The sequence below is a fragment of the Acidobacteriota bacterium genome, from assembly GCA_004299485.1.
Taxonomy (GTDB): domain Bacteria; phylum Acidobacteriota; class Terriglobia; order Terriglobales; family SCQP01; genus SCQP01.
In genome coordinates, this window is sequence record SCQP01000002.1 from 282,805 (window position 1) to 339,900 (window position 57,096).

55 protein-coding genes (2 of these 55 cut by a window edge) are annotated in these 57,096 nt (G+C 63.0%); 36 read left to right on the forward strand and 19 right to left on the reverse strand.

Going from position 1 to position 57,096, the window contains the following annotated elements:
- The 5 genes from EPN33_04150 to EPN33_04170 all read left to right on the forward strand — a co-directional run.
- Positions 1-518, forward strand: partial view of an SPOR domain-containing protein gene (locus EPN33_04150; protein ID TAN24018.1) — the 3' portion only. 265 nt of this gene lie to the left of the window's left edge; only the last 518 of its 783 coding nucleotides appear in the window; its start codon lies beyond the left edge, outside the window; it ends in the stop codon at positions 516-518.
- Between the two features lie 508 nt (positions 519-1,026).
- Entirely contained in the window at positions 1,027-1,404 is a 378-nt protein-coding gene (gene queD, locus EPN33_04155; protein ID TAN24019.1) for a 6-carboxytetrahydropterin synthase QueD, read from the forward strand.
- Complete coding sequence (locus tag EPN33_04160; protein TAN24020.1) at positions 1,404-2,087, forward strand: radical SAM protein; 684 nt, start codon at positions 1,404-1,406, stop codon at positions 2,085-2,087. Before queD ends, EPN33_04160 begins: the two co-directional genes overlap by 1 nt.
- The gene (queC, locus tag EPN33_04165; protein TAN24021.1) at positions 2,084-2,761 is read left to right on the forward strand and encodes a 7-cyano-7-deazaguanine synthase QueC; all 678 of its coding nucleotides are present in this window, start codon (positions 2,084-2,086) and stop codon (positions 2,759-2,761) included. Before EPN33_04160 ends, queC begins: the two co-directional genes overlap by 4 nt.
- Positions 2,758-3,819: a tetratricopeptide repeat protein gene (locus EPN33_04170; GenBank protein TAN24022.1), complete on the forward strand. Its 1,062-nt coding sequence runs from the start codon at positions 2,758-2,760 to the stop codon at positions 3,817-3,819. Before queC ends, EPN33_04170 begins: the two co-directional genes overlap by 4 nt.
- Before the next feature lie 286 nt (positions 3,820-4,105).
- Here EPN33_04170 and EPN33_04175 read toward each other — a convergent pair whose 3' ends face one another.
- Positions 4,106-5,029, reverse strand: coding sequence for a BON domain-containing protein (locus EPN33_04175; protein ID TAN24023.1), 924 nt, complete (start codon positions 5,027-5,029; stop codon positions 4,106-4,108).
- Positions 5,030-5,148: 119 nt separating this feature from the next.
- Between EPN33_04175 and EPN33_04180 the strand changes: the two genes are divergently transcribed.
- The 12 genes from EPN33_04180 to EPN33_04235 all read left to right on the forward strand — a co-directional run bounded on the left by EPN33_04180 (position 5,149) and on the right by EPN33_04235 (position 15,920).
- Positions 5,149-6,222, forward strand: coding sequence for an abhydrolase domain-containing 18 (locus tag EPN33_04180; GenBank protein TAN24024.1), 1,074 nt, complete (start codon positions 5,149-5,151; stop codon positions 6,220-6,222).
- Positions 6,222-6,998: a hypothetical protein gene (locus tag EPN33_04185; protein ID TAN24025.1), complete on the forward strand. Its 777-nt coding sequence runs from the start codon at positions 6,222-6,224 to the stop codon at positions 6,996-6,998. Before EPN33_04180 ends, EPN33_04185 begins: the two co-directional genes overlap by 1 nt.
- Positions 6,999-7,001: 3 nt before the next feature.
- Positions 7,002-8,123, forward strand: a complete 1,122-nt coding sequence (locus EPN33_04190) for a tRNA guanosine(34) transglycosylase Tgt (protein ID TAN24026.1) — start codon at positions 7,002-7,004, stop codon at positions 8,121-8,123.
- Between the two features lie 148 nt (positions 8,124-8,271).
- Positions 8,272-8,628: a preprotein translocase subunit YajC gene (gene yajC / locus EPN33_04195; protein ID TAN24027.1), complete on the forward strand. Its 357-nt coding sequence runs from the start codon at positions 8,272-8,274 to the stop codon at positions 8,626-8,628.
- A 7-nt stretch (positions 8,629-8,635) separates the two neighbouring features.
- Positions 8,636-10,264 (forward strand): protein translocase subunit SecD, encoded by a 1,629-nt coding sequence (gene secD / locus EPN33_04200; protein TAN24028.1) that lies wholly within the window; start codon positions 8,636-8,638, stop codon positions 10,262-10,264.
- A 193-nt stretch (positions 10,265-10,457) separates the two neighbouring features.
- Positions 10,458-11,705, forward strand: a complete 1,248-nt coding sequence (gene secF / locus EPN33_04205; protein TAN24029.1) for a protein translocase subunit SecF — start codon at positions 10,458-10,460, stop codon at positions 11,703-11,705.
- 27 nt (positions 11,706-11,732) lie between these two features.
- On the forward strand, positions 11,733-12,446 hold the full coding sequence (locus tag EPN33_04210; GenBank protein ID TAN24030.1) for an energy transducer TonB: 714 nt from the start codon (positions 11,733-11,735) through the stop codon (positions 12,444-12,446).
- Between the two features lie 143 nt (positions 12,447-12,589).
- On the forward strand, positions 12,590-13,240 hold the full coding sequence (locus EPN33_04215) for a flagellar motor protein MotA (protein TAN24095.1): 651 nt from the start codon (positions 12,590-12,592) through the stop codon (positions 13,238-13,240).
- A gap of 66 nt (positions 13,241-13,306) precedes the next feature.
- Entirely contained in the window at positions 13,307-13,753 is a 447-nt protein-coding gene (locus EPN33_04220) for a biopolymer transporter ExbD (protein ID TAN24031.1), read from the forward strand.
- 14 nt (positions 13,754-13,767) lie between these two features.
- Entirely contained in the window at positions 13,768-14,193 is a 426-nt protein-coding gene (locus tag EPN33_04225; protein TAN24032.1) for a biopolymer transporter ExbD, read from the forward strand.
- Entirely contained in the window at positions 14,190-15,068 is an 879-nt protein-coding gene (locus tag EPN33_04230) for a tetratricopeptide repeat protein (GenBank protein TAN24033.1), read from the forward strand. The genes EPN33_04225 and EPN33_04230 overlap by 4 nt, the downstream gene beginning before the upstream one ends.
- Before the next feature lie 126 nt (positions 15,069-15,194).
- The gene (locus EPN33_04235) at positions 15,195-15,920 is read left to right on the forward strand and encodes a hypothetical protein (GenBank protein ID TAN24034.1); all 726 of its coding nucleotides are present in this window, start codon (positions 15,195-15,197) and stop codon (positions 15,918-15,920) included.
- On the opposite strand, the gene EPN33_04240 is transcribed toward EPN33_04235, so the two are convergent.
- The 3 genes from EPN33_04240 to EPN33_04250 are packed head-to-tail and all read right to left on the reverse strand — an operon-like array spanning position 15,879 to position 19,877.
- Positions 15,879-16,691, reverse strand: coding sequence for a hypothetical protein (locus EPN33_04240; GenBank protein ID TAN24035.1), 813 nt, complete (start codon positions 16,689-16,691; stop codon positions 15,879-15,881). The genes EPN33_04235 and EPN33_04240 overlap by 42 nt on opposite strands.
- A gap of 11 nt (positions 16,692-16,702) precedes the next feature.
- Positions 16,703-19,171 carry an ATP-dependent Clp protease ATP-binding subunit gene (locus EPN33_04245; protein TAN24036.1) on the reverse strand — a complete coding sequence of 823 codons (2,469 nt, stop codon included), beginning with the start codon at positions 19,169-19,171 and terminating at the stop codon, positions 16,703-16,705.
- 4 nt (positions 19,172-19,175) lie between these two features.
- Positions 19,176-19,877 (reverse strand): ABC transporter ATP-binding protein, encoded by a 702-nt coding sequence (locus EPN33_04250; GenBank protein ID TAN24096.1) that lies wholly within the window; start codon positions 19,875-19,877, stop codon positions 19,176-19,178.
- A 154-nt stretch (positions 19,878-20,031) separates the two neighbouring features.
- Here EPN33_04250 and EPN33_04255 point away from each other — a divergent pair, with 154 nt between their 5' ends.
- From EPN33_04255 to EPN33_04275, 5 genes are all read left to right on the forward strand, one after another.
- A complete protein-coding gene (locus tag EPN33_04255) occupies positions 20,032-21,264 on the forward strand; it encodes an ABC transporter permease (protein ID TAN24037.1) in 1,233 nt (410 codons plus the stop codon).
- On the forward strand, positions 21,257-22,114 hold the full coding sequence (psd, locus tag EPN33_04260) for a phosphatidylserine decarboxylase (protein TAN24038.1): 858 nt from the start codon (positions 21,257-21,259) through the stop codon (positions 22,112-22,114). The genes EPN33_04255 and psd overlap by 8 nt, the downstream gene beginning before the upstream one ends.
- Before the next feature lie 407 nt (positions 22,115-22,521).
- The gene (locus EPN33_04265) at positions 22,522-23,853 is read left to right on the forward strand and encodes a hypothetical protein (protein TAN24039.1); all 1,332 of its coding nucleotides are present in this window, start codon (positions 22,522-22,524) and stop codon (positions 23,851-23,853) included.
- Positions 23,854-24,426, forward strand: coding sequence for a hypothetical protein (locus EPN33_04270; protein TAN24040.1), 573 nt, complete (start codon positions 23,854-23,856; stop codon positions 24,424-24,426).
- Positions 24,423-24,947, forward strand: a complete 525-nt coding sequence (locus EPN33_04275) for a hypothetical protein (GenBank protein TAN24041.1) — start codon at positions 24,423-24,425, stop codon at positions 24,945-24,947. Before EPN33_04270 ends, EPN33_04275 begins: the two co-directional genes overlap by 4 nt.
- A gap of 53 nt (positions 24,948-25,000) precedes the next feature.
- Here EPN33_04275 and polX read toward each other — a convergent pair whose 3' ends face one another.
- Positions 25,001-26,764: a DNA polymerase/3'-5' exonuclease PolX gene (gene polX / locus EPN33_04280; protein ID TAN24042.1), complete on the reverse strand. Its 1,764-nt coding sequence runs from the start codon at positions 26,762-26,764 to the stop codon at positions 25,001-25,003.
- Positions 26,765-26,821: 57 nt separating this feature from the next.
- On the opposite strand from polX, the gene EPN33_04285 reads away from it, so the two are divergent.
- Both EPN33_04285 and EPN33_04290 read left to right on the forward strand, forming a co-directional pair.
- On the forward strand, positions 26,822-27,103 hold the full coding sequence (locus EPN33_04285) for an acyl carrier protein (protein ID TAN24043.1): 282 nt from the start codon (positions 26,822-26,824) through the stop codon (positions 27,101-27,103).
- A 29-nt stretch (positions 27,104-27,132) separates the two neighbouring features.
- The gene (locus EPN33_04290; GenBank protein TAN24044.1) at positions 27,133-28,374 is read left to right on the forward strand and encodes a beta-ketoacyl-[acyl-carrier-protein] synthase family protein; all 1,242 of its coding nucleotides are present in this window, start codon (positions 27,133-27,135) and stop codon (positions 28,372-28,374) included.
- Here EPN33_04290 and kdsB read toward each other — a convergent pair.
- From kdsB to EPN33_04335, 9 genes are all read right to left on the reverse strand, one after another.
- A complete protein-coding gene (gene kdsB / locus EPN33_04295) occupies positions 28,312-29,088 on the reverse strand; it encodes a 3-deoxy-manno-octulosonate cytidylyltransferase (protein ID TAN24045.1) in 777 nt (258 codons plus the stop codon). The two genes, EPN33_04290 and kdsB, sit on opposite strands and share 63 nt — an antisense overlap.
- Before the next feature lie 9 nt (positions 29,089-29,097).
- Positions 29,098-30,081, reverse strand: a complete 984-nt coding sequence (locus tag EPN33_04300; GenBank protein TAN24046.1) for a hypothetical protein — start codon at positions 30,079-30,081, stop codon at positions 29,098-29,100.
- 30 nt (positions 30,082-30,111) lie between these two features.
- The gene (locus EPN33_04305; protein TAN24047.1) at positions 30,112-31,101 is read right to left on the reverse strand and encodes a hypothetical protein; all 990 of its coding nucleotides are present in this window, start codon (positions 31,099-31,101) and stop codon (positions 30,112-30,114) included.
- A 77-nt stretch (positions 31,102-31,178) separates the two neighbouring features.
- Positions 31,179-32,318, reverse strand: coding sequence for a glycosyltransferase (locus EPN33_04310; GenBank protein ID TAN24097.1), 1,140 nt, complete (start codon positions 32,316-32,318; stop codon positions 31,179-31,181).
- Complete coding sequence (locus EPN33_04315) at positions 32,305-33,432, reverse strand: hypothetical protein (protein ID TAN24098.1); 1,128 nt, start codon at positions 33,430-33,432, stop codon at positions 32,305-32,307. The genes EPN33_04310 and EPN33_04315 overlap by 14 nt, the downstream gene beginning before the upstream one ends.
- Positions 33,433-33,449: 17 nt before the next feature.
- Positions 33,450-34,592: a glycosyltransferase gene (locus EPN33_04320; protein TAN24048.1), complete on the reverse strand. Its 1,143-nt coding sequence runs from the start codon at positions 34,590-34,592 to the stop codon at positions 33,450-33,452.
- A gap of 3 nt (positions 34,593-34,595) precedes the next feature.
- Entirely contained in the window at positions 34,596-35,669 is a 1,074-nt protein-coding gene (locus EPN33_04325; protein ID TAN24049.1) for a glycosyltransferase, read from the reverse strand.
- A 5-nt stretch (positions 35,670-35,674) separates the two neighbouring features.
- On the reverse strand, positions 35,675-36,850 hold the full coding sequence (locus tag EPN33_04330; protein ID TAN24050.1) for an NAD-dependent epimerase/dehydratase family protein: 1,176 nt from the start codon (positions 36,848-36,850) through the stop codon (positions 35,675-35,677).
- Positions 36,847-37,740, reverse strand: a complete 894-nt coding sequence (locus EPN33_04335) for a beta-xylosidase (protein TAN24099.1) — start codon at positions 37,738-37,740, stop codon at positions 36,847-36,849. Before EPN33_04335 ends, EPN33_04330 begins: the two co-directional genes overlap by 4 nt.
- Positions 37,741-37,877: 137 nt before the next feature.
- Here EPN33_04335 and EPN33_04340 point away from each other — a divergent pair, with 137 nt between their 5' ends.
- Genes EPN33_04340 through EPN33_04360 form a run of 5 tightly spaced genes read left to right on the forward strand, consistent with a single transcriptional unit; the run spans position 37,878 to position 44,536 of the window.
- On the forward strand, positions 37,878-39,725 hold the full coding sequence (locus EPN33_04340) for a 2-oxoacid:acceptor oxidoreductase subunit alpha (protein TAN24100.1): 1,848 nt from the start codon (positions 37,878-37,880) through the stop codon (positions 39,723-39,725).
- Between the two features lie 33 nt (positions 39,726-39,758).
- Entirely contained in the window at positions 39,759-40,805 is a 1,047-nt protein-coding gene (locus EPN33_04345) for a 2-oxoacid:ferredoxin oxidoreductase subunit beta (protein ID TAN24051.1), read from the forward strand.
- A 49-nt stretch (positions 40,806-40,854) separates the two neighbouring features.
- Positions 40,855-43,821 (forward strand): TonB-dependent receptor, encoded by a 2,967-nt coding sequence (locus EPN33_04350; GenBank protein ID TAN24052.1) that lies wholly within the window; start codon positions 40,855-40,857, stop codon positions 43,819-43,821.
- A 42-nt stretch (positions 43,822-43,863) separates the two neighbouring features.
- Positions 43,864-44,148 (forward strand): ribbon-helix-helix protein, CopG family, encoded by a 285-nt coding sequence (locus tag EPN33_04355; protein ID TAN24053.1) that lies wholly within the window; start codon positions 43,864-43,866, stop codon positions 44,146-44,148.
- Positions 44,123-44,536 carry a type II toxin-antitoxin system VapC family toxin gene (locus EPN33_04360; GenBank protein TAN24054.1) on the forward strand — a complete coding sequence of 138 codons (414 nt, stop codon included), beginning with the start codon at positions 44,123-44,125 and terminating at the stop codon, positions 44,534-44,536. The genes EPN33_04355 and EPN33_04360 overlap by 26 nt, the downstream gene beginning before the upstream one ends.
- Here the strand turns inward: EPN33_04360 and EPN33_04365 are convergent.
- Positions 44,516-45,268 carry a DNA-3-methyladenine glycosylase 2 family protein gene (locus EPN33_04365; GenBank protein ID TAN24055.1) on the reverse strand — a complete coding sequence of 251 codons (753 nt, stop codon included), beginning with the start codon at positions 45,266-45,268 and terminating at the stop codon, positions 44,516-44,518. The two genes, EPN33_04360 and EPN33_04365, sit on opposite strands and share 21 nt — an antisense overlap.
- 97 nt (positions 45,269-45,365) lie before the next feature.
- Here EPN33_04365 and EPN33_04370 point away from each other — a divergent pair, with 97 nt between their 5' ends.
- Positions 45,366-46,646, forward strand: coding sequence for an amidohydrolase (locus EPN33_04370; GenBank protein ID TAN24056.1), 1,281 nt, complete (start codon positions 45,366-45,368; stop codon positions 46,644-46,646).
- 25 nt (positions 46,647-46,671) lie between these two features.
- On the forward strand, positions 46,672-47,289 hold the full coding sequence (locus EPN33_04375) for a hypothetical protein (protein ID TAN24057.1): 618 nt from the start codon (positions 46,672-46,674) through the stop codon (positions 47,287-47,289).
- 3 nt (positions 47,290-47,292) lie between these two features.
- On the opposite strand, the gene EPN33_04380 is transcribed toward EPN33_04375, so the two are convergent.
- Positions 47,293-47,949, reverse strand: a complete 657-nt coding sequence (locus tag EPN33_04380; protein ID TAN24058.1) for a 3-oxoacid CoA-transferase subunit B — start codon at positions 47,947-47,949, stop codon at positions 47,293-47,295.
- Between the two features lie 2 nt (positions 47,950-47,951).
- Positions 47,952-48,647: a CoA transferase subunit A gene (locus EPN33_04385; GenBank protein ID TAN24059.1), complete on the reverse strand. Its 696-nt coding sequence runs from the start codon at positions 48,645-48,647 to the stop codon at positions 47,952-47,954.
- A 25-nt stretch (positions 48,648-48,672) separates the two neighbouring features.
- Between EPN33_04385 and EPN33_04390 the strand changes: the two genes are divergently transcribed.
- Genes EPN33_04390 through EPN33_04400 form a run of 3 tightly spaced genes read left to right on the forward strand, consistent with a single transcriptional unit; the run spans position 48,673 to position 53,432 of the window.
- On the forward strand, positions 48,673-49,383 hold the full coding sequence (locus EPN33_04390; protein TAN24060.1) for an SDR family oxidoreductase: 711 nt from the start codon (positions 48,673-48,675) through the stop codon (positions 49,381-49,383).
- Between the two features lie 24 nt (positions 49,384-49,407).
- Positions 49,408-52,869, forward strand: coding sequence for an alpha-mannosidase (locus tag EPN33_04395; GenBank protein TAN24061.1), 3,462 nt, complete (start codon positions 49,408-49,410; stop codon positions 52,867-52,869).
- A gap of 14 nt (positions 52,870-52,883) precedes the next feature.
- Complete coding sequence (locus EPN33_04400; GenBank protein TAN24062.1) at positions 52,884-53,432, forward strand: polyisoprenoid-binding protein; 549 nt, start codon at positions 52,884-52,886, stop codon at positions 53,430-53,432.
- Here EPN33_04400 and EPN33_04405 read toward each other — a convergent pair.
- Positions 53,429-53,665, reverse strand: coding sequence for a PIN domain-containing protein (locus tag EPN33_04405; protein ID TAN24063.1), 237 nt, complete (start codon positions 53,663-53,665; stop codon positions 53,429-53,431). The genes EPN33_04400 and EPN33_04405 overlap by 4 nt on opposite strands.
- Before the next feature lie 39 nt (positions 53,666-53,704).
- Between EPN33_04405 and EPN33_04410 the strand changes: the two genes are divergently transcribed.
- Both EPN33_04410 and EPN33_04415 read left to right on the forward strand, forming a co-directional pair.
- Positions 53,705-54,037: a PadR family transcriptional regulator gene (locus EPN33_04410; protein ID TAN24064.1), complete on the forward strand. Its 333-nt coding sequence runs from the start codon at positions 53,705-53,707 to the stop codon at positions 54,035-54,037.
- Positions 54,038-54,039: 2 nt separating this feature from the next.
- The gene (locus EPN33_04415; protein ID TAN24065.1) at positions 54,040-56,640 is read left to right on the forward strand and encodes an ABC transporter permease; all 2,601 of its coding nucleotides are present in this window, start codon (positions 54,040-54,042) and stop codon (positions 56,638-56,640) included.
- On the opposite strand, the gene EPN33_04420 is transcribed toward EPN33_04415, so the two are convergent.
- Positions 56,618-57,096 carry the 3' portion of a YqgE/AlgH family protein gene (locus tag EPN33_04420; GenBank protein ID TAN24066.1) on the reverse strand. Its footprint extends 130 nt past the window's final position, so only the last 479 of its 609 coding nucleotides appear in the window; its start codon lies beyond the right edge, outside the window; it ends in the stop codon at positions 56,618-56,620. The two genes, EPN33_04415 and EPN33_04420, sit on opposite strands and share 23 nt — an antisense overlap.

Genomic DNA, 57,096 nt, shown 5'->3' on the forward strand with positions numbered 1-57,096 from the left:
CGGCCGAAACCAATCAGACACCCGCCACCCTGACCAACGCTTCCTCCAGCACGGGCACGATGGCCACCCCCACCGGCGTCGATGCCCCGGCTTCCGTCAGCCCCTCGAACTCCTCGGCATCGCAACCCACCCCAACGCCCACCGCTACGGCCACGGCCGCCAACTCAGCCCCCAATCTCGCCGCGACCCGTAACATTGCTCCTCCCGCCGCCGGCGGATTAACGAAGCTCCCCGCTCCCAAGACCATCTCTTCCACAACTCCCACGCCTGCAAATGCCAGCGGCTCTCAAGTTTTTGCGGTTCAGGTCTTTGCCGGCACGTCGAGCGACGCCGGCAGCCTGGCCTCGGCGCTGCAAACCCGCGGCTATCCGGCTTCGGTTATCTCACCCGCTTCCGGCAGCGGCAACAGTCTTTATCGCGTCGAAGTCGGCCCCTATCTCACCCGTGCCGAAGCCGAAGCCATGCGCGCCCGCCTCCGTGCCGACGGCTACCAAGCCGTCCTCCGCATCGGACAGTGAAGCAGTAATCGGTTCTCAGTCATCAGTTTTCAGTTCGCAACCCGTAGGCCACCGGCTCAGCGCGGTGCACGGGGTTCGCCGCCGTGATGGATGACTGATTACTGATGACTAACGACTGAAAACTTTTTACCGCAGCAACCTCAAAAGCGCTCCTGTCAACCCTCCCCACGCCGCCAGCTCGAGCGGCCGCGTGCCGCCCAGATTCGCTTCCAACCTGGCGATCCACGGAAGTTGAGCAAACGTAGCCCCGGATCGCGCCCCCCAGTGTTCTGGCGGTGTGAGCTGCGCATAGACAAACGCTACCCCGCCAGCCAGCAGACAGCGGCCGATACTCTCCATCCGCTTCCTTTTGGCGCCCGCCGCCGCCTCGATCAGGGCCGCGGCAACTACCCCCGTCGCCGCAATCAGCAAGTTCCTCTGCCAGCGCTCCATCCTTGGCTGGATGCGGCAACCGCGCGCGGCGTGGCCCGCCCACCTGTAAACTGTAAACTGTTAACTGTAAACCTCCATGTTCTCCATCTCCGTCGAAGAGACCTTTTCCTCCGGTCATGCGCTGCGCGGCTATCGCGGCAAATGCGAGAATCCCCACGGCCACAACTATCGTGTACGCGTCCGGCTGCAAGGTCCGCGTCTGAACGGCATCGGCCTTTTGTATGACTTCAAAGACCTCAAGGGCTTCATCCGCCGCGAAACCGAGCAGTGGGACCACCAGTACCTGAACGACCTCGAACCCTTCCGCGAGCAAAACCCTTCCGCCGAAAATATGGCGCGTGAACTCTTTGAACGCCTGCAAAAGAGCCTCACCGGCAACGCCGAAGGTGTCGTGGTGGAATCTGTAACGGTGTTTGAAACCGATACCACGGCGGCCGTTTACAACGGCGAGTGATGAACCTCCAAATCACTGAGATTTTTCATTCGCTGCAGGGCGAATCGAGCCATGCCGGGCTGCCCTGCGTTTTCGTCCGCCTTACCGGTTGCAATTTGCGCTGCACTTGGTGTGATACCGAATACAGCTTTCACGGCGGGCGGCGCATGGATCTGACCGAAGTGCTCGAGGCCGTGCGCGCCTACCCCTGCCGCCGGGTCGAAATTACCGGTGGTGAGCCGCTACTGCAGGCGCCCGCTGTCAAAGCCTTGGCCGAGGCACTCTTGGCCGCTAGCTATACCGTCCTGATCGAAACCAGCGGCGAGCGCGATCTCAGCCCGGTTCCGCCCGCGGTCATCAAAATCGTCGACGTAAAGTGCCCGGCCAGCGGCGAAGCCGGTTCCTTCCGTGAGAGTAATCTCAAGCTGCTGCGACCGTGGGACGAACTCAAGTTTGTCCTCAGCGATGAAGCCGACTACAATTTCGCTCGCGACTTCATCGCGCGCCATCAGCTCGTCTCTGGTCCTCCTGCGCTTCTGTTTTCGCCTGCCTTCCGCAAAGACGCTAGCGGCGCGCGCAGCAGCTCGCAGTGCGTGCTCGATCCGGAAACGCTGGCTGGCTGGATATTGCGCGATGGCCTGCCGGTGCGCCTGAGCCTGCAAATCCACAAGTTCATCTGGGACCCAGCGAGGCGCGGGGTATGAAACCGGCCGCGGTGGTCTGTCTCAGTGGCGGCATGGATAGCTGCGTCTGCTTGGCGCTCGCCGTGCGCGATTACGACCCCGCCGTGCTGCATTTTGATTATGGTCAGCGCACCCAGGCGCGCGAGCGCGAAGCCTTTATCGCCATGGCCGACTACTACGGCATCACGCGCCGCCTGATCGTCACCACCGAACTCTTTCGCCAAATTGGTGGTTCGGCTCTAACCGACGCGTCGCTGCCGGTGCCCGAAGCTGGAGTGGATCCATCGGTAATCCCGATTACCTATGTGCCCTTCCGCAACGCGCATTTCCTTGCTGCCGGCGTCTCCTGGGCTGAAACCCTGGGTGCCGGGATTGTGATCATCGGCGCCGTCGCGCCCGACAGTTCCGGCTACCCCGATTGCCGTCCCGAGTACTACGCCGCCTTCAATGAGCTTTTGCGCGTCGGCACGAAAAGCGGCGATATCCGCATCGCGACGCCCTTGCTGCACATGGGCAAAGCCGACATCGTGCGCCTCGGACTTGAACTGCATGCCCCATTTCCATTATCTTGGTCCTGTTACCAGAATGCCGGCCGGGCTTGTGGGCGCTGTGATAGTTGCCGGTTGCGCCGCCGCGCGTTCCGCCAAGCTGGGGCAAGCGATCCGGCCGCCTACGCGGTCACCGTGGAGGAATGACAATTATGAAATATCTGCAACGTTTCAGCCTCATCACAGGCGTGGCGCTGCTGGGCGCGCTGATGACGCTGCCGCTCGCGGCGCAGCAGTTCGCCGGCTTCAAGGGCACCATTATCGGCCTCAACAACAAGCCCTTTCCCAACGCGAAGGTGACCTTCACCCGCGCCGACGCGAAGGGCACCATCAAGCTCACGACCGACAAAAAAGGCCAGTTCGAAGATGACCGTGTGCCGGCCGGAACCTACAGCATGAGCGTGGTCGCCGAGACCGGCCAGGATATAAAAGTCCAGGATGATATCAAGGCGGTGGCCGGCAAAATGCTCAATGCTCACGTCAACCTTGCCGTGATTGCCGCAGCCATCAACGGCGGTCCGCCGCCGAAGGGCATGTCCACGGAAGAAGCGGCCGCCTTCGCCGCGCGCAAGAAAGAAGCCGAGGCCAAAAACGCCAAGATGGGCCAGCTCAACACCCTGCTGGCGCAGAACAAGCAGTTCTACGAGGCCAAGCAGTACGATCAGGCGATTGCGGTCATGCAGAAAGCTGTCGCCATCGATCAGAAGCACGACATTCTCTTCGCCAATTTGGCCGAAGATTATGCCGCCGCCAAGCAGTACAAAGAGGCCGCCGGCGCCTACCAAAAAGCCATCGCCCTCAAACCCACCGACGCCGGCTACCAGATCAACCTTGGTTCTGTCCTGGCTGAATCCGGCGACACCGCCGGCGCCAACGCGGCCTTCAACAAGGCTGCCCAAATGGACCCCACCCAGGCCAAGCTGGCGATCTACAACGAAGGCGTCGTGCTCATGAACAAGAACAACCTCGAAGGCGCGGCCGCCGCCTTCACCAAGGTCCTGAGCATGGATCCCAGCGACGTCAACGCCTGGTACTACAAGGGCATGAGCCTGCTTGGCCAAGCCAAGACCGATCCCAAAACCAACAAGATGATTCCTCTGCCCGGCACCAAAGAAGCCATGCAGAAGGTCATTTCCCTTGCTCCCAGCAGCCAGCAGGCGGCGACTGCCAAGGCCGTCCTCCAGCAAATCGGCGGCGGCGAGTAAGCGGCTCAGCCGATCAGCAAAACGCCAGCCCTCGCGGGCTGGCGTTTTCCGTTTCTGTAAATCATCGCGAGCCCGATCACGCGGCGGGCTCGATGTCGAAGTCGGAGTCCGGACCGTGGTCCCCGCTGTGGCAGGCGGGGTCGCCGTTCGGCGGTGTCGAAACGCCGCATGCCCGAGTTGCTAGCAAGCCAAGAGTGCAGCCGCTGGCCAGCACCAGAATGGCGGGCAGAAAAAACGCCAGCCCTCACGGGCTGGCGTTTTGCTCATCTGCTAAATTGCTGACCCGCTAGTTGCCGGCCGCCGGCACGACCTTCACCGGCGCCGAGAGCGTGAAGTCCAGCACCGTCTCTGCCGCCAGGTTGACTTCCGGCGCGTTGGTGAACGCCTGCACTGCGGTTCCGGTGCCCGCGCCGGCGCCGGCACCAATGGCCGCGCCTTTGCCGCCGCCGGCGATGGCGCCGATCACGCCGCCGATCGCCGCGCCAATACCGACACGCTGCGCCGTCGTATTACCGCGCGAGGTCGTCTGAAAAACCCGTTCTCTGCTGGCCAGATCATAGCTTTCGCCGTTGAATTGCAGCTCGGTAAGCCGCAGCACCAATCGCGACCGTCCTTTGAAGTGGCCGGCCGAATCGGCAGCGACAATCGTCCCGCTCACCGCCGCCCCCTGCGGAACCACTACCTGCCCATCCATGCGCACGGGCGCAGAAACCGTGCCTTGCCAGGTCTGCCCCGCCTGCGCCGTCTTCGAGCTGAGCGGTTGCCCCAGCCGCACCGCCAGCACGCGCCCCGCCGACAACTCCACCGTGGCCGGTGGCGCCGGAGCTGCCGGAGCCGCTGGCGGCTCACTTCCAGACGCGGCTCGCCGCCGGCTCGTGGACGGTTGATTGCCACTGGCGGCGGGCGTATTGCCCACCGCCGTGGTGGTGGCAATCTCGTTGCTTACTTCCGTCACGCCCTGCACCTGCGCGTCTTTGGCCGCGGCGGCGCGTGCAGCGTTGCTGCTCACGCTGCCCGTCAGCGTGACCACCCCATTTTCTGTCGATGCCTTAATGTTGTCGCCTTGCAGGCTCGGGTCGGCGTTGAGCTTGTTCTCAACCGCCTGTGTGATGGCTGCATCTTGCGTGCCCGCACTGCTCTTCGAGCAGGCTGCCAGTGCCATTGTCATCAGCACCGTAGCCCCAATTGCAACTAGGTTTCGTGACCTCATTTCCCCTCCATACGGTAAAAACTACTCGGCCTATCTTAGTCCGAACTGAACGCCGAGAACTGAAAACGGAACACTCCCTTGTACCCCCTGCATGTCACGTGCCAAACTGGCCTTATCCAATGTCTGGACCTTACGCTCACCTCATTTCCCGCTGGGAGCGCCGCCTGAACCGCGTCGACCAGAATCGCCGCGTCACCCCTTTTGCCTGGGGCGCAGAATGGCTCCGCCGCACTCCCATGAACGGCCTCCCCGACTGGCCCGCCGACGCCTCTCCGGCCGAGGTCATCCCCCGGTTGCGTGCCTGGAATCAGCGCGTCCTCGCCGCCAGCGACCAATTTTTCGCCTACGAACCGGTGCGTGATTACGCCCTGCAGGAGGGCGTGCTGCGTTTTCCTTCGCCGGTTGAAACTCCCTGGCCGGAAAACCGCGATGTGGTTGCCCACTGGTTTCCCGCCGCGGTCGCTGGAATGGCGCACCGCCGGAGCGCTGTGGTCGTAATTGCCCAATGGAACGCAGACGCTGGCAGTCACATCGGTCTCAGCCGCATGTTTCAAAGAGCCGGGGTCAGCACCCTGCGTGTCAGCATGCCCTACCACGATGTCCGTATGCCCGCCGCAACCCGGCGTGCGGAGTACACCGTGGATGCCAATATCGGCCGCGTCATCCACGCGGCGCGCCAGGCGGTGGTCGACATCCGTGCCTCCCTGGACTGGCTCGAACAGCAAGGCTACGACTCCCTCGGCGTCGTCGGCACCAGCCTCGGCTCCTGTTACGCCCTCCTCGCCAGCGCCCACGATCCGCGCCTGCGCGTCAACGGCTTCAACCACATCTCGCAGTATTTCGGCGATGTCGTCTGGACCGGCCTCGCCACCTATCACGTCCGCCAAAGTCTTGAGCCTTACATCGCGCAGCCTGAGTTGCGCGAAGCCTGGCGCGTCATTTCGCCCGCCAGCTATCTTGACCGCTTCGCTGCGACCAGCCGCCAGGCGCCCAAAAAAAGCCTCCTGCTCTGGACCCGCTACGACCCCTGCTTCCTGCCTGAATTTTCGCGCCAGGTGGTCGCCGATTTTCAGCGCCTCGGCCTCGACCATGAGGCCCATTGCCTGCCCTGCGGCCATTACACCATCGGCCGCGTTCCCTTCAAATTCGCCGATGGCTGGTTCCTCACCCGCTTCTTGCAGAAGCACATGTAGTGGGCTACTATTCGCAGATGACGCCGGAAGCGCCGCTTGCCGCTGGCCAGGCCACTGCGCCTGCGCCCAAATCGACTTCGCTGTCGCGCTTGTTCTCCGTTTTCACCTCGCCTGGCGCCACCTTTGCCGAACTCGCCCGCGACCCGCACTTCATCCTCGCCTGGTGCGTCCAGATCGTGGCGGCCGAGATCTTCGGCTTCCTGATGATCCAGCGCGTCGGCGTGTATGCCATGGCCCGCCAGGCGATGATGCAAAATCCCGCTACCCAGGCCATGTCGCCCGCCGCGCAGCAGCACAGCCTGGCGATTGCGGCGGTGGGGCTGCGCGTCAGCTTTTATGCGGCCCCAGTCTGGTCCATCGTCGTCCTTCTGATTTTGGGTGGCATTTTCCTGGGTCTGGCCAACCTCCTGTTAGGCTACGAGGCCAGTTACAAACAGGCGCTGGCGATGGTGAGCTACGCGTTTCTCGTGATGACGTTGTATACCGTCGTCGCCATCATCGTGATTGCGTTAAGCGCGACGCCCTCCAGTTTGCAAATCAAAAATCTGGTGGGCACGAACATCGGGTATTTCTTCGACCCCAGCACGACGTCCAAGTTCCTATATGCCCTCGGTAGCCACATCGGCATATTCGGCATCTGGACCATGATTCTGCTCGGGATCGGGCTGGGGAAGCTGGGCGGCAAGAAGGGCAGGACCGGCAGTGGCCTGAGCGTGGTGGTGGTGCTCTGGCTGCTCTATATTCTGGCGAGTTCCGGACTCGCCTCGCTGTTTTAGGCTGTGACCGGATTCCGCTTTGAGCTGTTGTCGGGTGCGGCGGGCGGAGCCCGCCGCGGTCGCCTGCACACGCCGCACGGTACGGTCGAGACGCCCTGCTTCATGCCGGTCGGCACGCGTGCCACGGTCAAAGCCATCCCCCAGAACGACCTCGAATCACTGGGCGCGGAAATCATCCTCGCCAATACCTATCACCTTTACCTCCGCCCCGGTCACGAGCGCATCCAGCGCCTCGGCGGCCTGCACCGTTTCGCCGCCTGGCCCCACCCCATCCTCACCGATAGCGGCGGCTTTCAGGTCTTCAGCCTCAAGGGCAAGATCAGCGAAGCCGGGGTCGAATTCCGCTCCCATCTCGACGGCAGCCTGCATCAGCTCACCCCCGAGCTGGCCATGGACATTCAGGCCTCCCTCGGCAGCGACATTCGCATGGCCTTTGACGACTGCACCCCTTACCCCGCCACCCTCGACCAAACCCGCGCCTCCCTCGAACGCACCCTCCGCTGGGCAGATCGCTCCCGCTCCGCCTGGCTGCACTCCCTTACCCCCGGCCCCTGGCCCCTGACCCCTGGCATTCTTTTCGGCATCGTCCAGGGCGGCATGTATCCCGAACTCCGGCGTGAGGCCGCCGACCGCCTGGTCGCCATGGATTTCCCGGGTTATGCCATTGGCGGCGTTTCCGTCGGCGAGCCACGCGAGCTCAGCGAAACCGCCGTCGCCGCCGCCCTGGAGCGCCTGCCCACCGACAAGCCACGTTACCTGATGGGTGTGGGCACGCCCGACGAGCTGCGCCGCTACGTAGCCATGGGGGTGGATATGTTTGACTGCGTGCTACCCACCCGCAATGCCCGCAACGGCCTGGCTTTCACCTCAGCCGGCCCTGTCGTCATCCGCAACGCCCAGTATGCCGAAGACCAAGCCCCCCTCGATGCCGCCTGTGCCTGCTCCACCTGTGTCCGTTACTCCCGCGCCTACCTCCGCCATCTGGTCCGCACCGGCGAAATTCTGGCCAGCATCCTGCTCACCCACCACAACCTCCACTTCTATCTGGAAACCATGCGCCAGCTCCGCCAGCCCCTCAGCGCCCCGCCGTCACCCTCCGCTGCGGCAGGCCCGCTGACAAGCTGACCCGCTGATCCGCTGAGCTTAAGCCCTCCAAGTCCTTGACATCACTCGCCAACTCCGCCATGCTATCGACTTTGGGGAGATCCCTACCTAGTAGTAACAACCCGGCCGATTGGAGTCGAATCTAAGAGTGCTTTTTGCATGGTGCAGTATGGGCGTCCCTGCCCTTTTCCCGGCCTTCTGGGCGCAGGCCTCGTCGTCTGCCGCCGGCGGCGGCATCGGCCTGTTGATGATCCTGGTGGTCTTTGCCATCTTCTATTTCCTGCTCATCATGCCCGTGCAGCGGCGGCAGAAGAAGGTGCGGCAAATGCACCAGGCGCTCAAAACCGGCGATGAGGTCATCACCTCCGGCGGCATTCGCGGCCGCATCATCAGCATCAAGGACGACAGCGTACAGTTGCGCTGCGCCCCCGATCAGATCAAGCTCGAATTCGTGCGCTCGGCCGTCGCTCAGGTAATTTCCGGCGAAAACGCCGGCAGCGGCCGCAGCAGTGGGGCCAAGCCGTAGGACTTTCATGAAGAAGATTCTGCTCTGGAAATCAGTGTTCATCGTGGTCGTGGTGGTGATCTGCATTCTCGCCGTCACCGGCATCCCCAATGGCCTCGGCTGGTCGGCCTGGAAGCAATCCATCGTCAGCCGCGTCCATCTCGGTCTCGACCTGCAGGGCGGCACCCACCTCATCCTCCAGGTGCATGCCGACGATGCGGTGCGCGCCGAAACCTCGCAGGCCATGCAGCGGCTGCGCTCCGACCTCACCAGTCACGGCATCGCCTTTGCGGCGCTCGTCCAGCCCGACCCGCAGGGCCAGCCCCAGCGTCTTCAGCTCACCGGTCTCGACGAGCGCCACGCCGGTGACTTCAACAACCTCGTCCAGACCGACCTCGGCTCCGACTACACCGTCACCCACGCCGGCAACGGTGCCTATACCATGGATCTCAATTCTGCGGCTGCGGCGCAAATCCGCAGCCGTGCCCTCACCCAGTCGATTGAAACCATCAGCAACCGCATCGACGCGCTCGGCGTCACCCAACCGACCGTGCAGGCCCACGGCCTGGGCGCTTACCAGATCCTGGTCCAGCTACCCGGCATCACCGATTCAGCGCGCGTCAAGGAAGTCATGCAGGAGACCGCACAGTTGCAGTTCCGCCTCGGCATGGCCGGCCCCTTTCCCAGCGCCGCTGCCGCCCGCGCGCAGTACGGCGGCATTCTGCCCGAAGACAGCGTGATCCTGCCCGGCAAAAACATCGGCGGCGCTTCCAACTCCACCAGCGGGGAATGGTATGTGGTCTCCCGTTCTTCCCCGGTGAGTGGCAGCGATTTGCGCGACGCTCAACCCGGCGTGGATCAGTCTGGCCGCATCGACGTCAACTTCACCCTCACTACCGCCGCTGGCAGACGTTTTGGCAACTTCACCGCTGCCCATATCAACCAGCCCCTTGCGGTGGTGCTCGACAACAAGGTGCAGGAATACGCCACCATTCAGCAGCGGATCGACGATCAGGGGCAGATTACCGGCAGCTTCAGCCAGCAGCAAGCGAACGATCTGGCGCTCATTTTGCGCTCCGGCGCTTTGCCTGCCAGCATCAGCTACATTGACGATGAGTCCGTCGGGCCGTCCTTGGGTGCCGATTCCATTCGCGAAGGCGTGCTCGCGGCCCTGGTGGGCTTCTTGCTCGTCGCCGGCTTCATGCTGGTCTACTATCACGGCGCCGGCATCAACGCTGTCGTCGCGCTGGTGTTGAACCTGGTCATCCTGATGGCCTTCATGGCCGTCACCAACGCCACACTCACATTACCCGGCATTGCCGGCATCATCTTGACCATCGGTATGGCCGTCGACGCCAACGTCCTCATCTTCGAACGAATACGTGAGGAGATGCGCCATGGCAAAAGTGTGCCTGCTTCCGTCGACATTGGCTTCCGCCAGGCCTTCATCACGATTCTGGATACCCACGTCACCACCATCGTGAGCGCCGTCTTCTTGTTTTTGTTTGGTACCGGACCCATTAAGGGATTTGCCGTCACCCTGATTGCCGGTCTGCTCGCCAACCTGTTCACCGCTGTTTACATTTCGCGCGTGATCTTCGATTACGTGCTCATGCGCCAGCAAGGGGTGCGAGGAGCGAAATTGAGTATCGGATAAAGCCCAGCGGCTCTCAGCGGTCAGCAATGCAGCCGGCACAGGGCTGCAGCAAGCTGATCGCTGATGGCTGATCGCCTTGGTACGCAGAGGCAGGGAACAAATTACACCCGCTCGGGGTCAGAAGGTGGTGAGGGCAACTCACCAGCCCACTCCGGGCGAGCGCGCTAGCGCTTGGAATATTTAAGGGCTGGAAATGGAATTTTTTCGCGAAACTGACATCGATTTTCTGGGGAAGAAGTGGTATTTCCTCACCGTAACCATGGTTCTGTTCGTGATTGGCATGGTTGCGCTGGCGATCCACCACGGACCGGTTATGGGGACCGATTTTACAGGCGGCACGGAAATGGACATCAAGTTCAGCCAAACTGTGCCCACTGCCAAAATTCGTAGCGCCTTGGGCGCCGCCAAGCTCGGCCAGGTGACCATCGAGCCCGTCGGTCGCGCCGGTTCGGATGAAATCCTGATCTCTTCACCGCTCTCTTCGCTCAACCAGGCTGACCTGGAAAAAAGCAAGGACGATATCCTCGGCATTCTCTACGGGGTCCTGGACGTCAACGCCCAGGGCAAGCAGGACTTGAACAACGTCGGCGTGTCTTCCTTCACCGCCTGGCTTATGCAGAAGGACCCCTACGGCTATATCGGCCTCGGCGAGCAAGCCGCGCAGACCCGCTATCAGGCGCTGGCTACCGAGCTGCTCTCGACCCGCCGCGATAAGCAGTACGGCGGCCTGCTGCCCAGCTTCAACGCGCTGGCCGTCGCGCCCGGCAGTCCGCAAATCGCGCAGCAGGCCAGCCAGAGTTTCTTCCTCGCGCCCTTTTCCGTGCGCTCCACCAGCATCATCGGTCCGCAGGTGGGCTCGCAGTTGCGCGGCCAGGCGCTGCGCGCCGTGCTCTATTCTCTGGCGGCGATGCTGATTTATATTGCATTCCGCTTCGAGTTCATTTATGGTTTGGCGGCAGTGGTAGCCGTATTTCATGATGTGCTGATCACGCTTGGCATGTTTGCGCTGGTCCGGCTACCCATTGACTTGACGGTTGTGGCGGCATTTTTGACCTTGATCGGCTACTCCATGAACGACACCATCGTCGTCTTCGACCGCGTGCGGGAGAACCTGCCCATCATGCGGCGTGACAGGTTGCCGAATATCGTCAATCGCAGTATTAATCAGACCTTGAGCCGGACCGTGCTGACCTCCGGTTTGACCTTCCTGTCCGTGCTGGCATTGCTGGTCCTGGGCGGTCAGGCGTTGCGCGGTTTTAGTTTCTGTATGACGTTCGGTATTTTAGTGGGTACGTATTCTTCGATTGCGGTGGCGGCGCCGATGATGGTGGCTTACATCGAATGGCGCAATCGCCGGCAGCGTCCGCTGCGTGCCGCTGCCTTGAGTGGCTCGCGCAGCGCTGCGCCTGTGGGCCGCAAGCTGGAAAAAGTGGGGCGTTAACCGCGGCAGGGGCCGCAGGGGGAACTCATGTTCGAACAAAGTTTGGTCGAGACCACGCGCAAGGCCAGCACCAAAAAGACGCTGACCATGTTGGCCACCCTGGTGGTCGAGGTGGTCGTCCTGGCGATTGTGGCGATCGTTCCACTGATCTACTACAACGTGCTGCCGGCCTCCTCCATGACGGCCTTTCTCAACGCGCCGCCGCCTCCTCCTCCTCCCCCTCCTCCTCCTCCTCCCATGCCGAAAATCGTAGTGCACCGGCTGGTCAGCGTAGTCAACACCAACAATCAGCTCATCGCGCCACGCAAAATTCCCGAGAACATCGCCCACATCGTCGACCAAGGCGCGCCCCCGCCGGTCACCTCGGCCGAGCTGTCCGGCCCGCCCAGCTCCGTCCTTAGCGGCTTGATCCACACCGCGGCCGCGCCGCCGCCACCGCCTCCACCGTCCAAACCGATTCCCGTCGGCGGTGACGTACAGGCCGCGCTTTGTATAAGCTGTCCCACGCCGCAGTATCCGCCCATTGCCCGTCAAGCTCACATTCAAGGTTCGGTGGTCCTGCAGGCCCTCATCGGCAAGGACGGACGGGTGAAATCGTTGCAAGTCCTCAGTGGCAACGCCATGCTCGTGGGCGCGGCCAAAGATGCGGTGCTGCAGTGGCGCTACCACCCTCTGACTCTGAACGGCCAGGCGATGGAAGTGACTACGACCATTACCGTGAACTTTAACCTCGGTGGTTAGCGTCTGACAGACCGACAGACCGTAAGACCGACAGACTTTAATTTCAAACGTCCGAAAGGAAACTGACCCTCATGCTTTACGCAATGTTCATGTGGCTGCAAAGCGGCGAAATGCAATCCGGCGCCCTCGGCATGTGGCGCACTATGGGCTGGCCGGCCCGCGCCGTCGTCATCGTGCTCTTCATCATGTCGGTGCTCTCCATCGCCGTCATGGTCGACCGCTATCTGCGCTATCAAAGCGCCAAAAAGGAATCCCGCGTCTTCGCCCCCAAGGTGGCCGGCGCCCTCAAGCAGGGCCGCCTCGATGAAGCCATCAAGGTCGCCGAAGTCCACAAGAAGAGTCACTTGGCCAAGGTGGTCAGTGCTGGCTTGGGTGAATTCCAGGCGCATCAGGGCACCACGGAAATCAGCGGTGACGAAATCGAAGCCTCCCAGCGCGCCCTGTCTCGCGCCCAGGCGATTGAGCACAACGAGCTCAAACGCGGCCTCGGCATGCTGGCCACGGTGGGTGCGACGGCTCCGTTCGTCGGACTGTTCGGCACCGTGCTCGGTATTATCGACGCCTTTACCAGCATCAGCGTCGAGAAGACCACCGGTCTGAGCGCCGTCGCCGGCGGTATTTCCGAAGCTCTGGTCACCACCGCTATCGGTCTGATCGTCGCCATCCCCGCCGTCTGGGCCTACAACTACTTCAGCGGCAAGGTGGATGCGTTCGATATCGAGATGGACAACTCCGGCAGCGAGCTGCTCGATTACTTCCTCAAGCAGATGGGCCGCACCACGGCACGCAAGTAACACGCCGGCCAGCGGACGGACGTTCCGTTCGCTGGCCGACGCGCCTAGAGCAAAGGAGGAAACCCAATGGCTTGGCACGCAAAAGAACAAAGTATGAGCAGCGACATTAACGTCACGCCGCTGTGCGACGTGATGCTGGTGCTGCTGATCATCTTTATGGTCATCACGCCCATGATGAAGCAGGGTACGCAGGTGCAATTGGCGCAGGCGGTGAACCCGATGACCTTGCCGAACGCTGACAAGGACAATGCGGTGGTCGTGGCCGTCAGCCACGATGGCCGCATCTTCCTGGGCAACAATGAAATCGGCGGCGCCCAACTGAGCGATCAGATCCAGCAGGACCTGAAGAATCAGCTCGACAAGATCGTCTTCGTCAAGGCCGACAAAGCCGCACAGTTCCTGGTGGTCGCCAACGTGGTGGACGATATTCGCTCCGCCGGGGTACAGAACATCGCGCTGGAAACGCAAAAAGTCGATAAAGCTAACCTGCCGCCCAGCATGCTGGGGCAGTAGGAGAGGAGTTCGCTATGTCAATGTCCGTGGGGGGCAGCAAGGGCGGCCCCAGTAAAGACATCAATATCACCCCGCTGATCGACGTCATGCTGGTGCTGATCATCATCTTCATGGTGATTCAGCCGTTGCATCCGAGCGGCTTGCATGCGCTCGTGCCGCAACCCAACAAGTCGAAGCAACCCAAGACCAGCCAGCGCACCATCGTGGTGCAGGTGCTCGATCACGGCTTGGTCAAAATCAATCAAACTCCAGTCACCTGGGACACGCTCGGGCCCGAGCTATCGGCTATTTACAAAACCCGCGCGGAGAAGGTGCTCTTCGTCAAGGGGGACAACGACATTCCCTTTGCCCTGATCGCCCACGTCATTGACATCACCAAGGGCGTGGATCCCTCGATCACCGTCGGAATTCTGACGCCCAAAATGGAAGCCGGACAATGACGGGGAAAGCTGCGGCTATGAAAAAATCTCTCACTCTTTTGCTGACGCTGGTACTGACGGGGCTCGTGTTTTTTGCTGCGGGCTGCCAGAAACTGCAAGCGCGCGATCAGCTCAATCGCGGCGTGGCCTCTTTCAAAGCGGCGCAGTTCAATGAAGCCGTCAGCCATTTTCAGAACGCCATCAAGCTCGATCCCACGCTGGTCAACGCCAAACTCTACCTGGCTACCGCTTTCCAGTCCCAGTTCGTGCCCGGATCGCCCGCGCCCGACAACATGGCCTTTGCCACCAACGCGCTGGATACCTACAAGGAGGTTCTCGATCAGGACCCCGCCAATGCCAACGCCGTCGCCGGCATCGCCCGCCTCAACTTCGATATGGGCAACCTGGAACAGGCGCGCACCTATTACCAGAAGTCCCTCGAGCTTTCGCCTAAGGACCCCACCGCCTATTACACCATCGGCGCCATCGACTACCAGGAGACCCATCCGAGCATCCTGCTGCAGCGTAAATCGCAGGACATTACCGATCTCAGCGCGCCTCTGATCACCAAAAAGTCGACCCGTGTGGAGCGCCAGGCCTGCGAAGATCTCGCCACCCAGTACACCAGCAAACTCGATGATGGCATCAACCAGCTCAAGAAAGCGCTTGAGCTGCGCCCCGGCTACGCCGATGCCATGACCTATCTCAACCTGCTCTACCGCGAGAAGGCCGACCTCGCTTGCGGCAACACCACTGAGCGCGATGCCAACCTGAAGATCGCCAACGATTACGTCTCGCAGGCGCTCGCCGCCCGCAAAGCCCAGGTCGCCGCTGAGAATGCCAAGAACTCTAGCGGCGTCGTCGAGCAGCTACCGACCAAACCGAAGGGGCAATAGGGTCTTCAGTTCTCGGTCTTCAGTTCTCAGTTGCTCCAGGCACCCCGCGGCGCTCCCGCGGGGTGTCGAGTTTGGCGCGCCCGAACGGATAACTGAAAACTGACAATCCTTTGCTAAACTGAACCCGTGAAGCACCGCCGTTCGCAGGATGGCTACGCCCTCCTCGTCATTCTCCTCGCTCTCTGCGTGCTTGTGATTGGCTTGACTAAGGCGGCCGTATCGTGGGGCACCCAGATCCGGCGCGAGCGTGAGGCCCGCATGATCGACCACGCGCGCCAATACACCGAGGCCATCAAGCGCTATTACCACGCCTACGGTCATTACCCGCCTTCCATCGACGCCATGCTGCAGGAGGACACCAAAGGTGAGCGCTATCTGCGTCAGGAGTTCCTTGATCCCCTGAACATGGCCGACGGCGGCAAATTCCAGCTCCTGCGCTATGGCCAGACGGTCCCCGCGGAAATTGTCGACCAGGTCCCGTCGGCGGCGCTGTCCCAGAGCCAGCAGCCCGGTGCGCTCGGCGGCGGCCTGACCGGCACGCAGCCGCCTCAAAATCCCTCGGGAGGAACTACCGCGGGCAGCACCGGCGGCGGCCTGAGCGGCGGAATGTCCGGCGGTGCCGGCGCCAACGGCATCGGTAGTGGCCCCATCATCGGCGTCGCCAGCCTCGCGAAGCAGCCCGCCGTACATGCCTTTAACGGCTTTGACGCCCCCAATCACTGGCAGTTCGTCTATAACTACGCTACCGATCCTTCGTTGCGCCGCGGCTTACCTGGCGCCGTTCCCGGTGCCCATCCCCAGCCCAAACCCTCAGGGGGTACAGGGATTGGCGGTGGTTCCGGTAACCGGTAGGTAGTCGTAATAGCTCGTCACCTTGCTCCGCGTCAGATGATCGAACAGCAGTACCGTGGCCTGCAAGTGAAAGTCCGCTTTTTTCGGCAGCCACACCCCCGGCTGCACCCGTTCCAGCTCCAGCAGAAAATCGGCGTGATGGATGGTCGCCAGCATGCCCAGCAGGTAGCGCACCGGTCTCGTCGACTCGATCACCATCCGCACCACATGCTGGTCTTTCGCATCCACGTACACTTCGCCGCGGGAATGCAAGAGTAGTTTTTCCTCGCGGCTGCGGGCATGAACCTCAGGGTTCGGCACCGCGTCATACACCCACGTCGCCCGTCCGTTCCACAGAATCGTGTGTGGATTGGTATATCGGTAATCGTGCGCCAGCCGCGCAAACGGATAACTGTGGCCACCGAATTCCATTACGCCCAACACTGGCGGTTGGCGTTTCGCCGTTGCCGCCGCCCGCTCGCAGGCGCGTGCGTGCTCCGCGCTGCGTTCCTCGTTGTTCAAGGTGCGGCTGTCGAGCGCAATAGTTTCGCTTACCGCCCGCCCTCGCACGTACCACACGGATAGCGTCCGCCCATCCATCTCCCGGTCCTTGCGCGTGATGACGTGCTCGCGGTGCGTGTACCCCAGCAGCACCTGCTGATCTCTTTGAAACGCCTCGGTTAGCCGTTGCTCCAGGGTCGGCGTCGCCGGCGGCGCCGGCGGCAACCCCTGCGCCCCGCACAGCAGCCCGCAGAGTGGCATCACCAGGCTGATCCGCTGAATCGCTGACAAGCTGAGCCCGCCTAATGCGAGAGAAGTACTGCTTCCGCCGTGGCCACGCTGCCTTCGCCCTCGTCCGCATGGCTGCCCGAATCCACCGGGCGGTAGTACAGGCTGTTGGCGTCCAGAAAAACTTCCAGGAACGCCGGCCGCTTGAGCGAGCCCTGAATCAGCAGTTCCGATAGCGGGTCTTCGATATAACGCTGCAAGGCCCGCCGCAGCGGCCGTGCGCCGTAATTGCGGTCGAGGCAGGTCTTGTCCACGATCCACTTCTTCGCCTCGGCCGTGCAGGTCACGGTCACGTCGCGCTGCGCCAGGTGTTGATTCATTTGCTGCACCAGAATCTCGACCACCTGCTGCAGATCGTCTTCATTCAGCGACTGGAACAGAATGATCTCGTCCAGCCGGTTCAGGAATTCGGGGTTGAACAGCCGCTTCACTTCCTCGCGCACCTTGTCTTCAATCTGGGCAGCGAGAAGCTCTTCGTTGGCGCTCTGGAAGCCCATGTGCATGTGCTTCTCCAGGTGCCGCGCCCCCAGGTTTGAGGTCATGATGATGATCGTGTTCTTGAAATCGACGGTGTTGCCCAGTCCATCGGTGAGCTGTCCGTCCTCAAAGACCTGCAGCAGCAGGTTGAACAGGTCCGGGTGCGCCTTCTCGATTTCGTCCAGCAGCACCACGCAATAGGGCGAGCGCTTCACCCGTTCGGTGAGCTGGCCGCCCTCTTCATAGCCGACGTAGCCCGGAGGCGAGCCGATCAGCTTAGAGACCGAGTGCTTCTCCATGTATTCCGACATGTCGAAGCGGATCATCGACTTCTCACTGCCAAACAAAAACGCCGCCAGCGACCGCGCCACTTCCGTCTTGCCCACGCCCGTCGGCCCCAGAAACAGGAACGATCCCACCGGCCGGTTCGGGCTCTTCAGCCCCGCGCGGCTCCGCCGGATGGCACGCGCCAGCGCCGAAATCGCTTTTTCCTGCGAAATCACCCGCTTGTGCAGTTCCTGCTCGATACGCAGCAGTTTCTGCATCTCTTCCTCTTTGACGGCATGGACTGGCACGCCCGTCCAGCGCGCCACCACATCTTCGATATCTTCCCGCGTGACCACCCCGGCCACGGTGTCGTCGATCTGGTATTTTTCCCGAAGTACCCGCAGATTGTCCCGTTCCTTGCGCTCCTCGTCCGAATAGAACCGCGCCTTCTCGAACTCGTGGTTGGCGATCGAGGCGTTCATCTGGTGATTGATGACCTTGAGCTGCTTCTGCACCTCGGCCAGATCGCCCGGCACGCTCGTCTGCCGCAGCTTCACCCGCGCTCCGGCCTCGTCCAGCAGATCAATCGCCTTGTCCGGCAGGAACCGGTCCGGAATATATCGGCTGGAATGGAACACGGCGTATCGCAGCGCTTCATCCGTATAGCTGACCGCGTGGAACTTTTCGTAGCGGTCCTTGATGCCGTTCAGCACCTGCACCGCTTCCTCTTCATTCGGCGGTTGCACCTTCACCGCCTGGAAGCGCCGCTCCAGCGACCGGTCCTTTTCAATGCTCTTGCGGTATTCGCCCGGCGTGGTCGCCCCGATGCACTGAATCTCGCCGCGCGACAGCGTCGGCTTCAGGATATTGGCGGCGTCGAGCGATCCCTCGGCCGATCCCGCGCCTACCAGCGTGTGCAGTTCGTCAATGAAGATGATGATGTTCTGGTTCTCGATCAACTCCTTCATGATCGTCTTCAGCCGCTCTTCGAACTGGCCGCGGTACTTTGTGCCCGCCACGATCAGCGACAGATCCAGCGCCAGGATGCGCTTTTCCGCCAGGAACGAGGGCACCTCGCTGTCGGCGATCTTCTGTGCCAGCCCCTCCACAATCGCGGTCTTTCCCACTCCTGGCTCGCCAATCAGCACCGGGTTGTTCTTCGTCCGCCGGCACAGAATCTGAATTACGCGCTCGATCTCGTGCTGTCGTCCCACCAACGGGTCGAGCGACCCATCCACTGCCGCCTGCGTCAGGTCGCGGCTGAACTCCAGCAGCAGGGAAGACTCCTTGGGCCGGTTGCCCGCCCGGTCCGGCGCCGTCCGCGCCAGCTCTTCGCGCACTTGCGCCAACCGCAGGCCCCGGTTCTGCAGCAATTCGGCCGCGAAGCAGCGCTCTTCCCGCAGGAGTCCCAGCAGCAGGTGTTCGGTGCCGATATGTTTGTTGCTAAGCCGTTCCGCCTCTTCCGCCGCATAGTTCAGAATCCGCTTGCATTCATGGCTCAGCGGCAGATCCACCGAGGTCGAGCCTTTCTCACGCGCCACCGTCCGCGTCTCGATCTCCTTCCGGATCGCCTCCAGCGAGGCGTGGCTCCGTAAGAAGCGGTTGGTGAGCGCCTTGTCCTCACGCAGCAGTCCCAGCAGCAAGTGCTCGCTCTCAATATAGGGGCTGCCGCATTGGCTCGCTTCATAGCGGGCGAAAAAGATTACACGCCGGGCTTTTTCGGTGTAGCGCTCGAACATAGTTCTACTCGCTTGGGTTGGCTGGCACGGGTTCCTGGGTTAGGCGTCCTTCGCTCAGCCGCAGAATACGGTCGCAGCCAGACGCCTGTTGACGGTTATGGGTAACGATCAGCGAGGTCAAAGCTTGTTCCCGGTGCAGGCGCCGCAGCAGCGCAAACACCGCCGCGCCTGCCCGCTCGTCCAGATTTCCGGTAGGTTCATCGGCCATCAGAAAGCGCGGCTGCCCCACCAGCGCCCGCGCCATGGCCACCCGCTGCTGTTCTCCCCCAGAGAGTTCTCCCGGCCGGTGCGTGGCGCGCGCGCCCACGCCCACCCGCTCCAGCCACTCCTGCGCCGTGCTCTGCGCTGCGCTGGGCGCATGCCCGGCGATCAGCAGCGGCATCATCACGTTTTCCTGCGCGCTGAATTCCGGCAGCAGGTATGATTGCTGCCAAACGAAGCCGATCTCCCGGTTGCGAAACTCCGCCAAGGCATCTTCTCCCATGCTTGCGAGCGATCTTGCTCCGAAGTATACGTCACCGCTCGAAGGCCTGTCCAATCCGCTCAGCAGATGCAACAAGCTGCTCTTGCCCGTCCCGGATTCGCCTACAATCGCCACCATTTCTCCTGCTTCCACTTCCAGCGATAAATCCTCAAACACCACCAGTTCGCCCACTCCCGAGCGGTACCGCCGCGCCAGCCCCTCCGCTCGCAGTGCCGTCTCCAGCCTCTTTGCTTTAGATGCCGTATCCAGCGCTTCGACTCGCACAACTCCATTCTAGCGGTTCAGCGTATCAGCGGTTCAGCGGTTGAGCGGCTCCGCCATTCGCCCGCAGGCGCCGTACCCGGCTGATCCGCTGATACGCTGATAAGCTGTTCTCGTGAGCTTTCCCGGCTTCGTCGCCTCCCGCTACCTCCAGCCGCGCCGCCGCCGCGGCGTACTCTCCATCGTGGCGGCCATCGCCATCCTCGGTTTTGCCGTCGGCGTCGGAGCCCTCATTCTCGCTCTTTCCGTGACCAATGGCTTCCGCGATGCGATTCAGACCGAACTCGTCGGCGCCACCGCCCAGGTCAATCTGCTCCCCCGCATGCCCACCGCCATCCCCGACTATCCCTCCTTGCTGGACAAACTTGCGAAACTTCCGCATGTGGCTGCCGTCGCCCCGGTCATCTACTCGCCCGGCCTGATCAGCTACGGCGACCAGAACCATGAGGTCGTGCTCAAGGGCATCATTCCCAGTCAGGAGCAAAAAATCGGTACGCTGCTGACGCATCTCACCGCCGGCAGTCTTACCCCTTTGGAACAGAATCCCAAAGGCTACAGTATCGTCCTCGGTCAGGCCCTGGCCAACCAGCTCGGTGTCGCTCCCGGCAGTTGGGTCCAGCTCTACGTGCCCAACGCCGTGCTCACCCCCATGGGTATGACCGGCCGCCGCACCGAATTCCAGGTCGCCGGTATTTTCAATTCCGGCTATCTCGATTTCGATAGTGCTTGGGCGTTTACCTCGTTCCAGGCCGCCCAGGCCCTCCATCCGCAAAACCAGAGCAACTGGGCCAGCGACATTGAGTTTCACCTCGACGACATCTACCAGGCGCCGCAGGTCGCCCAGGCCGCCGAAGCCATCGCCGGCCCCGCCTATACCACCACCACCTGGATCTCGGAAAACAAGCCTATCTTTCAGGCCCTCCAGCTCGAGCGCCTCGGTACTATCATCGTCATCGGTCTGGTGGTGCTCGTCGCCGCGCTCAACGTGTTCATCATGCTCACCATGCTGGTTATGGAAAAGCGCAAGGAAATCGCCGTGCTGCTCTCCCTTGGCGCGCGCCGCCGCCAAATCCGCCAGATTTTTGTCTACCATGGCGTATGGATCGCCGCCCTCGGCACGGCTGCCGGTCTGCTCGTGGCCTACCCCCTCGCCTGGGCTGCCAATCGCTTCCAGTGGATTCATGTCTCTTCAGAGGTATATCCCGTGAGCTACATCCCCTTCCACGCCCATGCCCTTGATGGCGTGATCGTGGCCGTCCTCGCGCTCGTCATCGCCTGGATGGCCACCCTCTATCCCTCGCAGCGCGCCCTCGCCGTTTTGCCCGCCGAAACCCTGCGCTATGAATAAGGACGGCGGCTGGCGACTCTGGCTGTCGTGTCAGGCCGGGCGCGTCGCGCGAACACCCGCTTCGCGCTGGCTCATTCCCGGCTTCGCGCATCACTATCGCATCCCCCGCGACGAAGCCGTCATCCCCGTCGGCGGCTTCGCCAGCCTGCAGCAGTTCTTCTGCCGGTCGCTGCGCCCGGAACTGCGCCCCATTGCTTCCGATCCCGGCGTCCTGGTCTCACCCGCCGATGGCCTGATCACTGCCGGTGGCTCGATCGTCGCTGGCGAGCTGCTCCAGGCCAAGGGCCACACCTACTCTATTGGCGAGCTGCTCGGCGACGCCGCCCGTGCCGAAGCCTTCCTCGGCGGTTGCTACGCCACTATCTATCTCGCCCCCGCAGACTACCACCGCGTCCACGCCCCCGCCGCTGGCGATCTCGTAGAGGCCCGCTATATTCCCGGTGCGCGCTGGTCGGTCAGCCCCCGTACCGCCGAGCGCGTGCCCCGTCTGTTCGCCCAAAACGAGCGCCTCATCAGTTATCTCGACACCGCCCTCGGCCCTGTTGCGGTTGTCATGGTCGGCGCTTGCTTGGTGGGCGCCATCCGCGTCAATTACGACCCGCTCTGGAACGCCGGTCCCGGTCCCCACGTCGCCGACCGCCGCCGCTACGACCCCGCTCTCGCCTTCACCCGCGGCCAGGAACTCGCCCGCTTCGAATTCGGCTCAACCGTCATCTTGTTGGCCGCTCCCGAACTCGGCGCCTCCCTCTGCGCCTCCTCCGGCACCCGCGTCCTCATGGGCGCCCCCCTCATGCGTACCGTGAACCCCGCGGAAATCAGCCCTCCAGCGGCACCCGAATGTTTGCCTTGACAACTGCGGGGGGGTAGCGTGGTGGCCGTGGTGCAGAAAAGCATTACGAGGGGATGAAAATGAAAATGGTTAAACGCGTCGTGACTATGGCGATCTATATCAGTGCAGTAGCGGCAATCGCTGTTGGACTGATGCAACCCGCATTTGCTCAAGGGTCGTGCTGCCGGACTTGTGCTTACGGATGCACGTTGTACGGGGTCGGCGGCACGAACTTCGACGTCTGCTTGTGCGCCGTAACCGGCGAGTCCTGTAAGCCAGTGGAGTGAATCACCATGGATTGGGCCGGGTACCGGTGGCTCTGTCTCGCCGTTGTGGGGGCTGTCAGCGCTATGTGTCTGGGCGCGCGGGCGCAGGCAGCGACCCCGGCGGGGCAAATATTTGGTGAGGCACGAGCAGCGGCGGCGAACTTGCCGCCGTTGCTCGCTGCGCGCGAGCTCGGGATGATCGACCAGGACGAGATGGTCGCGATCCCAAAGCAGGGGCTGAAAGATTTCAAAGCACTTTATCTGAAGGTTAGCCAGTGGCAGACCGGAGGTAGTTCAACGGCTGACAAGGCGCACGTGGATATCCAGGCGTTGGAGGAAACCAACGCAATCGAGGCGTACGCAAACGCCTCGCACTTCGAGGAGGCCTTGGCCTGGCTGCAGCAGCTTCACGAGCCCAGCTCAGCGGCGCAGACCAACGGCATGGTCTACAGCCACGTCGTCATCCAGATGCTTGTGCACAAGCAGTTCCCCCAGGTGCAGGCCGCGTTGCGGCAGTGCGCCAGCGAGGGGGCCGGTTACCCGTACGAGGGTGCGGCTACGGCCCTGGATGCGGATCAACTGCCCGAGCTGCAGCGCATGAGCATCGCTAGCCAAGGCCTTGCGGCGCCCGCTGGCCCTGAGGATGTTCACCCGGCGGCAATTTTTTTCGGGGCGGTGGTGCATACGTTTCCGGCCATGGCCGGACAGGTGGAAAGCGCGATGTTCGCGCTACTGGCCAGCCTGAAAGCTGACTCTGCAGCGCACCGCGAACGCTCGGTTGTCGATGCGCGGGGCGGATCGATGCTACTTTCGGTGCTCGACCAGTTTGATCCCGAGCGGGCACAGGCCGCGAGAATCCAGTACCCCGCCGCCGCGGGCGCGAATTTTGGCGGTGGCGCGGTTTACCAGACTTCGCCCGCAGGTCAGGTCACCGGCATGAGGCTTGGACAGTCGCTGCCATCGCGGCTCTCCCAATTGGCCGCGAACGATCCCGAGGGTGCAATCGCGGGCGCAACGAGCCTGGCAGATAGGGACTCGCGTTTTGCAGCACTTGCCGGCATTGCGCAGCAGCTCGCCAAGTCGCGTCCGCAGATGGCGGAGCAGTCGGCCAGTCAGGCGTTCGGTCTGCTCGACAAGGATGTTGCCGCGGCGGAGACCGGATACACAGCGAACCTGGCCGATGTTTTCCACGACCTGGGTGACGTTGAGAAGGCGAACCAAGTCGCGGAGGTGGCCCTTAGTGCCGCAGACGCCCATGCGCAACAAGCCGAGGAGCAATTCGACCTCTCGACGCCGGAGGCGGTCGCCAAGGTGACGCACGATCTCCTGTTGCCGGCAGTGGCGCTGTCATATCCGTACGATGACCTCGCTCCCAACTTCCCATCGCTCGCGCTTCAACACGCGCGTGGCTGTGAGTGCAAGGTAGCAAAACCGCTGATCCTGGCGAAAATTGCCGAAGGAATGACGCCGGCAGGTGCAAAGGCCGTGTACTAAATGGGACGCGAGAAATCCCTCTCGGTTGCCGCTGAGGTGCTCGGTATAGTCGTTCTCGTAATCGCCGGGACACGCACGGGCAAGCTCCTGCGGACCTATACAGTCAAAACGTCCGAAATCAGGGCGAGCCTGGTGGGCGGCTTGGCAAAGCCAGGGATTGAGCTCGGCAACCTCGACGGCATTGCCCTCAACGGGCGATACGTGGATCCCGCGTCTGACGATCGAACTCGAATTGTCTTCTTTTTGCTCCGAGATAAGAACGCGGCCTCGGACCTCCGGTTCTGGAACAGGGTCACCGTCGCCTCCGGCGGCAACCCCTGGCTGCAGTTTCGAGGATTCTGCGAAGCGGTCGCGTGCAAGACGGCAGCTCGCAGTCAGAGGGACATGTTGGTCTTCCAAGCCGGGGCCGTTCGTACGGTGGAGGCCGTCCTGCAGGCTGACGGGCAGGGCAGTGCAGTGCTGGTTACCGCAGCGGACCGGCGCGAAGTGGGCGACATAGCGTGGCGCAATGTCCGCAGCCCTGCGCGCGTCGAAACCGAGATCCTCGCCGCGATAAATGGGCCGATACCATGAGGCTCATCCGCGTAATCCTCCTGGGGCTGGTGGTGATTGACCTTTCCCTTGTGCTCGCCCTTATGCGCACCCGCTCCGCGTACCATTTCGAAAGCGGACCCTTTCGTTCCGGTGTTCGTGCGATAACATTGCCGTCAGGGTTTCTCGCTGACGGCACCCTCTATCGTCCGCCCTCTGACCGGCGCTGTGCGCTACTTCAGTACACAAGCACTCTATGCCCCGACTGCGACCTCAACTGGATCGTCGCCTCGCGGCTTTCGGACCAGCTTCAATCTCTCGGCTGCGAAGCGATCCGTTTGGCGCCATCGCCGGAGCAACTGCCCCTACGCCAGGCGCAGCTCCACGAAATCGAAATCGGCTGGGTTCGGCCCAGCTGGCTCGAGAAGCTTCCGAGGCTGGAGATGGAGCCGACCGCGATCGCGCTCGGGCCGGATGGAAGGATCGTCTGGTATACCGTCGGAGAACTTTCGCGAGGGGACGTGCAGGCGGCTATCGCGAAAGTCCGGCATGCCCTGCATTGAGACCTTGAATGGCCAGCGTCTGAGGACCCAGATCAACGATACCTGTGCCAATCTCATGCAGGCCGAGCGCTTCGGGAGCCGCGTAGTCCGGCAAGGAACACCGCCGTGCCGCGCGTATTGAGCACCTGTGCGGCCTCCAGCCAGCCCCGCCGCGCGGTGGCGATCCCGTACCGGATATTGTCCAGGTGCTTCGGGTGATGCGCGTCCGTCGAAATTACCACCCCCACGCCCACTTGTCCGCAGCGCCGCGCCTGCGTCGCATTCAGGTCCAGCCGTTCCGGCGAGGCGTTGATCTCCATCGCCACACCCGCCTCGTGGCAGGCCGCCAGCACCCGCTCGAAGTCATACGCATAGGCCTCGCGCCGCAACAGCAGCCGGCCACTCGGATGCCCCAGAATGTCGAGGTTCGGGTTGGCCACCGCCCGCAGCAGCCGCGCTGTCGTTTCCGCCTCTGTCTGGTCAAAGCGCGAATGAATGCTGCCAATCACCACGTCAAGTTGCGCCAGCACGCTGTCGTCCAGGTCCAGCCGCCCGTCGGCCAGAATGTCTACCTCGACGCCCGCAAAAATCCGGAATCCTGGGTGCGCTCTCTGAAACGCCCGCTCTGCCGCACGAATCCGCTGCATGTGCTCCAGCATTCGTGCCTCGTTTAACCCATTCGCCATTGCCAGCGCCTGCGAATGGTCGGTAATCGCGATGTATTCATATCCGCGTTCTACCGCCGCCGCCGCCATTTCTTCAATTGACGCCTTCCCGTCCGTCGCGGTGGTGTGCATATGCACGTCGCCGCGGATGGCGCCGGCCGTAATCAGCCGCGGCAGCGTGTGTGCCGCCGCCGCTTCAATTTCCCCGGAGTCTTCGCGCAGTTCCGGCGCGATCCAATCCAGTCCCAGCGCTGCGTAAAGGTCTTTCTCTTCTGCACCGGCCAGCACCACGCCATCGCTTTCGCGCATGAGTCCGTACTCGTTCAGCTTCGCCCCCTGTTGCTGGGCCAGACCGCGCAGGTGAATGTTGTGCTGCTGCGAGCCGGTGAAATACTGCAGCGCCGCGCCGAAGCTGGCCAGCGGCAGCAGCCGCAGATCCATCTGCAACCCTCCGTGCAGCCGCACCGAAACCTTGTTCTCGCCCTGCGCCAGCACCTCTTCCCGCCGCGGCGTTTCCAGAAACCGCTCAATCACCGCGCTACCCGCTTCCGGCAGCGTCCGGCCGGCGACCAACAGATCCAGATCGCCAATCGTATCCCGTCCCCGCCGGTAAGAGCCCGCCACCGCAAACCGCTCCACGCCCGGCGCCACTTCCAGCCGCGGCTGCACCAGCGCCAGTGCCTCGTCGATCTGGTCACGTCGAAAGCGGCCGCTGAGCTGGCGCAGCCGCGCGATGCCCCGCAGGATCTTTTCCTCCGCTTTTTCGCCCATCCGCGGCAGCAGCCGCAGCTTGCCTTCGCGTCCGAGCGCTTCCACTTCGTTGAGCGTTCCCGCTCCGTAGGTCTGCCAAATCAGCGCTGCCGTCTTCGGCCCCAGTCCAGAGACCTGCAGCAGTTCCAGCATTCCCGGCCGGAACTTCTCCAGCAGTTCCCGGTGCAGGTTCAACTCCCCTCTCGCCACCAGCTCGGCGATGTGCCCCGCCATAGTCTTGCCGATTCCGGGCAGTTCGAGCAGCCGTTTGGGCTCGGCGCACAGCGAGGCCACCGGCGCTGGACAGGTCTCAATCGCGTCCGCCGCCTTGCGGTAGCTCCGGATGCGAAAGCCGTCCTCGCCCGCCACTTCCAGCAGATCGGCCGTCTCCCGCAGCGTGCGCGCAATCTCGCGGTTCTCCATCGAATCTGATTGGCCCGTTCCCTTGGATACAACTTCCGTTGTATGATTATCCTTTAACTGGAGACTTGCGTGGCTGACGATTTAACCCAGGATGTGATCGCGGTGATCGCCCGCGAGCAGCGCTTGCCCGCCGATTCGATTTCGCCCGATGCGACCTTCGAGGAACTCAAAATTGACTCCCTTGACGGTGTCAACATTGTGTTTGCGCTGGAGGAGAAGTACAACCTCACCATCCCCGATGAGGTCGCCCGCGAGATGAAGAGTGTGCGCCAGGTGGTCGATGCCCTGCGCAAGCAGCTCAGCACGCCCTCACCATCGCCCTCGCCGGCCTCTGCCTGAGCGCGCCGTCCGGCTCAGGCACTTTGTTCATGGATACGGTCGCAATCACTGGCTTAGCCGTGCTGTCCGCCTCCGGATGTGAGCCGGAACAGTTCTGGAACCATCTCGCCGCCGGCCAAAGCGCCCTCGGCCCCCTCACCCGCGTCCCCGCCAACGGCCTGGTCACCCGCGTGGCCGCCGAAATCCGCGATTTTGACCCGGCCTCGGAGTTTGGCAAGGAAGGCGACCTGCTCGACCGCTTCGCCCAGATGGGCGTGATATGCGCTCGCCGCGCCCTGACCGACGCCGGCCTGCCCACGCTCGCCTCCGACGGCTGGCCCTATGCCCCCGAGCGCGTAGGCGTGCTCACCGGCACCGGTATGGGTGGTATCTGCACCCAGGATCAGGGCTTCCGCACCATCTATAAAGACGGCGCCGCGCGCGTTCATCCCTTTCTCATCCCTCGTACCATGTACAGCGCCGCCACTTCGCAGATCAGTATGCAGACTGGCGCCCGCGGCCCCAGCTTTACCGTCTCTACTGCCTGCTCGTCCTCGACTCACGCCTTGGGCGAAGCCTGGCGCCTGCTCCGTGCCGGCGTCGTGGATATGGTCATTGCCGGCGGCAGCGATGCGCCGCTGACCTTTGGCGTTATCAAGGCCTGGGAAGCCATGCGCGTGCTGGCCACGGCGGGCGATGATCCCAGCCGTGCCTGCCGTCCCTTCAGCAAAGATCGCGCCGGCCTCGTGTTGGGTGAAGGTGCCGCCATGTTCGTGCTCGAGCGTACCGCCGATGCCCGCCGCCGCGGCGTCCGCATTCACGGCGAACTCGCCGGCTATGGCGCCTCCGCCGACGCCGGCCATATCACCCAACCCTCGCGCGACGGCGCCGCCAGCGCCATCCGTGAAGCCTTGCACACCGCCGGCCTCGCGCCCGGCGACGTCGACTACATCAACGCCCACGGCACCGGCACTAAACTCAACGACTCCACCGAGATCGCCGCCATCAAAGAAGTCTTCGGTCCCGCCGCCGGCCAGCTTTCCATCAGCTCCACCAAGTCCATGCATGGCCATGCCATGGGCGCCAGCGGCGCCATCGAGCTCGTGGCCACTCTCCTCGCCCTGCATCACCAGACTGTCCCGCCCACCGCCAACTACACCACCCCGGACCCGGATTGTGACCTCGACGTCACGCCCAACCACGCCCGCCCGCGCACCCTACGCGCCGCCTTATCCAATTCTTTTGCTTTTGGCGGCCTCAACGCCGTATTGGCGATTCGCGCCGCGAATTAGCGCCTCCGCTGCGGCCAGGTCTTCCGCGGTATCAATCCCAATCGTGTTGTAAGGCGTCTCCGCCATTGCAATCTCTACGCCGTGATGCAGAAAGCGTAGCTGCTCCAGCCGCTCCGTCATCTCCAGCATCGTCGGCGCCCAGCCATGAAATGCCTCCAGCGCCTCGCGCGAGTAGGCGTAATACCCTAGGTGCTTGTAATACTGCGGCTGACCTTCGCGCGGGAAGGGAATTGCCGCCCGCGAAAAATATAGCGCCCGTCCCTGCCCGTCCAGCACCACCTTGCACGCACTCGGCAATTGCGCCTCTGCGGCCTCCATGACCGTATACAGCGACGCCACCTGCGTCGCCTCTTCCCGGAACAGCGCGTCCACCAGCACCTCCAGCATCTCCGCCCTCACCATCGGTTCGTCGCCCTGAATATTCACCACCGCTGCCGCGCCCATCTCCTGCGCCACCTGCCACACCCGGTCCGTTCCCGAGGTGTGCGCGGCGCTGGTGAGACGCACTGGGATCGCGTGCGCGCGACAGAATGTTGCGATCTCGGCGCTGTCGGTGGCCACCACTACCGTGTGCAGCCGCCGGCAGTCCGCTGCCCCTTCGTAAACCCGTTGGATCATGGGTACGCCCACGATGGGAAGCAGCGGTTTGCCCGGCAGTCGCGTCGAAGCCATGCGCGCCGGAATTACACCCAGAACACCCGGGGTCTTTCGCATCCCAATAGACTAATGGACTAAGTGGTGTTTTGCTAGGTAGTTCAGATTCCTCATCGCTGACGCCCGCCCGCGCGCATTTGCGGGACTATCCGGCAGGAGCGCATAGTAAACTTCCATATTCCACTTGGCCTGGTCGTAATGGTGGGTGTAGAAATACGATTCGCCAATCAGAAAATACGCGGCCGCCGGTGACGGCGGCGCATCCTGCAGCGCTTTTTCCGCCAGGGTCCGAGCCGCCAGGTACCGGTGCAGGCGTATGTCCAGGAGTGCCATGTCCAGATACGTCGACCAATACACCGGTGGCAGCCGCAGCGCCTCCTCCAGATGTTCTTGCGCTGTTGCCGTATCACCGATAATGAATTCCAGCCGCCCCAGCATCGTCAGCGCTGCCGTATTGCGCGGATTGCGTGCCAGCGCCATGTCCAGATCCGATCGCGCCGCCGCGTAGTTCTTCCGGCTCAAGCTGATGCTGGCCCGGTCACTGTAAGCACGGCTCCAGGCCGGTGCTTCCTGGATCGCCTGATTGAGGAGTTTCCACGCCCCCCCCTCATCCGATTTTTCCAGCGCCTTTTCCGCCTTTACCAGTGTCGTTTGCGCCTTGATCGGCGCTTGGAGGTCGTTAACCGAAACCGTCGCCGGTGCGATTCCCAGGTCATGCCGGTGCATCCCGGGGTTCCGCTTCATGCGCAGCACCAAACCTTCCGTGGAACTCGCCGGTGCCGGGAACTCTCGTATACCCTCTGTCGTGGCCACCGTCAGGGTGTAGGATCCGGCCTGCGGCGCCCCAAACGAAAATCGCCCGCTTGCATCCGTAAGCTCGCTCAGGATGACCGCCGGCGAGGCGAGTGTCAGCCGGATGGCTGCCGCCTTCACGTCCGCCCCATGCGAGTTTTCCACCCTCCCCTGGACTGTGTAGACTGGCGCCTGCCATCCCGCGGCCGTGAAGGGCAGCCCCAGGAACACCGCGGCGGCCAGCAGCTCGCGCAATGCCATATTGCCTTCAGTGTACGTCCACTATGGCGGCTAGGGCTGTGGCGTCAGGCGGGCCAGCAGCTTCAGATCGTGCTCTGCGCTCGCGCGAGAGGCTGCGAAATCCGCCGTCTGGGGCGCCTGCTTTAAGAAGAGCTTGAATTGCGCCACCGCCGGCCGGTACTTGTGCAAAAAATAGTCCGCAATGCCATCAATATAGTGAACCCCTGCCGGTGGGGCCGGCTGGCACGCCATCGCTCGCGTCGCCAGTTCGTGCGCTTCGCCAAATCGATGCTCCAGCACGTCCAGCCGTGCCATTTCCAGATACGCAGGCCATTGTACCGGCGGCAGGTGCAGCGCTCGCTGCAGGTAGGTACGCGCCAGTCGGTATTGATTCGTAGTCGTGTATAACTTTCCCATTTCCGTCAATGCCAGGCCGTTGTTGGGATCGTGAGCGACAGCCGTAGCAAAATCCGATTGCGCCGAGACGTAGTTATGGTTCGTGAAGCTCAGTACTCCACGCAGCAAATACGCCCGCCCCCAGCTTGGCGCAATTCGGATCGCTTCGTTTACTAGCTTCCAGGCTTTCGAAAAATCGGATTTATCGGCGGCTTTGGTCGCGCCTACTAGCTTCGATTTGGCCTTGGATGGCGCCTCCAGATCATTCATCGATACCGTCGGTTGCACCGCGCGGCCCACGCGCGGCGCTGCCCCTTCACGCATCCGCAGTACCATGTCCTGTTGTAGCGGGCCGGCCAGCATGAACTCCTCCGTGCCCTGCGCGGTGACCACGGTTGCCCGGTACGGCTCCTGGCCGTTGATCTCGACGCTAAACATTCCCATTCCATCCGTCACCGCCGACTGCATGGCGCCCCCATTCAGCGAGCCGATTTGAACCAGCGCTGCTGGAATGGGTCGGCCAAAAGCGTCAACAACGGTGCCTTGCACCTGAGAGGTTGTCCGCGGGCCATTATCCTGGCGTCCAAACGCGGACAGCACGCACGTGAGCGAAAGTGTCACCACCAAAGCAGATCGAAACCACATACTGCGCACCGTTATGAAATCTGGGAATTCCCATAGCAGGGTCTATGGTTTTCCAGATGCCGCTCGCAGAGCTGGCGTCAGGGATTCTTCGGCGTACAACGCCTGAACTGCTCCGGGCTGAACACCGGGAGGGTGTGCGCTGCCGCTTCCGCCAGGTATGTTTCCAGCTCTTGCGCGCGTTGTCCGCAGGTGTGAGTGGTAAGCACATGCTCTTGTGCTGCGCGGCCCATGGCTGCTGCTTCTGGGGCCGTTACTTGGTCCAGAATCGCTAGCATCTCGGGGGTGCTCCTGGCGATGAGGATTTCCCGCCCGGGTTCAAAAAATTCAGCCAGCCCGGGCCAGGGATCCGAAATGATCGGCGTCGCCGCCGCCGCCGCTTCGAATAGCCGCACCGAAGGCGAATAGCCCGCTTCCACCATCGCTTGCCGGGTCAGATTCAGTGTGAAGCGCGACGTGCCATAAAACTCCGTATGGCGCCCCGGCGCCAGGTGGCTTTGGTATTGGACGTTCGCCGGCCAAAGCTCCGCTTCTGGATACATGGATCCGGCTACGCGGAACTTCTGTCCCGGACTGCACCGCGCCGGTCCCAGCAGCAGCCGTTCGAACTTCGCCTGTCGGTCCGCGGCATACGTTCCCAGAAAGCTGAGAGTTGCTACAGGATGCAGCGGCCGTTGCGCCTTGCGGTACTCTCTTTCGTCACACGCGCAATACAGGGGCCGCACGCACCGCGCATGCCAAAGCCGCTGGAGCTCCTCCAGCACCGGCCCCCCCGTAAAACTCAGGTAGAGATCCAGCGCCGCGATCTGGTCCGCGCGCAGGTAACGGCAACTGCCCGCCCGTAGTCCTTCGAGCGTTACCGGTGTGTCAATGTCGTAGAAGCAGGTCAGCGTCGTCTGGTGGGCGAGCAGCTCATCCAGCAGGGGAATCGCGTCCGGAAAGTAGCTACCCACAATCACCGCATCCGCTGCGCGCGCGGCCCGTAGGGCCACCGGTCGCACCTCGGTCCAGTGCTGGTAAAGCTGCAATCTCGCCTGCGGCGGCTGCGGCAGGTCGCGATGCTGCGCATACCATTCGAAGTCTTTTTCGAAGAACGTCAGCTCGTGACCGCGCCGCCGTAAACCGCCCAGCAGTCCGCGATAGGTGGTGGCGTGTCCGTTGCCCCACGACGAGGTCAGCGACAGGCCAAAGAATACCAGCCGCACGCTACGCCTCCGCAGCCGCCGGCTGTGGACGCGTCCCCGCCCCGTGCAACACCTTGTGGACGCGCAGCGCTCGCCGCCGGTAGGTGTGCTCCGCCAGCGCCCGCTCCCGCGCCTGCCGTCCGATCCGCGCCGCTTCCCCCGGCGAGATCTGCCGCAAATGCTCACTTATATCCTCGGGGCCAGACGCCAGCAGGATTTCGCTTCCGGGTTGAAAAAACAGCGAGATCCCCGGCCAGGTGTCGCTGATGATCGCCGCTCCGGCTCCCGCCGCCTCGAAGATGCGCGTGGGCGGCGAAAATCCCGTCTCCGCCATCGACTCCCGGTTGAGATTGAGCACGAAGCGCGCCGAAGCATTGAGCGCGTTGTGCTCGCTCGAGGGAACAAAACCGCAGACGCTCACATTCCTGGGAACCACCCCCGGCTCTACCTTCCAGCCTTCTCCTGCCAGCAGAAACTGTTGGCGTGCGTTCTGCTCGGCCGCGCCAAAAAAGAAGTATCGTACCCGCGCTTCCCGATCCGGCAGCCGGTGCCCCAGAAAGCTCACATCCGCCGCCCATTCTTCGCGCGCGTGCACTGGGTAGTGTGTCTCCGGATCGAGGCCGTTGTAGATTGGAAAACAACCGCGCGCCCCCAGCGCGCAGTAGCGCCTCACCACTGGCGGTCCACCCCCATAGGTGAAGATGAAATCGTACTCTGGCAAAAGCTGCCGCAGCGCTCGTGCTCCTTCCGCTGTTCCTTTTTCCAGCGCCGCCAGCGTCGCGGGCGCATCCACGTCCCAATACGCCACCCGCGGCCGGGCCCCAGCCGGCGCCGCTGCCGCCGCCTCCAACACCGCCGTTTCCAGATAATCGTCGTCCGCGCCAATCCCGCTGTGCTTGATGATCAGATCCGCTTCCCCCGCCGCACGCAAACACGCATCCAGCTCCCGCCGGTTCTGATACACCGGACAGTGGGCATAGGGCGGATCCTCGGCCAAATCTCGATGCTGCTGCCGCTCATAGATGTCCGGCTCGGCAAAGGTGATCTCGTATCCCAGCGCGTGCAGATATTTGTAGATGCCTCGATAGTAGGTTGCCGCGCCGTTCCAGTAGGCCGACGTCAGGCTCGATCCAAACACATATAACCGCAACCCGCTGCTACCGCCCATCAGCCCAGATCGTGACAGATAGCCTCCAGTTCCTGGGCGCGATGCCCGCATGTATGGCGCGCGGCAACCGTCGCGGCGCCCTGACGCCCCAACTCCTTTCGTTGCTTGGGCCGGGAGAGAAGTTGCACTAGCAAGGCCGCCGCTTCCACTCTGTTCCGCACTGGCCAGTAATCCTTACCGGCTGTAAATAATGTTTCCGAATCGGTCCAGGGCGCCGAGAGCAGCGCCATCCCGCTCGCCAGCGCCTCAAAGACGCGAATCGTCGGGATTCCCGGCAGCGCACCCGCATACGGACCGCGGGGAATGTGCATCGTCACCCGCGCTCGCGCATACGCGGCCGGCGCGTCCAGATTGGCCAGATACCCACCGTAGCTGATTCCCGTCTGCTGCAGCCGCGCGCGCGCCTCTACCGGATACCGTACCCCGTATATTTTCGTCTTGGCCTGCGCCTCTCTCACTGGCTGGAACAGAAACTCCTCCAGCTCACGCGTCCGCTCCTCATCTCCCCAGTTGCCGAGCCAGACCACGTCGTCCACTGCTTCCGTCCCTCCACGCGTCCGAAAGTGAACGACGTCCGCCCCTTCCTGCAGCGTGTAGCTGCGCCGCGCCCGCCCGTCCTTCTCATAGAGCTGCCGCACACTTTCCCCAAACGCAATTACTCCGTCCAGTTCCCGCAGCGGCAGCCGGTCGAGTAGCGCCGGCTCGCTCCAGGCCCGGTGGTGCGTATCGTGCAGCAGGGTACGAAACCCGTACCGCCGCCGCTCGCCCAGCAACCAGGTGAACAATTCCGGTTCGTTCCACTCGTGAACGATCACGACCTCCGCCTCGCGAAGCTCCTCTCGCCAGTCCTGTACCCACGGCAGCCCGTAGCGGCGGCTCAACGGCGTGCCGCTACCACCCGGCCCAAAGAGCCTTACATCTAGGTCGGGAAACGTCTCCCGCATCTGTTGCACCGCTTGCGCCCCCTTCGGCTCCTCCAGTAGATGGGCTAAGGACCAGCCGCCACGTGGCCCTGGCATCGGTTCATACAACCTCACCTCATGCCCTCGCCCCACCAGCGCGCTCGCCAGCCCGCGCAGAAAATGGGCATTGCCATGGTTCCAGTCCGACAGCCACGAGTGTGCAAAGTAGCGGATCCGCATGCCTCAGCCACCGCCTTTGGCTTGCTGGTAAACATCTGCGTACGCCTCGGCCATGCGCACCGCCGAGTAGCACTGCCGTGCCCGCAGTCGTGCCGCCTGCCCGAGACTCTCTGCCCAGCCCGGTTCCCTCGCCGCCCGCTGCAATAGTTGCTCGAGCTGCCGCGAGTTCGCATAGAACACGGCCGCCGGCCCCCATAGCTCCCGCCATGACGCAATATCCCTCAACAGCAGCGCACAGCCGCACAGTGCCGCTTCCAGCACCGCTAACCCAAATGGTTCATACACGCTCGTGCCGATATAAACGCGCGCCTGCGCCAGGCACTGCTGCAATTCTTCCGCCGGCAGACTACCCAGCCAGCGCGTGCCTGCCGGGACCGCAGCCTCCCAGCCCTCCAGCGGATGCCGCCGTTCTCCGGCCACCAGCAGTTCCAATCCGCTGCCATCGAGGCCGCCCAGCAGCGCGATCCCTTTGCCCGCATCCCACAGCCGCCCCACCGCCAGCGCCACCGGCTGCTTTGGCACGCTCGGAATGCCTTCCATCGTCCGCCCATTCGGAATCACCTCAATCTCTCCTGATTTCGGCCAACGCGCCCGCACGTCGTTCTTAGCCACTTCCGACGGCGTCACCACTACCGCGGCACACTCCAGCGCCTCCCGCGCGAGTTGGGCATACCAGCGCTGATAGCCATTATCCAGAGGCGCCACGCCACGCACCCGATGCCACCACGAAATCACGTCACTGTGGACCGTCAGCACCGTCGGCACGCCCGCCAAGGCTCCGCAGTACGCAAAATGGTTGCTGTGCAGGATCTCCGGCCGCCAGGTACGGCCCATGTGGCTCAGAAACGCCCGCCCTGCCTCCGCCTCCGCGGCCGGTATTTCGGCTGCGCCATTCTCGTCCATCCATTCCAGCCGGAACGGTGCCCATATTGCCGCGCCGTCTAGCTGCAACCGCGGACGCCGCGGCGAAAACACCACCACCCGCACCTCATGGCCGCGCGCCCTCAGTCCCTCCGCCAGTTCGCCCGCAAATACGCCCACGCCCCCGGTGGCGTCGGCGGTCATCAGAATCCGCATGTGCTTCAGTCGGTCAGTCCAAAGGCCCGCAGCTCCGCGGTCGCGCCTTCCTGCGTCAGTGCCGCTACCGCTCCCGGCTGCCGCTTCCCCTTCACTTGCTGCCGCAGCCACGCTGCCAGCTCCACCAGGCCCTGCTCCAGCGATACCTGCGGCCGATACCCCAGTTGCGTGCGTGCCGCCGCAATGTCGGCAATACAGTGGCGCGCGTCTCCCAGCCGGAACTGCCGCGTGATCTGCGGCTCCAGTTCGCGTTCCAAGGCCCGCGCCAGTCGCCCCGCCAGCTCCGCCACCGTCACCGTCTGGCCGCTGGCCACATTGAAAATCTGCCCCGTCCCTGGTTCACCCTCCAGCGCCAACTGGCACGCTGCCGTGACGTCATGCACACTGACGAAATCCCGCAACTGTTTGCCGTCCTCGAAGACCTGCGGTCGCCGGCCCGCCAACAGCTCCGCGGCAAATACCGCCGCCACTCCGGTGTAAGGGTTCGCCAACGCCTGATGCGGACCGTAGGCATTGAAAAACCGCAGCACCACCGTCGGAAGCTGGTAGGTCCGCCCGAACAGCAAGCACATCTGCTCTTGCACCCGCTTGGTCAGCGCATACATCGACCCCAACTGCGGCGCTTTGGCCTCATCGGTCGGCTCCGGCGCCAGCACTGTTCCGCACCGCGGGCAGCGGTTATCCCATTCCTGCCGCCGTAGTTGCTCGATCGCTCGCGCTCCCACCGTTTGCTCTTGCCCGCACGTGCTACAGCGATACCGGCCCTCGCCATAGATCGACATCGAGCCCGCCAGCAGCAGCCGCGCCAAGCCGCTCCCTGGCCGCCGCTGCCGCGCCAACAGGCTTTCCAGCAAGACCGCCGTGCCCTGCAGATTCGTGCGGTTGTAGCGGGCAATCTGGTACATCGACTGCCCCACCCCCACTATCGCAGCGAAGTGCACGACATGACTGATGCCCTCCAGCGCCCGTTCCACCGCCGCCCGGTCGCAGACATCCCCGACCTGCAATTCGGCCGCGGCGGGCAAATAGGAGGCCACACCCTCCGGGTGCACCTGCGGGTCCAGACAGTCCAATAATCGTACCCGGTAGCCCGCCGCCAGCAACCGCCGCGCGAGATGGGAGCCCAGAAATCCCGCGCCTCCCGTGATCAGTACCCCGCCGGCATGACCATTACTCTTCATGCCGCCTCCTGCGCCATGTGTGCGCTGCCATAGCGCTGCGCCGCCCAGGCCGCAAAGCGCCCAAATTCCGCCACAGCAGCTGGCTGTGGCGGCGAAGCGTAATGCGGTTCAATGCCCAGATGCGACGGCGTGTAGCACAACGTCAGCGTCACCTCGAACTCCGCTAGCGCCTCCATCTGCCGGTCAAACCAGCGTTGCGCATGCGGCCGGTACCAGTCCGCCCAACTCAGTCCTGTGCGCACCTGCCGCACGCCGAGCCGCCGCAACCACTCCACCGCCGCTTCCAGACGCGGATCTTCAAAGTGAAACCATTGGCACACTCCCATGCCCGGCGGGAACTCCTCCAGCGCCGGCTTGGGGGTCCCATCCGCCCGTACTAGTCCCATGTAGTAATGCCGGTAATACGCTGAGCCTTCACTCTCCCGGTGTCGGGTCGTTGCCTCCCAGGTGGGCGGTAGGTCCAAAAGGCTGTACCAGTGCAGCCGCTCCACCCTCCCCTGCAGCAGCTTCGCCGTCGTTCTCAGCCCAAAGACCTGCACCTCTTCCGCTCCGAACGACGAAGCCCCCGCTTCGCTCACCCACACCGGCCGCCCGCTCACCTGCTCCACCTCGGCAATCTTGCGCGGCCAGTCGTGAATCGGCCAGTGGTTCCAGTCCAGCGGAAATCCGTGCACCGACACCCGATCGACCGCCTCCAACACGCCCCGGCTGGCCAGCAGCTTCAAGAAAACCGGGTCGATGGGTGAAATGCCCCCCAGCGCCAGCGTCAGTTCCGGACGCACCCGCCGCACCGCGGCCACCGCCCCCAACACCATGGTTGCAAAGCATCGCCACTCCGGATCCAGCTTGAAATTCCAGTGGGAAAGGTTGTTCGGCTCATTCCAGAGCATTAATGCATCCAGCAAGTTTCACTCCGTGGCTGCAATGTGGTTGGATGGATGGGCTGGACTCTCGCTGGGGTTTGCTGGACCACTTCGCTCAGCGGTCGCTGTGCAGCGGTCGTATACTGGTTTGGGGCTCTATGGGCATGTCTAGTTCCGGCACTCTGCTCACCTCCGCTGCTTCCTCGGTCAGCACGGCAACCTTGCTCAACGACTTTAGTCTGCAGGTCGCCACCGTCAACGGCAGCGGCAGCCAATCGTCCAACCTGGTGCTTTTGCGCACCTTGTTCCAGATGGGCATCCCCATTTCGGGTAAGAACCTTTTCCCCTCCAACATCGCCGGCCTGCCCACTTGGTATACCATCCGTGCCAGCAAGCACGGCTACGTCGCCCGCAAGAAGGAAATTGACTTCCTGGTTGCCCTCAATGCGGAGACCGCCCGCGAAGATGTTCTCGCCCTGGAGCCCGGCGCCAGCGTCCTCTACGATGAGCCCCTGGCCCTCGCCAAACTCCGCGCCGATCTCACTTATTACTCACTCCCCTTCGATAAGCTTGTCACCCCTGTCTGTCCTCAGGCCAAGCTCCGCAAGCTCGTCCGCAACATGATTTACGTCGGCGCCGTTGCTCATCTGGTCGGTATGGAAATGCCGGAAGTCGAACGCGCCCTGCAGCGCCAGTTCGCCAAAAAGAAAAAGGCCGCCGACCTCAACTGGGGCGCCATCCAGGCCGGCTACGACTACGCCCGCGAGCATTATCCCCAGCCCGACCGCTGCCAGCTCCGGCGCATGCAGGCCACCCAAGGCAAAATCGTCATCGAAGGCAATGCCGCTGCCGCTTTAGGCTGCATGTTTGCCGGCGTTACCGTCCTCGCCTGGTACCCCATCACCCCCTCCAGCTCCCTGTGCGAGTTCCTGATCGACTATCTCAAAAAGTACCGCCGCACCGCCGACGGCAAAGCCACCTTTGCCGCCGTCCAGGCCGAAGATGAACTCTCCGCCTGCGGCATGGTCCTGGGCGCCAGTTGGATGGGCGCTCGTGCCATGACCTCAACCTCCGGCCCCGGCATTAGCCTGATGAGTGAGTTCGTCGGCCTCGGCTACTACGCTGAAATCCCCGCCGTCATCTTCGACGTGCAGCGCGTTGGCCCCTCCACCGGCCTGCCCACCCGCACCGCACAGGGCGACGTGGCCTTCGCCGCCTGGCTTAGTCACGGTGACACCCGCCACATCGTCCTCCTCCCCGGCACCGTCGAGGAATGCTACGAGCTCGGCCTCGCCGCCTTTGATCTGGCCGAACGCTTCCAGACCCCCGTCTTCGTCCTGTCCGATCTCGATCTCGCCATGAATCACTGGATGGCCGATCCCTTCCGCTATCCCGAAAAGCCTTGGGATCGCGGCAAAATTCTCAGCGCTGACGACCTGCAGCGCCTCCAGGGGGACTGGGGCCGCTATCGCGACGTCGACGGCGACGGCATCAGCTACCGCACCATTCCCGGCAACGAGCACGCCATGGCATCTTATTTTGCCCGTGGCAGCGGCCACAACGAGCGCGGTCTGTATAGCGAAAAGCCCGACGATTACACGCACAATGTCGACCGCCTCCGCCGCAAGTGGGAAGGCGCCCGCGAAATCGTCCCCCAGCCCGTCCTCGAGCACGAAGGCAAAGGTGAAATCGGTATCATCGCCTACGGCAGCTCCCACCCCGCGGTCATGGAATCCCTCGACCAGTTACGCGCCGAGTACGGCATCGAGCCTTCCTACCTCCGTCTGCGCGCTTATCCTTTTGCCGGCGCCATCGCCGGCTTTGTCCGCCGCCACGCCCGCGTCTACGTCATCGATCAGAACCGTGACGGCCAGATGCATGATCTGCTCCTGACCGACCTTGGCGCCGAGCTCGGCGCCCGTCTCCATTCCATCCGCCATTACAACGGCCTCCCCGTCGACGCTCGCAGCCTGACCGATGCCCTCCGCTCCCAGGAGCACCAGACAAACTGAAATACTGAAATACAGATGTACTGAAACACTGCAATGGCCACCACCACCACCCCGCCCGCCGCTCCCAAGCTCAACCGCCTCGGTCTCCCGCAAGCTGACTATCGCGGCTCCAAAACTACCCTCTGCGCCGGTTGTGGCCATAACGCTATCAGCGAACGCATCGTCGATGCCTGTTTTGAGATGGGCGTCGATCCGGTTCACTTCCTCAAGCTCAGCGGCATCGGTTGCTCCAGCAAAACCCCGGCCTATTTCGTCGGCCGCTCCTTCGGCTTCAACTCCGTTCACGGCCGCATGCCCAGCGTCGCCACTGGCGCCGTCCTGGCCAACCGCAGCATGCATGCCCTCGGGGTCAGTGGCGACGGCGACACGGCCTCCATCGGCCTGGGCCAATTCATTCACCTCATGCGCCGCAATCTCCGTCTCGTCTACATCATCGAAGACAACGGCGTCTACGGCCTCACCAAGGGACAGTTCTCCGCTACCGCGGATATCGGCTCGGTGCAAAAAAGCGGCGTCGTCAACGAAATGCCCCCGCTCGATACCTGCAGCCTAGCCATCCTCAGCGGCGCCACCTTCGTTGCCCGCTCTTTTTCCGGCGACAAGAAGCAGTTGCTGACCATCCTCAAAGCCGCCCTCGCCCACAATGGCACCGTCATGATCGACGTGATCTCTCCCTGCGTGACCTTTAACGATCACGAGGGCTCCACCAAGAGCTACAAGTACGTCCTCGACCACGAGGAGGCGCTGCAGGAAGTCAGCTTCGTTCCCTACTATGAGGACATCGCCATCGACTACGATCCCGGCACCACCGCTGACGTAGAAATGCACGATGGCTCCCACCTCCGCCTGCGCAAGCTCGCCCACGACTTTGACCCCAGCAATGCCCAGCAGGCTCTGAAGGTCTTGGGCGAAGCTCACACCAGCGGGGAAGTGCTCACCGGCGTTTTCTACATCGACACCAAAAAGCCCAACTTCGTCCAGCAACTCGATCTCGTCGACGAACCCCTCGCCTTCCTGCCCCTCGATCAGGTCCGCCCGCCCCGCTCCGTCCTCGACGAAGTCATGGCGAGCTTGGCATAACGCAGTACGCCTCTGGTAGTAAGAACTTGCTCCCCTCTAATGTGGGGGCATGGTCAAGGTGTGCGTCTGGATCTCCCTCGGGTGTGTGGCGCTTCTCTCACTAGCCCTGTCTGCCCAAACCTCTGATACCGCGACCGTCCGCGGCCACGTCCTCGATCCCACCCACGCCGCCATCGCCGGCGCCAAAATCACCGCCGTCAACGCCCAAACCGGCGCTTTGCGGACCACCGTCAGCCAAGCCGATGGCACCTATACACTCTCCGGACTGCCCATCGCCGGTGCCTACACCATCGTAGCCACTCACCCCGGCTTTCAACCCGCCACCGTCTCCAACATCACCCTCATCGGCGGTGCCACCGCCACGGTCAATTTAGATTTGGGCGTCACCGCCGCCGCGACTACCGTCACCGTCACCGGTACGGTTGGTGCTGTCCGCTCCGACGAGCCGCAGTTGGGTGATCACTTGAGCATTCAGCGCATTCAGAACACGCCCCTGCTCGGCAACCAGATCACCGCGCTTCCGCTTTTGAATTCCGCTAATCGGCCCGCCATCAATCAGGGCGACATCTTCACCAATCAGACCCTCATCATCACCGGCGGTTCCGGCCGCCGCGAAACGTCGTATCAGATTGATGGCGCCAATGGCAACGATAGCTGGGGCCGCCAGACCATCTTCACCGCCCTGCCCGCCGATGCCGTGCAGGAAATGACCGTCCTCGAAAACGCTTTTTCCGCCCAGTACGGCGCCACCCTGGGCGGCGTGGTTAACATCGTGACCAAATCCGGCGGCCAAAAGCTGCACGGCGATTTTCAGTACACATTCCGCCCCAACCGCACCGCGGCCCAACTTGTCGGCTATAGCACCCTCAGCGCCGCGGCCCATCCCACCAATGACCTGTTCAATCAAGCGGACTGGTCCCTCAGCGGCCCGATTGACGGTCATACCCAGTTTGCTGTCTCCGGCGAAGGCACTTGGCGTGAGCGCGACTCGCCGGTCATTTCGCCTGCCGCTCCAGGAGTCTACAAAGGCAAATATCGCGGCGGTCTGCTCTTCGCCCGTCTCGATCACCAGTTCAGCGACGCCCACACCGCTTTCCTGCGTGCCGACATCGATTCCATGTACGACACCAATCCCAACGGTTCGGTAGGCGGCAACACCCTACCCTCCACCGCGCGTATCTTCCGCCGCCGTACCTACGCCCTCGCCGCCGGCGACAACTACGTCCTCAGCTCCGCTATGGTCAACGCCTTGCGCTTGCAGTTCCAGTTGGCCTCGCCCATTACTCAATTTGCTCCCGTCGTCTTCGGCACCGGCTTTTCGGTTCCTATCGCGGCGAACGGTTTCCAGACCACCTTTAGCAGCGGAACTTCGCAGTCCGCCCTTCTCCTCAATCACCAATACGAAATCGGCGACACGCTGTCCGCCACCTGGGGCAAGCATCAGGTGACCTTCGGTGAAGACACTATCCTCAGCCACAACGGTGGCAACAGCAAAGAGTTCGGTGGCCCGAATTTCCTCGGCACCTTCAATTACGCCATTTGCACCGTCAGCGTCGCCTTCTGCGAAAGCCCGGCCTATCTGGGCAATCTCGCCGACGTCACCAGCTTCACCCAAAGCTTTGGCTCCGACACCTATACCGTTAACGACACCCTCTTTGGCGTGTTTGCCCAGGACAATATCCACCTCCGCTCTAATCTCACGCTCGACCTTGGCCTGCGCTACGAGCTGCAGACCTTCACCAACTCCCGCAACAACTGGGCCCCGCGCCTGGGCTTTGCCTACACGCCCTGGCAAAACACGGTCGTGCGCGGCGGCTACGGCATCTACTACGCCCAAGTCAACGACAACGCCGCTGCCGACTATACCCTTGGCGGCCCGCAGGGGGTGTTTAACTTTTCCGCCCGGCCCGGCCAGCCCGGCTTTCCCGCCTCCGTCGCGCCTTGGCTAAGCTTCCCCTCGGGCGCCAACGTTCCCGTGCGCAGCCTCACCATCGCTCCCAACAACGCCGCCTACTACAACCAGTTCTTCCCGGTATCGGCTCTGAACGGCTATCCGAACCGCCTCCGCACGCCCTATGCCGAGCAGTGGAGCTTCGGCCTCGAACATGCCTTCCCGCGCGACTGGACCCTCAGCGCCGACTACATCGGTAGTCACACCGTCCACACCGACCGCACGCGTGATCTCAATTCACCGGTTGCGCCGTTCATTCCCACGGCGCAAAACCAATGGCGCGGCGTCACCAACGGCGTTTGCGACGCTACCGGCCAGTCCGCCACCAGCGAGCGCGCTCTTTCCACCTGTGCCTCCAACGCCGCCAACGCCGGCCGCCCACTCTGGATTTTCGACGCTGCCGCCGGCATTGCCCCGAAGTACACCAACGTCGACGCCTTGGTGAACGACGGCGAAGCCTGGTACGACGCCCTCGAACTCAACCTCAATCATCGCTTCAGCCACAACCTCCAGGTTCTGATCAGTTACACCTGGTCGCACGCTCTCGACACCGTTGATCCTGACGTCCCTTCGCAAGCGCCCGCCGACAACTTCCTCACCGGCCGGCTCGAAAAGGGCAACGCCATCTTCGACCAGCGTCATCGCCTCGTCCTCAGCGGCCTGTATGCCGCGCCTTTGCAGATCACCCTCGGCGGCATCGCCACGCTGGCCTCGGGCACGCCCTTCAACGTCGTTACCGGCACGGACAATGGCGGTGACGGCAATCGCCAGGAAGCCAATCGCCCCGTCGTCAACGGCGTCATGATTGCCCGCAATAGCGGCCAGGGATCGCCCATCTACTCGTTCGACCCGTTCCTCGAACGTCCCTTCCAGCTTGGCGACAAAGCTACCCTCCGCCTGCGCGCCGAGGCCTTCAACCTCTTCAACCACGGCAACTTCGTCAGCTTTAACGGCGTCTACGGCAACGGCCTCACGCCCCTGCCCGGCCTGGGCACCAACTCCATCGGCCTCAGCTCCCAGCTCACCCCGCGCGAGTTCCAATTCTCCGCCCGCGTGAGCTTCTAACCCACCTTGACCACCCGCCACCTGGTATGGCAGTCTGGTAGTATGGCAGTGAAGGTTACGTTCACGCTAGACGAAGCGACGATTCGCAAGCTGGAAGTCACGGCGCAGCGGCTTCGCAAACCAAAGAGCCAGATCGTTCGTGACGCAGTGCAGGCCTTTCAGGGTGTTCCCGACAAACTGAGCGATCACGAGCGCCGGACTATGCTTAAGGCCTTGCGCCGGTTAGCCGCGCAACCGCCGAGCCGCTCGCAACGCGAAGTCGACGAGGAATTGGAAGAAATTCGAGCGGTTCGGCGCCTGCCTGGGCGCCTTCATCCGGCAGAGTAATCGCTTGCTTTTCCTCGACAGCTCCGTGCTCATTGACGCGCTCACCGGGCCGCGAACTGGCTGGCATCGGCTTGCTGCCCTCGTCGATCGCGGCGAGCGGATTGCCATCAGCGCATTGGTGCTCTACGAGTGGCTCCGGCGCGAACGGACTCAGGTCGAACTGGAGACGTTTCACACCCTCGTGCCGGAAGCGCGCATCGTTCCCTTTGAGCACATTCAGGCAGCTCTAAGCGCGAATTATTACCGCTCGCTGCCGCGCGGCCGCGCCCGCTCTCTGGATTTTGGCATTGCCGCTTGCGCGGTGATTCACGATCTGCCGCTGTGGACCTACAATCGCGCCGATTTCGCCGACATCCCGGGCCTCCGCCTATTTGCCCCCGCGCTCTAAATGCACCCTCTGCCAGAAGTACCACGCCGCCACGCTGCGATACGGCCGCCACTTCTCGCCCACCTTCTCCAGTTCCTTTGGCGTCGGCATGCGCCGCTTGCGATAGGCAAGCTGATACCCGTGCCGCACGCCGTAGTCCAGCGTCGGCCACACATCCGGCCGTCCCAGACGGAAAATCAACAGCATGTGTACCGTCCACACGCCCACGCCCCGCACCTGTGTCAGCCGCTCGATAACCTCTTCATCGCCAAGCCGCTGAATCGCCTCCCAGCCCGGCACAGTGCCGGCGATGGTCTTATCCGCCAAATCCCGCAGTGCCGCAATCTTCTGCCGTGACAACCCCGCCCCGCGTAGCGCCTCATCGCTCGCGGCCAACAACACGCGCGGAGCCGGATATCCGCCGCCGCCAATCTGCTCCTTCACTCGCGCCAGAATCGCCGCCGCCGCTTTGCCGTGCAACTGCTGGTACTGAATCGAATGAAACAGCGACTCGTACGGATGCTCATGGCGCTCCAGCGGCATCCGGAACGGTCCCACCGCCGCAATCAGCGCCGCCATCTTCGCATCGCTCGCCCGCAGCGCCCGCAAGGCCTTACGGTGATCAAACGGATAGGGAGCATGCTTGTCCACGCTTGGTAATGTTACATTATGCTGGTCAAGTTCACTTTCGTTTGACGACGAATCCGCCCACAAGTTCTGCCGGATCGCGCCGCGAACGCACAAGTGCGGCATAGGTCTGAAGTGCCGTACACCAGCTTACCCATCATATATTTACGGGAATGTGGCGCCGCTGGTTGCAAATTGCAATAGCGAATTTATACTGAGCGCCATGAGAGTTCTCCGCTGCTCCCTTGTAGCTTTGGCCATGACTGCCTTCGCGCTGGCGCAGGGACGCCAGCACCCCGTCGCCATGCCGCAGGGCCAGCCTGCTGCCGCGCCACCCACCGCCATCATAGAGGCCAGCGCGGTGATTACCGGCCGCGGCAACGAGCTGCACAACACCCGCATTCTCGTGCAAGACGGCCGCATCGCCGCCATCGGCCCTGACGTGACCTCGCCCGGCGCGGTGGTCTACGATCTGCGCGGCCAAACCGTCCTGCCCGGTTTCATCGACGTCCACGAGCACCTCACGCGCCACTTCGGCTCCAACGGCAACGCTGACGATCCGCGCGAGTCCCAACAGCAGCGCACGCTCGGTGTGGTCAACAATCTCTGGGTAACGCTCATGGCTGGTTTCACCACCGTGCAAAGCGTAGGCGAACCCCAAGACTTGGTCCTCCGCCAATACGTCCAGCAAGGCATCATCCCCGGCCCGCGCATTCTGACTTCCTATCAGGATATTTACGGCTCACCTTACGTCGGCGACGACACCACGCTGCGCGCCAAGGTCGATATGCTCAAGTACGAGGGCGCCGACTTGGTCAAGATCTTCGCCTCTGACAGCATCCGCGACGGTGCCAACCCCATCCTCACGCTGCACCAGCTTCAGGTCCTCTGCGGCGAAGCCCGGCGCGTCGGATTGCGCACTCTGGTCCACGCCTACCGCGGCTCAGTCCACAACGCCATTGCCGCCGGCTGCACCGAAGTTGAGCACGGCACCTACGGCACCCAGGCCGACCTCACGTTCATGGCGCAAAAGGGCGTTTACTTCGACCCGCAGATCGGCTTGGTCATTCAGAACTACATAGAACACCAAAAGCAGTTCTTCGGCAATGGCGACTATGACGCTTCCGGCTTCGCCCGGATGAAGCAGGCGATGGCCATCAACGACAAGCTGTTTCAGGAGGCGGTCCACACACCCGGCCTGAAAGTCGTAATGGGCACGGATGCGGTCGCCGGCGCGTTTGGCCATCAGGAAGAGGAAATCATCGCCCGCATCAAACTGGGTCAGCCCGCAATGGACGCCCTGGATGCCGCTACTTCGCTTAACGCCGAATCCCTAAGCCTCGGTAGCAAGATCGGCACGCTCGCGCCGGGCTACCGCGCCAACATCATCGCCGTCGCCGGCGATCCGCTTGCCAACCCCGACTTCCTTAGAAAGGTGTCATTTGTGATGAAAGACGGTACGGTTTACAAGGATGCGGTTGCACCCTCGTCGCATCCGGAGTAGCATCCGCTGTTAGGAGGGATTTCGCATGCGTTCCCTGCGTTGGACGTTCCTGATCTGCCTTGCCTTTGCCTGCTCCACAGCCCTTTGGGCACAGGCGCCGCTCGCCATCAAACCCGGAACCAAAGTCCGGATTCAACTCAAGACACGTCTCGGCACCAAAAAATCCAAAGTCGGGGAACCCGTCCGCGCGCAGATCAAGCAGGAGATCAAACAAGGTCACACCGTCCTGCTTCCCAAAGATGGCTATCTGGTCGGAACGATTACCGAAGTCGATGATTCCGATCACAGCTCGCCTGGAAAAATTGGCGTCCTCTTTAACGAGGTCACGGACAAAAAAGGCAACGTTATTGGCCATCTCCGCGCCGCTATTGTCCACATCGCCGCCGGCAGCACCAATTACTCTCAGCTCACGATTCCCAGCGAAATGGGCGGCAGCGGTATGCCCGTTGCGCAAGCCGGAACCGGCGGCGCGCTCAACTCTGCCGATCAGTCGAGCGATGGCAAGCCCCTCGCCTTCGCCGTCATGCAGAGTTTTAATGGCTCCGGCACCGACCTCGGCGGCGTAATCGAAAGCCCCCACAGCAACTTCCACCTCGACCAGGGAACGCAAGTCCTGGCCCAGATCCTGCAGCCGGGAAGTTGACTCCTAACCTCTGACCCCTGGCCCCTGAATAAGTTTCGCCTCGGTGGCTGATTGCACGCTCGCTAGCGTTTCGCCGGGCATCAGCTCTTCGACGATCAGGCCCTCCGGCGCAACCCGGATGAACGCCTTTTCCGTCACGATGTAATCCACCACGCCCGCGCCCGTCAGGGGTAGCCGGCAGCGGTGCACAATCTTGGGTTTGCCCTCTCGCGTGGTGTGCTCCATGGCGATATACAGTCGCTGCGCCGCAGCCACTAAGTCCATCCCGCCGCCCATGCCCTTCAGCATCTTGCCGGGAATCACCCAATTCGCCAGGTCGCCGTTCTCGGCCACCTCCATCGCCCCCATCACCGCCATATCGATGTGTCCGCCGCGGATCATGGCAAACGAATCGGCGCTCGAAAAAAAAGACGTGCCTGGAATCTCCGTCACCGTCTCCTTGCCTGCGTTGATCAGGTCCGGATCTTCCTCGCCTGCCCTCGGATACGGCCCCACGCCCAGCATCCCGTTCTCCGACTGCAAGACCACCTCAATGCCTGGCGGCACCAGATTCGCCACCAGCGTCGGCAGCCCAATGCCCAGGTTCACGAAGTAGCCGTCGCGCAGCTCGCGTGCAATGCGACCGGCAATGCGGAGGCGCTTTTCCGGATCTACAGGCATGGCTAATCCTTTCGTACCGTCCGGCGCTCAATTGGCTTCTTGTAATGTTCACCCCGCAAAATCCGGTGCACGTAAATCGCCGGCGTCACGACGCATTCCGGATCCAGTTCGCCCGGCTCGACCAAGTCCTCGACTTCCGCAATCGTCACCTTCGCCGCCGTTGCCATCATGGGATTGAAATTCCGCGCCGTCTTCCGGTACGTCAAGTTCCCCCATCGGTCCCCGCGAAAGGCCTTGACCAGCGCAAAATCCGCTTTCAGCCAGCGCTCCATCAAATACGTCCGGCCGTCAAACTCGCGCGTCTCCTTGCCCTCCGCCACAATCGTCGCCACACCTGCGGGCGTGAAAAACGCCGGAATCCCAGCGCCTCCCGCGCGAATACGTTCCGCCAGCGTCCCCTGTGGAATCAACTCCGTCTCTAATTGCCCGCTCTGCGCCTGGGCCTCAAAAATCGAGTTCTCTCCGACATAACTGGCAATCATCTTCTTGATCTGGCCGGCCGCCAGCAACACGCCAATGCCTTCGGCATCAATGCCGGCATTGTTGCTGATCACCGTGAGGTTTTTCGCGCCCCGCGCGTGCAGCGCCGCAATCAGATTTTCTGGATTTCCGCTCAGCCCGAAGCCGCCGATCATCACCGTGGAGCCATCGGGGATATCGGCCACGGCCGCCGCCGCAGACTTCTGAATCTTGTTCATGCACTTCCCATCCTACAATCTATAAGTGGATCTGCACGGAAAAGTCGCTCTCGTCACGGGCTCGCACCGCGGCCTGGGCCGCGCTATCGCCGACGCATTGATCGCAGCCGGCGCCCAGGTCGCCGCCCATCAGCACACCGGCGGCGACTTTGCCGCCGATTTGGCCGCACCGGATGCGCCCACCGCACTCGTTGCCCGCGTCCTCGATCGCTTCGGCCGCCTCGACTACTTGGTCAACAACGCCGCCTACACGCCGCTCGTGCCCGAGCATCCGGCAGGGAACTGGGACGCCGTCCCCGGCTTCGACCTGGACCGCTTCGATAGAACCTTGGCGGTCAACCTCCGCGCCCCGCTGCAACTCGCCCTGGCTGCCGCCCAATCGCCTTCGCTCGCAGCCATTGTCAACGTCGGCAGCGGTAGTGCCGAGCGCGGCGACGGCAGCTCCGCCGAATTCGTCCTGAGCAAGGGCGCCATCCCCACGTTGACGCAATATCTCGCCCGCCGCCTCGCCCCCCGCGTCCGCGTCAACTGCTTCCTCCCCGGCCTGTTTGCCACCGAAGAAATCGCAGCCCGCGGCCCCAGCTTCGCCCCCCGCCGCCAGACGATCATCGACCGTACCCCCATGCGCCGCCTCGGCTCCCCTGCCGAAGCCGCCGAAACCATCCTCTTCCTGCTCGCAGGCAACGCCTTTATCACCGGTCAATCTCTTATGCTTGACGGTGGCTGGCATTTGTAGCGTACCTCCGCTATCCTAAGCCCCATGCGGAAACTCCTGCCTCTTGTGTGTCTCGCCTTCGGCCTCACTCTCGCCGCACAAACGTCTGGCCAGCCGCCTGTCGTTCTCGCTCAGGTGGCCAAGAAGGCGCCGCCCAACCAGCCCGACCTGACCAAAACCCCCACCCTCTTCGTCGTCGGCTACGCCCACCTCGACACTGAATGGCGCTGGGACTATCCGCAAGTCATCAATGACTACCTCAAGGCCACGCTCGACAAGAACTTCGCTTTGTTCAAGAAATATCCGCACTACATCTTCAACTTCACCGGCTCCAACCGTTTCGAGATGTTTCAGGAGTATTACCCCAAGCGCTTCGCCGAGCTCAAAAAATACGTGGCCGAGGGCCGCTGGTTTCCCGGCGGCGCCTCGGTCGAAGAAAACGATGTCAACAGCCCCAACGCCGAAAGCATCATCCGCCAGGTCCTTTACGGCAACGAATACTTCCGCAAAACCTTTGGCAAATACGCCGTCGACTACATGCTCCCGGACTGCTTCGGTTTTCCTGCCTCGCTGCCCAGCATCCTTAGCGCCGCCGGCATCATCGGCTTCTCCACGCAAAAGCTGAACGCCTACTGGCAGCCCGCTGCCCGCGTCGGTGGTCCCGATTCGGCCGAAAAAACCCCCGAAGGCATTCCCTTCAACGTCGGTATCTGGACCGGCCCCGACGGCCGCAGCATCATCGCCGCGGTCAACCCCGGCAGCTACGACGGGGGCGACAACACTGACCTCAGCACGGATCCGCTCACCCGCCTCGTTCCCTACGGCCACGGCCTCGATCCCGTCACGATTGACGGCCGCCTCACCGGTATCTACGACGACTACCATTACGTCGGCACCGGCGACATTGGCGGAGCGCCCCGCGAACACGCCGTCAAGGTCATGGAAGCCACGATTGCTCACAATAACGTCTCGCTGAAGAAGGGCGAGCCAGCGGTTCAGGTCGGCAATGGCCCTATTCACGTCACCTGGTCCGACGATGACACCATGTTCCTCGACATGGACCATATAAACCTCTCACGCCTGCCGCGCTACACCGGAGACCTCGAGCTCATCAACCACTCCGCCGGTTCGCTCACCTCCGAAGCCGCACACAAGCGCTGGAACCGCGAGAACGAAATCCTCGCCCACGCCTCGGAAGTTGCCTCCGTCGGCGCCCAACTTCTTGGTCAGCCCTACCCGCAAAAGCGCCTCACCCACGCCTGGCGTCTGCTGCTCGGCGGCCAGTTCCACGACATTATGGCCGGCACCGCCGAAGCCAGCTCCTACAAATATTCCTGGAACGACGACATCATTGCTGCCAACAACTTCGCCTCGGCGCTGACCTCCGGCAGCAGCGCCATCGCGCAGCAGCTCGATACGCGCGTCTCCGGCACCCCCGTGGTTGTCTTTAATTCCCTCAACATCTCGCGCAACGATCCCGTCTCCGTTAGGGTTCCGCTGCCAGCAGGCACGCCCGCGGTTCGCGTCACGGGTCCCGGCGGCCGCGTCGTTCCCGCGCAGCTCGACGCCAACGGCAGGGTCGTCTTCATCGCGTCTGTCGTACCTACAGGCTACGCGGTCTATAGCATTGCTCCGGCGCAGCACGACAACCCGTCGCAACTTAAGGTGACCGACCACTCCCTCGAAAACGCCCGCTACCGCGTCTCGATCGATGCTGCCGGTGACGTTTCCAGCATCTTCGACAAAACCCTCAACCGCGAGCTCCTGCGTGCCCCCATGCGTTTCTCCTTCCAGACCGAAGATCCCACCGTCTGGCCCGCCTGGAACATGGACTGGGATGATCAGAACAAGCCCGCGCGCGCCTACGTCTCCGGCCCCGCCCAAATCAAGATGATCGAGAACGGCCCTGCCCGCGTCACCGTCCAGATCACGCGTGACAGCCAGGGCTCGCACTTCGTCCAAACCGTCAGCCTCGCCGCCGGCGCCCAGCGCGTCGTTTTCGGCGCTGATGTGGACTGGAAAACGCCCGAGTCCGCCCTCATGGCCGATTTCCCGCTGACCGCCTCCGACCCCACAGCCACCTATAGTTGGGACATCGGCACCATCCAGCGCGGCAACGACAATCCCCGCCAGTTCGAGGTCGCCTCGCACGAGTGGGTCGATCTCACCAATTCCGACGACGCTTACGGCGCCACCCTCCTCACCGACGTCAAAACCGGCTCCGACAAGCCCAACGATCACCTCCTGCGGCTGACCCTGCTCTACACTCCCGGCCTGCAGCGCCGTGATCTCGCCTACAGCGATCAAGCTACGCAGGATTGGGGCCATCACCACATCAAGTTCGGCCTCGCCGGTCACGCCGGCGACTGGCGCCAGTCGGACACCGAATGGCAGGCCTACCGCCTCAACGTGCCGCTTTTCGCCTTCACGGCGCCCAGGCATTCCGGCCGCCTCGGCCGTAGCTTCTCGCTACTGCGCCTCAATAATCCGCGCGTCCGCGTCCTGGCTCTGAAGAAGGCCGAGCAGGGAAACGACGCCGTCGTGCGCTTGGTCGAACTCGACGGCCAGGACGAAGACAACGTCGCTCTCCACTTCGCCACGCCCGCACTTTCGGTGCGTGAAATCAACGGTCAGGAACAGCCCATCTCTAAGCTCGGCCCGGTGCGCGTTTCCCACGGTACCGTCATCGCCAGCTTCACCCCCTACCAACCCCGCACCTTCGCAGTCCATCTCGCTCCGCTTGGCCACGATGTGGTGCGCACCGCTTCGGTCGCGCTACCCTACGATCTTGCCGCGGCGACGCCGGACCACACGATTTCAACCAACGGCTTTGACGGCAAGGGCGATAGCTACCCCGCCGAAATGCTCCCGCGCTCGCTCAACTACGCCGGCGTGCCCTTCACGCTCCCCGACCCCACCGGCAACGACGCCGTCATCGCCCGTGGTCAAACCATCCAGCTTCCCAAAGGTCACTTCACCCGCCTCTATCTGCTGGCCTCCTCCCTTGACGATCAGACCGCTAATTTCACCGTCGGCCGCACGACCGTCCCGCTCGCAATCCAGAACTGGATGGGCCTCATCGGCCAGTGGGATTACCGCAACTGGACCTACATCCAAACCCCTCACGGCGACCGCCAGGGTCAATCCCACCCCTACATGCACGCGCTTTACGCCGGTCTGCATTCCGGCTACATCAAGCGCGCTCCGGTCGCCTGGTTCGCCAGCCATCACCACCTGCCCAATGGTGCCAACGACGCCTACAGCTTCTCGTATTTATTTGGCTACGAAATCAACCTGCCGCCGGACGCGACCACCCTCACGCTGCCCAACAATCCCGCGATCCGCATCTTCGCCGCCGCCGTCGCCTCCGGCGACGTTCCCCTACGTCCGGCGCACCCCCTCTATGACGTTCTCCCCTACAAAAACGCCGACCGCTCGCTGCTCTACATCCAGAGCGCCGGCCCCGATGCGCAGTGGTATCGCTCTACGTCCGCTAGGGTACATTAATAAGAGGAGGGCTCATGTCCACAGTTTGGAATATCGATCCGGTTCACACGCACGTGCAGTTCAGCGTGCGCCACATGATGGTCAGCAACGTCAAAGGCCGTTTCGCTAAATCCAGCGGCACGGTCACGCTCGATGAGTCCGACTTCTCCAAATCGAAAGTGGACGTCGAGATCGACGCGGCTAGTTTGGAAACCCAGGAGCCACAGCGCGACGCACATCTCAAAAGCGCTGATTTCCTCGAAGTCGCCAAATACCCCAAACTCACCTTCCGCTCCAACAGGATTACCCCACAGGGCACCGAGGGAGCTTACACCATGTCGGGTGACCTGACCATCCACGGGGTCACCCACCCGGTCTCTCTCTCTGTCGACGCGCCCGGCCCTGCAGTCAAAGATCCCTGGGGTGGCGTCCGCCGCGGCTTTGAAGCCACGGGCGAAATCAGCCGCAAAGAATGGGGCCTCGTCTATAACCAGGCCCTGGAAGCCGGCGGTGTCGTCGTCGGCGATAAAGTCAAAATCAGCCTCGAAGTCGAACTCATCAAAGCCCAGGAAAAGGCCGCCTAACAAGGCAGCGCACTCACGTCTCCGCCCGCAGCATAGTCCAGCATCTTGCGGTCGCGGGTGACAAGCGTGTAGCCCAGGGTGCGGGCGGTCGCAATCAAAATGCGGTCGGCGGGGTCGTTGGCCGGCCGGTTGGGCGCGGTAGGGAGAACACTGACGGCTACCAGCACTTCCGGCGGCAAAGGAGCAACTTTCATTCCCGGCAGCGAGGTCAACCGCCGTTCCTGTCCCGCCATCCTGGACAGCCAGGAAACATATATGTATCATCCACACATATGGGCAATGAACTGGACAAGCGCGGCAGCGCCGAAGTCCTCATCCTCGCCATGCTCGAAGCCCGTCCCCGCCACGGCTATGAGCTGGCGCAATTGATCGAGCAGCGTTCCGGCGGCGCCGTCGACTTTCACGCCGCCTCGCTCTATCCGCTCCTCTACCGCCTCGAGCGCCGCGGCCTGCTCGCCGCCCGCTGGGTCGAAAAGGCGGGCGAGCGCCGCCGCCGCTTCTACCGCCTCACCGCGGCAGGCCGCAAAGCGCTCGCGTCCGAGCGTCAAAGCTGGGCCCGCTATCTGGACGCCATGCAAGCTCTTTTGCGCCCCGAAAGGTCCTGACCATGGACTGGTCACGTTACGTCCGCGAGCGCCTGCACCTGTCCGAACTCGATCCCGCCCGCGAGGCTTCCATCGTCGCCGAACTCGCCCAGCAGCTTGAGCAGGCGGCCCGCGCCGGCCGCGACCCCGAGCGCGAAATCCCCGACTGGCCCGCGCTCGCCCGCAAAATCGAGCGCGAAGCCGCGCCCGCGTCCGAGCGCTGGGCCGCCGCCAGTGACCTCGTCCGCGACCTGCGCCACGCCTTCCGCACCTGGCGCGCTCCCGGCTTCGCCATCATCGCCATTCTTACCCTGGCCCTGGGCATCGGCGCCAATACCGCCATGTTCAGTTGGGTCAATGCCGAACTCCTCGCCGCTCTTCCCTATGCTCACTCCGGCCGCTTGCTCATCCTCAACGAGTGGGCCGACGGCCGCAAGGTCAGCGTCAGTTTTCCCGACTACGTGAGCTGGCGCCAGGACAATCGCAAAGGGCAGGGAAGTTTTGTCCAAATGGCATGGGTCCAGTGGTTCAGCACTGATCTCAGCGGTGCCGGCGCGCCCGAGGTCGTTGCCTCCGCCGGTGTCTCGGCCAATTACTTCTCCACGCTCGGCATCCTTCCCGTGCTTGGCCGCAGCTTCAGCCCCGGCGCCGACAGCGGCGCGGCCAAGCACGAAGCCGTCATTACCTGGGCGCTCGCCCACCGCCAATTCGGCACCGCTGCCAACGCGGTCGGCAAGACCATCAATCTTGATCAGAAGCAGGCCTACGCCATCGTCGGCATCCTGCCGCCCCAGTACCGCGACCCCAACCAGACCCTCGTGTTCCTGCCCGACGGCCTACAGCTCAAAAACAACGCCGACCGCGGCAATCGGGGCGACAGCGCCGTTATCGGCGAACGCAAACCCGGTGTAACCGTCGCCACCGCCGCCGCCGAAATGCGCGCCGAATCCGCCCGCCTCTCCGCCGCTTATCCCGACGATAACAATGTCGGCTCCATCGTTGCCCCACTGCGTTCTGCCTTCGTCGGCAACGACGCGCCCATGCTCTGGCTCCTGCTTGGCGCTGTCGGTCTCGTCCTGCTCATTGCCTGCGCCAACGTGGCCAACCTCATGCTCACCCGCACCGCCGCCCGCCAGCAGGAGTGGTCTGTCCGCTCCGCCCTCGGCGCCGGCCGCGCCCGCCTCGTCCGTCAGTTGCTCGCCGAGAGCCTGGCCCTCGGCTTGGTCGGCACCGCCTGCGGCCTGCTCGTCGCTTGGGCCGGAATGCGCGGCCTCGCCGCCCTCATGCCCATCGCCGCCAAGGAAGTCGTCGCGCTCAGCCTCAACCCAACCGTCCTCGCCTTCACCGTCGTGGCTGCCCTCATCGCGATCGTTCTCTTCGGTCTCGGCCCCGCGCTCACCGCCTCGCGTCCTGTCGCTGCCGGACGCGGCAATGCCGGCCTTGGCTGGCGCGCCCGCCGCGAAGCCTTGCTGGTCGCCGAGGTCGCCCTCGCCCTCATGCTCACCGCCGCCGCCGGTTTGTTGCTACGCAGTTTTGCCAATCTCGTGGCTGTGAACCCCGGCTTCCAGCCCAGCAGTGTGCTTACCGTCAGCCGCCGCCTCGCCGGCCCGCACTACACCAACGACCCCGCCGTATTGCAGTTCGAGCAGCAAGCCCTCGCTCGCTACGCTGCCTTGCCCGGCGTAGACGCCACCGCCATCGGCACCAATCTCCCGCTCACCGGCAGCCACAGCCGTACCGATGTCAGCATCGTCGGCCGTCCGCTCCCGCAGCGGGGTCATTACCCCCACCCCGATCTCCACGAGATCAGTCCCGGTTATCTGCCCGCTATGGGACTACCGCTGCTCTCTGGCCGTAACTTCGATGCCACTGACACAACGAACTCGCCCGCCGTCGTGCTCATCAGCGAACACTTCGCGCGCCTCTCCTGGTCCAAGCCCGGCGATGCCTTGGGCCAGCAGCTCTGCTGCGGCCGCAAAGACGCACGCCTCACCATCATTGGTATCGTCGGCAACACCCGCCAGTACGGTCTGAACTCACCTGCAAACATCGAGCTTTATCTCCCCTTCACGCAGTATCCGCCCCAGCACCCGACGTTCGTTCTGCGCACTAGTGTCCCGCCGCTCACGCTGGCTCACGAAGCCAGCGCTATCTTTCACCGCCTCGATCCCAACCTGCCCGCGCCCGAAGTGCAAACCATGCAGCAGCTCCTCGCCGCCTCGGTCGGCCAGCCCCGCGCCATGCTCTGGCTGCTGGAAATTTTCGGAGCTCTCGCTCTCCTGCTCGCCGCCATCGGCATTTACGGCGTCGTCAGCTACGCCACCGAGCGCCGCACCGCCGAGATCGGCATCCGCATGGCTCTCGGCGCCAACCGCACCGCAGTCGCGCGCATGATCGGCGGCCAAACTTTGAAGCTCGTGGCCATCGGCATCGCCCTCGGCCTCGTCGGCGTCCTCACCCTCGGACACACCCTCAAGCTTTTGCTTTTTCAGGTCTCCGCCGCCGATCCGCTCGTCCTTGCGCTCGCTGCCCTGGTTCTGCTCGCCACCGGCACCCTCGCCTGCGCCATCCCCATCCGCCGCGCCACCCGCGTCGACCCCATCACCGCCCTCCGTCAGGAGTGACCCTCACTGCGGTCAGCCGCTCCCACAGCGTCACTGGCGCTGGATCGAATACGATCGCCGCCGTTGCCGTCTCGACCTTCCAATCCCCAGCGTTCAGTTCGCGCTTGATCTGTTCCGCGGTCCAGCCCGCGTAGCCTACGTACACGCGAAACGTCGCCCCCGCTTCGCGGGCGTTCAGCGCCAAATCCATCAGGTTCTTGTTGTTGCTGAAATACAACCCCGGCAGCACCTGGCGCGCCTCCCGCAACGGCCCGCTCGCTGCCACCAGGCAAAACATCAGCTTGTCGCCCACCGGTCCCCCCCAGTACGCCGTATCGCTCCGCCCCTGCGCTGAGGCCACGTCCGGAAACAGCGCCGCCAGCGGCTTATCCCCTGCCCGGTTCAGCACCAACCCCGCCGCCCCTTTCGCATCGTACCCAATCAGCAAAATAACGGCATGCCGGAACTGCGCATTCG

Excerpts from the sequence above, each read along its gene's own strand:
- polX (TAN24042.1), bottom strand. The coding sequence starts at position 26,764 with ATGGAGAACCGCGAGATTGCGCGCACGCTGCGGGAGACGGCCGATCTG.
- EPN33_04175 (TAN24023.1), bottom strand. The coding sequence starts at position 5,029 with ATGAGGTCACGAAACCTAGTTGCAATTGGGGCTACGGTGCTGATGACA.
- EPN33_04160 (TAN24020.1), top strand. The coding sequence starts at position 1,404 with ATGAACCTCCAAATCACTGAGATTTTTCATTCGCTGCAGGGCGAATCG.
- EPN33_04305 (TAN24047.1), bottom strand. The coding sequence starts at position 31,101 with ATGTGGTTTCGATCTGCTTTGGTGGTGACACTTTCGCTCACGTGCGTG.
- EPN33_04220 (TAN24031.1), top strand. The coding sequence starts at position 13,307 with ATGGCTTGGCACGCAAAAGAACAAAGTATGAGCAGCGACATTAACGTC.
- EPN33_04375 (TAN24057.1), top strand. The coding sequence starts at position 46,672 with ATGCGTTCCCTGCGTTGGACGTTCCTGATCTGCCTTGCCTTTGCCTGC.
- EPN33_04380 (TAN24058.1), bottom strand. The coding sequence starts at position 47,949 with ATGCCTGTAGATCCGGAAAAGCGCCTCCGCATTGCCGGTCGCATTGCA.
- EPN33_04210 (TAN24030.1), top strand. The coding sequence starts at position 11,733 with ATGTTCGAACAAAGTTTGGTCGAGACCACGCGCAAGGCCAGCACCAAA.
- EPN33_04355 (TAN24053.1), top strand. The coding sequence starts at position 43,864 with ATGGCAGTGAAGGTTACGTTCACGCTAGACGAAGCGACGATTCGCAAG.
- EPN33_04325 (TAN24049.1), bottom strand. The coding sequence starts at position 35,669 with ATGCGGATTCTGATGACCGCCGACGCCACCGGGGGCGTGGGCGTATTT.
- EPN33_04405 (TAN24063.1), bottom strand. The coding sequence starts at position 53,665 with ATGGCGGGACAGGAACGGCGGTTGACCTCGCTGCCGGGAATGAAAGTT.
- EPN33_04215 (TAN24095.1), top strand. The coding sequence starts at position 12,590 with ATGGGCTGGCCGGCCCGCGCCGTCGTCATCGTGCTCTTCATCATGTCG.
- EPN33_04370 (TAN24056.1), top strand. The coding sequence starts at position 45,366 with ATGAGAGTTCTCCGCTGCTCCCTTGTAGCTTTGGCCATGACTGCCTTC.
- secF (TAN24029.1), top strand. The coding sequence starts at position 10,458 with ATGGAATTTTTTCGCGAAACTGACATCGATTTTCTGGGGAAGAAGTGG.
- EPN33_04230 (TAN24033.1), top strand. The coding sequence starts at position 14,190 with ATGACGGGGAAAGCTGCGGCTATGAAAAAATCTCTCACTCTTTTGCTG.
- EPN33_04320 (TAN24048.1), bottom strand. The coding sequence starts at position 34,592 with ATGCGGATCCGCTACTTTGCACACTCGTGGCTGTCGGACTGGAACCAT.
- EPN33_04340 (TAN24100.1), top strand. The coding sequence starts at position 37,878 with ATGTCTAGTTCCGGCACTCTGCTCACCTCCGCTGCTTCCTCGGTCAGC.
- EPN33_04400 (TAN24062.1), top strand. The coding sequence starts at position 52,884 with ATGTCCACAGTTTGGAATATCGATCCGGTTCACACGCACGTGCAGTTC.
- EPN33_04335 (TAN24099.1), bottom strand. The coding sequence starts at position 37,740 with ATGCTCTGGAATGAGCCGAACAACCTTTCCCACTGGAATTTCAAGCTG.
- EPN33_04410 (TAN24064.1), top strand. The coding sequence starts at position 53,705 with ATGGGCAATGAACTGGACAAGCGCGGCAGCGCCGAAGTCCTCATCCTC.
- EPN33_04290 (TAN24044.1), top strand. The coding sequence starts at position 27,133 with ATGGATACGGTCGCAATCACTGGCTTAGCCGTGCTGTCCGCCTCCGGA.
- EPN33_04350 (TAN24052.1), top strand. The coding sequence starts at position 40,855 with ATGGTCAAGGTGTGCGTCTGGATCTCCCTCGGGTGTGTGGCGCTTCTC.
- EPN33_04395 (TAN24061.1), top strand. The coding sequence starts at position 49,408 with ATGCGGAAACTCCTGCCTCTTGTGTGTCTCGCCTTCGGCCTCACTCTC.
- psd (TAN24038.1), top strand. The coding sequence starts at position 21,257 with ATGAATAAGGACGGCGGCTGGCGACTCTGGCTGTCGTGTCAGGCCGGG.
- EPN33_04180 (TAN24024.1), top strand. The coding sequence starts at position 5,149 with ATGTCTGGACCTTACGCTCACCTCATTTCCCGCTGGGAGCGCCGCCTG.
- EPN33_04300 (TAN24046.1), bottom strand. The coding sequence starts at position 30,081 with ATGGCATTGCGCGAGCTGCTGGCCGCCGCGGTGTTCCTGGGGCTGCCC.
- yajC (TAN24027.1), top strand. The coding sequence starts at position 8,272 with ATGGGCGTCCCTGCCCTTTTCCCGGCCTTCTGGGCGCAGGCCTCGTCG.
- EPN33_04415 (TAN24065.1), top strand. The coding sequence starts at position 54,040 with ATGGACTGGTCACGTTACGTCCGCGAGCGCCTGCACCTGTCCGAACTC.
- EPN33_04345 (TAN24051.1), top strand. The coding sequence starts at position 39,759 with ATGGCCACCACCACCACCCCGCCCGCCGCTCCCAAGCTCAACCGCCTC.
- EPN33_04365 (TAN24055.1), bottom strand. The coding sequence starts at position 45,268 with ATGCCGCACTTGTGCGTTCGCGGCGCGATCCGGCAGAACTTGTGGGCG.
- kdsB (TAN24045.1), bottom strand. The coding sequence starts at position 29,088 with ATGCGAAAGACCCCGGGTGTTCTGGGTGTAATTCCGGCGCGCATGGCT.
- EPN33_04275 (TAN24041.1), top strand. The coding sequence starts at position 24,423 with ATGAGGCTCATCCGCGTAATCCTCCTGGGGCTGGTGGTGATTGACCTT.
- queC (TAN24021.1), top strand. The coding sequence starts at position 2,084 with ATGAAACCGGCCGCGGTGGTCTGTCTCAGTGGCGGCATGGATAGCTGC.
- EPN33_04330 (TAN24050.1), bottom strand. The coding sequence starts at position 36,850 with ATGAAGAGTAATGGTCATGCCGGCGGGGTACTGATCACGGGAGGCGCG.
- EPN33_04225 (TAN24032.1), top strand. The coding sequence starts at position 13,768 with ATGTCAATGTCCGTGGGGGGCAGCAAGGGCGGCCCCAGTAAAGACATC.
- secD (TAN24028.1), top strand. The coding sequence starts at position 8,636 with ATGAAGAAGATTCTGCTCTGGAAATCAGTGTTCATCGTGGTCGTGGTG.
- queD (TAN24019.1), top strand. The coding sequence starts at position 1,027 with ATGTTCTCCATCTCCGTCGAAGAGACCTTTTCCTCCGGTCATGCGCTG.
- EPN33_04170 (TAN24022.1), top strand. The coding sequence starts at position 2,758 with ATGACAATTATGAAATATCTGCAACGTTTCAGCCTCATCACAGGCGTG.
- EPN33_04385 (TAN24059.1), bottom strand. The coding sequence starts at position 48,647 with ATGAACAAGATTCAGAAGTCTGCGGCGGCGGCCGTGGCCGATATCCCC.
- EPN33_04270 (TAN24040.1), top strand. The coding sequence starts at position 23,854 with ATGGGACGCGAGAAATCCCTCTCGGTTGCCGCTGAGGTGCTCGGTATA.
- EPN33_04245 (TAN24036.1), bottom strand. The coding sequence starts at position 19,171 with ATGTTCGAGCGCTACACCGAAAAAGCCCGGCGTGTAATCTTTTTCGCC.